The organism is Ruegeria sediminis (genome assembly GCF_005938215.1).
GTDB classification, from domain to species: Bacteria; Pseudomonadota; Alphaproteobacteria; order Rhodobacterales; family Rhodobacteraceae; genus Ruegeria; species Ruegeria sediminis.
Window position 1 is genome coordinate 1 of the sequence record NZ_VCPD01000006.1, and the last position, 57363, is coordinate 57363.

At 61.3% G+C, this 57363-nt stretch carries 55 protein-coding genes and 2 tRNA genes (1 of these 57 only partly in view); 33 read left to right on the forward strand and 24 right to left on the reverse strand.

What is annotated here, in order from left to right:
- Nucleotides 1-44 precede the first annotated feature (44 nt).
- From FGK63_RS15650 to FGK63_RS15675, 7 genes are all read left to right on the forward strand, one after another.
- Nucleotides 45-121, forward strand: a tRNA-Met gene (locus FGK63_RS15650).
- A gap of 321 nt (nt 122-442) precedes the next feature.
- On the forward strand, nt 443-1096 hold the full coding sequence (locus tag FGK63_RS15655; RefSeq protein ID WP_281282123.1) for a helix-turn-helix domain-containing protein: 654 nt from the start codon (nt 443-445) through the stop codon (nt 1094-1096).
- Between the two features lie 16 nt (nt 1097-1112).
- On the forward strand, nt 1113-1316 hold the full coding sequence (locus tag FGK63_RS20975; RefSeq protein WP_218961145.1) for a hypothetical protein: 204 nt from the start codon (nt 1113-1115) through the stop codon (nt 1314-1316).
- Between the two features lie 23 nt (nt 1317-1339).
- On the forward strand, nt 1340-1663 hold the full coding sequence (locus tag FGK63_RS15660) for a hypothetical protein (RefSeq protein ID WP_138843956.1): 324 nt from the start codon (nt 1340-1342) through the stop codon (nt 1661-1663).
- A 324-nt stretch (nt 1664-1987) separates the two neighbouring features.
- The gene (locus FGK63_RS15665; RefSeq protein WP_218961146.1) at nt 1988-3022 is read left to right on the forward strand and encodes a serine hydrolase domain-containing protein; all 1035 of its coding nucleotides are present in this window, start codon (nt 1988-1990) and stop codon (nt 3020-3022) included.
- Nucleotides 3023-3092: 70 nt separating this feature from the next.
- The gene (locus tag FGK63_RS15670; protein ID WP_246044055.1) at nt 3093-3395 is read left to right on the forward strand and encodes a hypothetical protein; all 303 of its coding nucleotides are present in this window, start codon (nt 3093-3095) and stop codon (nt 3393-3395) included.
- Between the two features lie 14 nt (nt 3396-3409).
- A complete protein-coding gene (locus FGK63_RS15675) occupies nt 3410-4039 on the forward strand; it encodes a hypothetical protein (RefSeq protein WP_138843959.1) in 630 nt (209 codons plus the stop codon).
- Between the two features lie 1148 nt (nt 4040-5187).
- Here FGK63_RS15675 and FGK63_RS15680 read toward each other — a convergent pair.
- The 4 genes from FGK63_RS15680 to aspT form a co-directional block, all read right to left on the reverse strand.
- Entirely contained in the window at nt 5188-5793 is a 606-nt protein-coding gene (locus FGK63_RS15680) for a ShlB/FhaC/HecB family hemolysin secretion/activation protein (RefSeq protein ID WP_138843961.1), read from the reverse strand.
- Nucleotides 5769-6473 carry an IS6 family transposase gene (locus tag FGK63_RS15685; protein ID WP_138843963.1) on the reverse strand — a complete coding sequence of 235 codons (705 nt, stop codon included), beginning with the start codon at nt 6471-6473 and terminating at the stop codon, nt 5769-5771. The genes FGK63_RS15680 and FGK63_RS15685 overlap by 25 nt, the downstream gene beginning before the upstream one ends.
- 282 nt (nt 6474-6755) lie before the next feature.
- Nucleotides 6756-8345 carry a bifunctional aspartate transaminase/aspartate 4-decarboxylase gene (locus FGK63_RS15690; RefSeq protein ID WP_138843965.1) on the reverse strand — a complete coding sequence of 530 codons (1590 nt, stop codon included), beginning with the start codon at nt 8343-8345 and terminating at the stop codon, nt 6756-6758.
- A 16-nt stretch (nt 8346-8361) separates the two neighbouring features.
- Entirely contained in the window at nt 8362-10074 is a 1713-nt protein-coding gene (gene aspT / locus FGK63_RS15695) for an aspartate-alanine antiporter (RefSeq protein WP_218961147.1), read from the reverse strand.
- Between the two features lie 325 nt (nt 10075-10399).
- Between aspT and FGK63_RS20810 the strand changes: the two genes are divergently transcribed.
- Complete coding sequence (locus FGK63_RS20810) at nt 10400-10555, forward strand: DUF5993 family protein (protein ID WP_171052674.1); 156 nt, start codon at nt 10400-10402, stop codon at nt 10553-10555.
- 9 nt (nt 10556-10564) lie between these two features.
- Nucleotides 10565-11146: a disulfide bond formation protein B gene (locus FGK63_RS15700; RefSeq protein WP_246044056.1), complete on the forward strand. Its 582-nt coding sequence runs from the start codon at nt 10565-10567 to the stop codon at nt 11144-11146.
- Between the two features lie 23 nt (nt 11147-11169).
- Here FGK63_RS15700 and FGK63_RS15705 read toward each other — a convergent pair whose 3' ends face one another.
- Nucleotides 11170-12096 (reverse strand): MliC family protein, encoded by a 927-nt coding sequence (locus FGK63_RS15705; protein ID WP_138843967.1) that lies wholly within the window; start codon nt 12094-12096, stop codon nt 11170-11172.
- Nucleotides 12097-12232: 136 nt separating this feature from the next.
- On the opposite strand from FGK63_RS15705, the gene FGK63_RS15710 reads away from it, so the two are divergent.
- From FGK63_RS15710 to FGK63_RS15720, 3 genes are all read left to right on the forward strand, one after another.
- A complete protein-coding gene (locus FGK63_RS15710; protein WP_138843969.1) occupies nt 12233-12769 on the forward strand; it encodes a hypothetical protein in 537 nt (178 codons plus the stop codon).
- 304 nt (nt 12770-13073) lie between these two features.
- Nucleotides 13074-13319 carry a hypothetical protein gene (locus tag FGK63_RS15715; RefSeq protein WP_246044057.1) on the forward strand — a complete coding sequence of 82 codons (246 nt, stop codon included), beginning with the start codon at nt 13074-13076 and terminating at the stop codon, nt 13317-13319.
- A 4-nt stretch (nt 13320-13323) separates the two neighbouring features.
- Nucleotides 13324-14115, forward strand: coding sequence for a heparan-alpha-glucosaminide N-acetyltransferase (locus tag FGK63_RS15720; RefSeq protein WP_246044058.1), 792 nt, complete (start codon nt 13324-13326; stop codon nt 14113-14115).
- 63 nt (nt 14116-14178) lie between these two features.
- Here FGK63_RS15720 and bhcR read toward each other — a convergent pair whose 3' ends face one another.
- Nucleotides 14179-15027 (reverse strand): HTH-type transcriptional regulator BhcR, encoded by an 849-nt coding sequence (gene bhcR, locus FGK63_RS15725; RefSeq protein ID WP_138843975.1) that lies wholly within the window; start codon nt 15025-15027, stop codon nt 14179-14181.
- A 167-nt stretch (nt 15028-15194) separates the two neighbouring features.
- Here bhcR and bhcA point away from each other — a divergent pair, with 167 nt between their 5' ends.
- From bhcA to bhcD, 5 genes are all read left to right on the forward strand, one after another.
- Nucleotides 15195-16385: an L-aspartate--glyoxylate aminotransferase BhcA gene (bhcA, locus tag FGK63_RS15730; RefSeq protein WP_138843977.1), complete on the forward strand. Its 1191-nt coding sequence runs from the start codon at nt 15195-15197 to the stop codon at nt 16383-16385.
- Between the two features lie 11 nt (nt 16386-16396).
- Nucleotides 16397-17365 carry a beta-hydroxyaspartate dehydratase BhcB gene (gene bhcB, locus FGK63_RS15735; protein WP_138843979.1) on the forward strand — a complete coding sequence of 323 codons (969 nt, stop codon included), beginning with the start codon at nt 16397-16399 and terminating at the stop codon, nt 17363-17365.
- 14 nt (nt 17366-17379) lie between these two features.
- Nucleotides 17380-18543, forward strand: a complete 1164-nt coding sequence (gene bhcC, locus FGK63_RS15740; RefSeq protein ID WP_138843981.1) for a 3-hydroxy-D-aspartate aldolase BhcC — start codon at nt 17380-17382, stop codon at nt 18541-18543.
- A gap of 67 nt (nt 18544-18610) precedes the next feature.
- Entirely contained in the window at nt 18611-20056 is a 1446-nt protein-coding gene (locus FGK63_RS15745; RefSeq protein WP_138843983.1) for an NCS1 family nucleobase:cation symporter-1, read from the forward strand.
- 100 nt (nt 20057-20156) lie between these two features.
- Nucleotides 20157-21122 carry an iminosuccinate reductase BhcD gene (gene bhcD, locus FGK63_RS15750; RefSeq protein WP_138843985.1) on the forward strand — a complete coding sequence of 322 codons (966 nt, stop codon included), beginning with the start codon at nt 20157-20159 and terminating at the stop codon, nt 21120-21122.
- 107 nt (nt 21123-21229) lie between these two features.
- Here bhcD and FGK63_RS15755 read toward each other — a convergent pair whose 3' ends face one another.
- From FGK63_RS15755 to puuE, 3 genes are read right to left on the reverse strand one after another with little or no spacing between them, the layout of a single operon-like run.
- Entirely contained in the window at nt 21230-22666 is a 1437-nt protein-coding gene (locus FGK63_RS15755) for a uracil-xanthine permease family protein (RefSeq protein ID WP_138843987.1), read from the reverse strand.
- Between the two features lie 60 nt (nt 22667-22726).
- Nucleotides 22727-23215 carry an ureidoglycolate lyase gene (locus tag FGK63_RS15760; protein WP_138843989.1) on the reverse strand — a complete coding sequence of 163 codons (489 nt, stop codon included), beginning with the start codon at nt 23213-23215 and terminating at the stop codon, nt 22727-22729.
- On the reverse strand, nt 23212-24624 hold the full coding sequence (puuE, locus tag FGK63_RS15765; RefSeq protein WP_138843991.1) for an allantoinase PuuE: 1413 nt from the start codon (nt 24622-24624) through the stop codon (nt 23212-23214). The genes FGK63_RS15760 and puuE overlap by 4 nt, the downstream gene beginning before the upstream one ends.
- Nucleotides 24625-24773: 149 nt before the next feature.
- Between puuE and uraH the strand changes: the two genes are divergently transcribed.
- Nucleotides 24774-25130: a hydroxyisourate hydrolase gene (gene uraH, locus FGK63_RS15770; protein WP_138843993.1), complete on the forward strand. Its 357-nt coding sequence runs from the start codon at nt 24774-24776 to the stop codon at nt 25128-25130.
- Here uraH and FGK63_RS15775 read toward each other — a convergent pair.
- A complete protein-coding gene (locus FGK63_RS15775) occupies nt 25115-26047 on the reverse strand; it encodes a LysR family transcriptional regulator (RefSeq protein WP_138843995.1) in 933 nt (310 codons plus the stop codon). The two genes, uraH and FGK63_RS15775, sit on opposite strands and share 16 nt — an antisense overlap.
- A gap of 100 nt (nt 26048-26147) precedes the next feature.
- Between FGK63_RS15775 and FGK63_RS15780 the strand changes: the two genes are divergently transcribed.
- Entirely contained in the window at nt 26148-27380 is a 1233-nt protein-coding gene (locus FGK63_RS15780) for a urate hydroxylase PuuD (protein WP_138843997.1), read from the forward strand.
- Nucleotides 27381-27414: 34 nt separating this feature from the next.
- Here FGK63_RS15780 and FGK63_RS15785 read toward each other — a convergent pair whose 3' ends face one another.
- Complete coding sequence (locus tag FGK63_RS15785; RefSeq protein ID WP_138843999.1) at nt 27415-27843, reverse strand: HIT family protein; 429 nt, start codon at nt 27841-27843, stop codon at nt 27415-27417.
- A gap of 499 nt (nt 27844-28342) precedes the next feature.
- Here FGK63_RS15785 and FGK63_RS15790 point away from each other — a divergent pair, with 499 nt between their 5' ends.
- The 3 genes from FGK63_RS15790 (at nt 28343) to FGK63_RS15800 (ending at nt 31439) form a co-directional block, all read left to right on the forward strand.
- Entirely contained in the window at nt 28343-29077 is a 735-nt protein-coding gene (locus tag FGK63_RS15790; protein ID WP_138844001.1) for a hypothetical protein, read from the forward strand.
- 490 nt (nt 29078-29567) lie between these two features.
- On the forward strand, nt 29568-30203 hold the full coding sequence (locus FGK63_RS15795; protein WP_138844003.1) for a recombinase family protein: 636 nt from the start codon (nt 29568-29570) through the stop codon (nt 30201-30203).
- Between the two features lie 417 nt (nt 30204-30620).
- Nucleotides 30621-31439, forward strand: a complete 819-nt coding sequence (locus FGK63_RS15800; RefSeq protein ID WP_138844005.1) for a hypothetical protein — start codon at nt 30621-30623, stop codon at nt 31437-31439.
- 142 nt (nt 31440-31581) lie between these two features.
- Here the strand turns inward: FGK63_RS15800 and FGK63_RS15805 are convergent, their stop codons facing one another.
- The 5 genes from FGK63_RS15805 to FGK63_RS15825 form a co-directional block, all read right to left on the reverse strand.
- Complete coding sequence (locus FGK63_RS15805) at nt 31582-31995, reverse strand: very short patch repair endonuclease (RefSeq protein ID WP_138844007.1); 414 nt, start codon at nt 31993-31995, stop codon at nt 31582-31584.
- On the reverse strand, nt 31992-32924 hold the full coding sequence (locus FGK63_RS15810; protein WP_138844009.1) for a DUF4928 family protein: 933 nt from the start codon (nt 32922-32924) through the stop codon (nt 31992-31994). The genes FGK63_RS15805 and FGK63_RS15810 overlap by 4 nt, the downstream gene beginning before the upstream one ends.
- Nucleotides 32924-34072, reverse strand: coding sequence for a DNA cytosine methyltransferase (locus FGK63_RS15815; protein ID WP_138844011.1), 1149 nt, complete (start codon nt 34070-34072; stop codon nt 32924-32926). Before FGK63_RS15815 ends, FGK63_RS15810 begins: the two co-directional genes overlap by 1 nt.
- 133 nt (nt 34073-34205) lie before the next feature.
- A complete protein-coding gene (locus FGK63_RS15820) occupies nt 34206-35546 on the reverse strand; it encodes a tyrosine-type recombinase/integrase (RefSeq protein WP_138844013.1) in 1341 nt (446 codons plus the stop codon).
- Between the two features lie 90 nt (nt 35547-35636).
- A tRNA-Leu gene (locus FGK63_RS15825) sits at nt 35637-35723 on the reverse strand.
- Between the two features lie 222 nt (nt 35724-35945).
- On the opposite strand from FGK63_RS15825, the gene FGK63_RS15830 reads away from it, so the two are divergent.
- Nucleotides 35946-36929, forward strand: coding sequence for a complex I NDUFA9 subunit family protein (locus tag FGK63_RS15830; RefSeq protein WP_138844015.1), 984 nt, complete (start codon nt 35946-35948; stop codon nt 36927-36929).
- On the opposite strand, the gene FGK63_RS15835 is transcribed toward FGK63_RS15830, so the two are convergent.
- A complete protein-coding gene (locus FGK63_RS15835; protein WP_138844017.1) occupies nt 36930-37733 on the reverse strand; it encodes an undecaprenyl-diphosphate phosphatase in 804 nt (267 codons plus the stop codon).
- 231 nt (nt 37734-37964) lie between these two features.
- Between FGK63_RS15835 and FGK63_RS15840 the strand changes: the two genes are divergently transcribed.
- From FGK63_RS15840 to FGK63_RS15875, 8 genes are all read left to right on the forward strand, one after another.
- Complete coding sequence (locus FGK63_RS15840; RefSeq protein ID WP_138844020.1) at nt 37965-39398, forward strand: NAD(P)-dependent oxidoreductase; 1434 nt, start codon at nt 37965-37967, stop codon at nt 39396-39398.
- A gap of 5 nt (nt 39399-39403) precedes the next feature.
- Nucleotides 39404-39841, forward strand: coding sequence for a GFA family protein (locus FGK63_RS15845; RefSeq protein ID WP_138844022.1), 438 nt, complete (start codon nt 39404-39406; stop codon nt 39839-39841).
- Complete coding sequence (gene gltB, locus FGK63_RS15850) at nt 39838-44370, forward strand: glutamate synthase large subunit (protein ID WP_138844024.1); 4533 nt, start codon at nt 39838-39840, stop codon at nt 44368-44370. Before FGK63_RS15845 ends, gltB begins: the two co-directional genes overlap by 4 nt.
- Nucleotides 44371-44554: 184 nt before the next feature.
- Complete coding sequence (locus FGK63_RS15855; protein WP_138844025.1) at nt 44555-45472, forward strand: Hint domain-containing protein; 918 nt, start codon at nt 44555-44557, stop codon at nt 45470-45472.
- Nucleotides 45473-45511: 39 nt separating this feature from the next.
- Complete coding sequence (gene mtgA, locus FGK63_RS15860) at nt 45512-46252, forward strand: monofunctional biosynthetic peptidoglycan transglycosylase (protein WP_138844027.1); 741 nt, start codon at nt 45512-45514, stop codon at nt 46250-46252.
- A gap of 58 nt (nt 46253-46310) precedes the next feature.
- Nucleotides 46311-46976, forward strand: a complete 666-nt coding sequence (fzlA, locus tag FGK63_RS15865) for an FtsZ-binding protein FzlA (protein WP_138844434.1) — start codon at nt 46311-46313, stop codon at nt 46974-46976.
- 48 nt (nt 46977-47024) lie between these two features.
- The gene (queG, locus tag FGK63_RS15870; protein WP_138844029.1) at nt 47025-48062 is read left to right on the forward strand and encodes a tRNA epoxyqueuosine(34) reductase QueG; all 1038 of its coding nucleotides are present in this window, start codon (nt 47025-47027) and stop codon (nt 48060-48062) included.
- 72 nt (nt 48063-48134) lie between these two features.
- Entirely contained in the window at nt 48135-50138 is a 2004-nt protein-coding gene (locus tag FGK63_RS15875; RefSeq protein WP_138844031.1) for a hydantoinase/oxoprolinase family protein, read from the forward strand.
- A 47-nt stretch (nt 50139-50185) separates the two neighbouring features.
- Here FGK63_RS15875 and msrA read toward each other — a convergent pair whose 3' ends face one another.
- Both msrA and msrB read right to left on the reverse strand, forming a co-directional pair.
- Nucleotides 50186-50698 (reverse strand): peptide-methionine (S)-S-oxide reductase MsrA, encoded by a 513-nt coding sequence (msrA, locus tag FGK63_RS15880; protein WP_138844033.1) that lies wholly within the window; start codon nt 50696-50698, stop codon nt 50186-50188.
- A complete protein-coding gene (gene msrB / locus FGK63_RS15885) occupies nt 50695-51144 on the reverse strand; it encodes a peptide-methionine (R)-S-oxide reductase MsrB (RefSeq protein WP_138844035.1) in 450 nt (149 codons plus the stop codon). Before msrB ends, msrA begins: the two co-directional genes overlap by 4 nt.
- A gap of 144 nt (nt 51145-51288) precedes the next feature.
- Here msrB and FGK63_RS15890 point away from each other — a divergent pair, with 144 nt between their 5' ends.
- Nucleotides 51289-51810, forward strand: a complete 522-nt coding sequence (locus FGK63_RS15890; RefSeq protein ID WP_138844037.1) for a glutathione peroxidase — start codon at nt 51289-51291, stop codon at nt 51808-51810.
- On the opposite strand, the gene FGK63_RS15895 is transcribed toward FGK63_RS15890, so the two are convergent.
- From FGK63_RS15895 to ade, 4 genes are all read right to left on the reverse strand, one after another.
- On the reverse strand, nt 51807-52685 hold the full coding sequence (locus tag FGK63_RS15895; protein ID WP_138844039.1) for a DMT family transporter: 879 nt from the start codon (nt 52683-52685) through the stop codon (nt 51807-51809). The genes FGK63_RS15890 and FGK63_RS15895 overlap by 4 nt on opposite strands.
- A gap of 137 nt (nt 52686-52822) precedes the next feature.
- On the reverse strand, nt 52823-53110 hold the full coding sequence (locus FGK63_RS15900) for an HU family DNA-binding protein (protein WP_138844041.1): 288 nt from the start codon (nt 53108-53110) through the stop codon (nt 52823-52825).
- Nucleotides 53111-53240: 130 nt separating this feature from the next.
- Nucleotides 53241-54704: an AMP nucleosidase gene (locus FGK63_RS15905; protein WP_138844043.1), complete on the reverse strand. Its 1464-nt coding sequence runs from the start codon at nt 54702-54704 to the stop codon at nt 53241-53243.
- A complete protein-coding gene (gene ade / locus FGK63_RS15910) occupies nt 54701-56503 on the reverse strand; it encodes an adenine deaminase (protein WP_138844046.1) in 1803 nt (600 codons plus the stop codon). Before ade ends, FGK63_RS15905 begins: the two co-directional genes overlap by 4 nt.
- Before the next feature lie 111 nt (nt 56504-56614).
- Between ade and FGK63_RS15915 the strand changes: the two genes are divergently transcribed.
- Nucleotides 56615-57043, forward strand: coding sequence for a VOC family protein (locus FGK63_RS15915; RefSeq protein WP_138844048.1), 429 nt, complete (start codon nt 56615-56617; stop codon nt 57041-57043).
- Here the strand turns inward: FGK63_RS15915 and FGK63_RS15920 are convergent, their stop codons facing one another.
- Nucleotides 57044-57363: the 3' end of a LysR family transcriptional regulator gene (locus tag FGK63_RS15920; RefSeq protein ID WP_138844050.1), read on the reverse strand. The gene runs 562 nt beyond the window's last position; the window shows 320 of its 882 coding nt (coding positions 563-882); its start codon lies off the right edge, out of view — the gene reads right to left on this strand; its stop codon occupies nt 57044-57046.

The window sequence follows — 57363 nt, forward strand, 5'->3', positions numbered from 1 at the left end:
ATGGTCCCAAACAGCCGAACAGGCAAAAGACCAAAACCAAATGACGCGGGATGGAGCAGCCAGGTAGCTCGTCAGGCTCATAACCTGAAGGTCGCAGGTTCAAATCCTGCTCCCGCAACCAAACTCAACCCAACCAGCCGCCAAAAGGCGGCTTTGTTCGTTCCGGGCCAAGCCAATCATCGCCGTCAGCGCCCCTTCCAACTCCAGCATGATACCGTCTTCGCCATGCCGGACGGTCACGTTCGATCAGGTCGCGCAGGATCTCCGGATCCGCCAGGGTCTGCGCCAACTCCGTGACCTTGGCGCGGTAGAGTTGACCGCCACCTTTCACGAAACTGGCTGAAATTGGCCCGTCGGCTACCGGGCCGAGCAAACTTGCAAGTTCAAGCAGTCAACTATAGCATACGTACCGCTTCCAATAGGAAATATCCGGGAAAAACAGTTGAATGGCAGGAATATAAAGCGACTCCGTCGGCGGTTGGGGATGACCCAGAACGACATCGCGGATGCTCTGCAGGTCGATCAAGGAACCGTCAGCAGATGGGAGCGGGACATCGAGAAACCTCGGCCCGCGAACTTTCACGCGCTCAGAGATTTGCTTTTCGACGATCCGGGAAAGCAGTCTGAGTTTGGCGCGAATTGGTTGCTGAAGCGCAGTCCTATGTCCGCGATCTTGGTTGGGGAAGACAGACGCATCTGGGAAGCTTCGCCGGGGTGTTATTCGTTTTATCGGAACCGAGATGGCATGGACGTGGGCGCCTATCTGGGGTCGCCACTCAATCGACTCCTTGACCATGTGAACAGAGAGGATTTTCTCGAAGTTTTGGAAGACTGGGGGGTCTTGGACGGTGAAGCGCTGATGATGCGCATCTACACCAACAAAAATGGTACGGTCACATGTCACCAGGTGGAACCCGTCCATCAAGCCGGCGAGTTTTTCGGGACGACCGCGTTTCTCTCTCACAGCTTTCAGATTGCAGACAACGAAGATGTCGGGATTGAGAAAGTCGAAGCTGTAATGAACGATGCCCCTCACGAGTTCTGCGTTCTGCACGAGGGGCCGCACGCGAAGCACATACTGCCACCTTTCCGGTAATTTTTATCGCTGCGGCATGAAGGATTCGAGCCGTTCGCATATTTTCGCCCTTCTCGGACGAGCACTGAAATGTTCTGATTTTTCGGACGCAGGTGCTGCGAAAACTGGAACTGGCCAAAGCTTCAACATGAATTTTCCCATTGCCGTTTTTTCGAAGGGCTTTGGAAAGCAATCTGCCAGACCAAAATTCGGGCTGTATCTGTTGAAGTACGCAATCTGAACCAATCTGGAAGGTAGCTGACAATGCAGATTACGAGAACTCTGGCGGGAACGGCCGTTGTGCTCGCGCTTTCTACCACCGCTTCCCTCGCGGCGAGCGAGACTGCCGAATGCAAACTCACGAACGTGTCGGCGGACACCGTACTCTACGAAGGCACATGCCAAGTCTCGCAGGAACAAAGCGGCAGCAATACCATCTACTCGGTTTCCATGCCTGGCGCGGAATCGTTCATGTTCGCCGGAAGCGGTGACCAGTGGATGCACGGATCGGACAAGGTTCAATTCACGGACCTGCCCAATGGCGGGATCTTCAAGTGGGGAGATTTCGCTCTCGCGGTCGCCGAGTGAACGACGGGACGTCGCCCCAGGGAGCAACTGGCGCGTCAAATCTGATACAAAAAATCAGAGTCCGGTCGGACGCCCAACGGAGTGGCGAGGTTTTCTCGGCCTTGCAGACCCCTGGAGGGCCTGATCCGTTTCCGACCGATTTAGGAGGCGTGTTGAATGCAATGCTTCGCCCAGCGCTTCGTATCACGTGGCCTCCTGCTCGCAATCCTAGCGAGTGCCGTTTCGACGGTTTCCGCCGCAGAAATCACTCTCAGGTCCTGCGCGGACGGTGCAGGACCGCCAGCCCAAATCGCCGAAAAACTGGACAAGCTTCTGTCTGACGCCGTGGACCCAGACTCGGCCTATGCTGCGGAGGGGCTGTTGGCGCCAGGCGGCGTCCTGCTCGTGCGCACACCCGACTGGACCTATTTCAAGGCCGCTGGAGTCGCCGATCTGCAAAACGCAGAACCGCTGGACTGCAATTCCCCCTACCAGATCGGCAGCGCGACCAAGATGATGACCGGCACCGTCGTGATGCAGTTGCAAGAGGCGGGCCTGCTGTCGCTGGACGATCCGCTTTCAGAGCATCTTCCCGAAATCGCCGCCCGCCTGCCCAATGGCGATCGCATCACCCTGCGCGAGATCGCCAACCATACTGCGGGCCTGTTCAACTATACGGACAACGCACCGGACGGAACGCCGGGCATCATGGAAGGTGGGTTGAGCGACCCCGAGATGCTGAAGTCCAGTCGCGGGCCCGCGGACCTTGTGGAATTTGCCATTGTTCATGGCGAGCCGGTGTTCGATCCCGGAACCGAGGGCAAATGGGCTTATTCCAACACAGGATATGTCCTGTTGGGCATGATCATCGAGAAGTTGGAGGGAAAGCCGCTGGCCGACGTTTTCCGGGAACGGATCTTCGCCCCGGTTGGCATGGACGCGACATTTCTGTGGAACGACGTTCCGAGGGAAGACTTCGGCCTGCCGCGCGCCTGGTTCAAGGCGCCGTTCGATATCGAAACGACCGACTGGAACATGTCTCAGGGATGGGCGGCGGGCGGAGTGATTTCGACGGCCCCTGACATGGCCATGTTCGTCGAAGCGCTTGCCGCGGGCTCTCTGTTCGAGCAGGCTGGGACGCTTGCGGCCATGCAGGAGGGCGTGCAAGCGCAATTCCCGATCCTGACCTACGGAACCGGTCTTTGTGGCAAGCCCGGTGACACGATCGGCCACGCCGGCCAAACGCTAGGCTTCGAAAGCGACACGGCCTTCGCCCCGGCCAGCAAAACGACCATGGTCTTCTGGATGAATTCCGCAAACAATATCGCCGCCTTCGGCGTGCCCCTGGTCGCCGAAATCGTTGCCAATCACGGGCGATGACGGATAGGCTTGGCAGACAATATATCGGACGACTTTAAGAAAAACCCAAAACCCAACAAGGAGATAACATATGAAAATGAAACTCGCAGCTGTCGCCGCCGCAATCCTGCCGCTTGCCGCCTGTGTCGAGGATACCGGCGGAACGGCATCGACCGGCGCACCAGCGGTCGGCTCTTCCTCCGATCTTTCCTCTTTCGAGGGCGCCCGCGCCGGCCAAGCCGAGATGGGCATCCAGAACCTTGGTTATCAGAACATACGTTCCGACGGGCTGACCTCCTGGTGGTTCAACAGCTCGACCGGTGCCTGTGCGCGGATCACAACCAGCAACGGGGTCTATTCCGACGTCACCATGTTGCCTGCGCAGGACTGCTGAAAAGGAGATCTCCTGTGAGAAACCGTTTTGCAAACGCCCTGCTTCTGGCAGGGTGCCTTGTCACTCCGGCGCTTGCCTCCGAGAACATGGAGGCGGCAGACGCCTGCATCGACGCCCTCCGCGCCACAGGTACGCCTGACGCCAAGGGCGGTGAGGTCCTGAGTTCGACATTCTCGGAAGCGGGCACCGTCGTGATGCTGCGCGATCTCGGTGGGAGCGAGTACAAGTGCATCGTCTGGTCAGATGGCGTTGTCGGTGAACTGAGCCTGGTGAACGCAATGGACGACGGTGGCGGCGCGATGGCCGGCGCGTCAGGCCAATCCGGACCGACGACCAACGAAGAGCGTGTCCGGTTCTCGGCCGGAACTACCGGTGCCGAAATCCCCGCGACACTGACACCCGGCAGTTCCGTACGCTACCTGCTGGGGGCGAATGCCGAGCAGTTCCTTTATGTTCGGGTGGCTTCGAATGTGCCGGGAATGTCCTACCAGATTTTCAACCCGGATGGCTCCTTCCTGCTCGACATGGTGGATTCCGCACAGGAATACCGCGGCCAGCTTTGGCAATCCGGCGATCACGTCGTCGAGGTGATCAACCGTGGACAGTCAAACGCCGACTACCACCTGATCATCGGGATCGAGTGAGCCGCGTTTGGTGCGGGTTGAAACGAACTGAATTTGAAGGAACTACCGATTTCCTGCACCACGCGAAAAACGGTCCGGGCCTGATTGCCCGGACCGCGACTACAGGCGAGACTTGCCCCGACGTACTCGGTAGCCTTGGTGTCCGGCATCGCCGCAGCGGACGGCTGCGCCCCCGCGCTTGGTACTGTCAAATCAAACCAGGTTTAGCCGGTTGACTCAGCATTGAACAAAGCCGGCTATCAGCGATCTCGCGAGGGGTAAGCTATTGCCGGTTTCTTCTGACCGAAATGATACATCCGGCGTGCTTCGGGTGCCGTGCTGGAACATCCCGGGCCATCGCGTCTACGTTCCCTAGATGCCGCAGAGCACCGCTGTTCAGTAACACGCCGCGCCCCTCATCATATCGACGTTGTCCAAAGCCACTGGCAACGCATTCCCATTCCTCATTGGCTGCGCCATCCCGGAATCTGGGTAGATCATGGGCATCATGTCGACCGGGCGTTGCCGCGACATGGTCATGTTTCCTGGGATTGGATTGGTGCGTTTGATGGTGTGTCACTTGAACCGCGCCTGGTTGCGATACCGTTCCCTTGGCCGGCTTCGGCTTGGGGCGCACGATTGAAACAACTCCCTGAGGTTTGGGGTGTCCGGGTACTGCGACATGAGTTGCCGTTGGCCTGGTGGCCAATGGCGGAACTTGACCTGGAACGGCAACCGGAACTTGACCCGGAACAGCCGTCGGGAATTGGATTGGTGCCGCAACCGGGGTCAACGGAGGGGTGGTGGTCGGGCCTGTCGCCAGCGGAGGGACTTGGCCGTAGACCGCTATCGGGGTGGCAATCGGAACCTTTCCGGGGATCGCGATAGGGATCGCCGCTGGTGCAAGTACTGGAACGGTCACCGAAGGAGGCGTTTGCGCTGTGCCCTTCGGCGGAATTTGATTGGCGGTCGGCTGGGTTGGGCCTGTAACCTGATAGTTAGGACCTTGCCCTCCAACTTGCCCACAACCCTGGCTGGACTGGTGAGGGTTGCCGACGCCCCGGCACCATCCGTAGTGATTTCCTCCGGCGATACCTTGAGTTGCCGACAGTTGGGCGACCAAACAAGTAGCAATCAGGAAAGCAATGCTGTTCAGTTTCATAATGTCCTCACCAACTTGTTGTCAGAGCAAGATACGCTCCGGGATCGCCAGAGTCGGTCAAGGGACCGTCCCGAAGGGGCACGCCGACATATCCGGACAAGAAGAAATTCCGCTTGAACTCCACATCCAGCCCGAGTCCGGTTGATGCCAGTGTAGCACTATCAACTTCGAAACTGGCAGGATCATTGTTCGAAACATAGCCGACGTCAAAAAATGCGAAGGGCGTCAGGCGATGTACGCTCTTGGAACTGGGAAAATATGAATGAGACACCTCGAAGATTGCTGAAATCCCAGAGTCTCCATCTACTTCGTCAAACCGGTATCCACGCAGAGCATAGCGGTCACCAAGGAAATATTCTTCGACGGACGGAAGGCGGTCTGGCGTATACTGGCCCCAGATCTCGGTTCGCCAAGCGGTGTTGGGCGACAGGCCCGTCAGCGGGCTTTCGTACCCGATGCCACCCCGCAAATGCCAAAAGGATGAGTCTCCATCATCAAAATTTGCAGCATTGGTTTCGTTGTCATTGTCGCCAAAGGTGCTGTCAGACGAATTCGAACTCGTCTCTGCTAGGACAGTGACACTGTCGTTTATACCGCGCAGAGACCGCGCCACTCGGCAAGAGCGGCGGTGCGGTTGGCCTTGAAGAGATGTCTGCTTGAGAGGCTGCGTTCCTGGTTGAAGTGATTGGTGACGGAGGCGTGGACGGAGGCGAACTTCTGCAAACTTCGCATCCGCCGGAACCGGAGCATGGCCCGCTCCCGTCGTCGGAAGGGGAGGTGCGAGTTCTCTGCCCGGTTGTTCAGCCAGCGACCCGTCTCCTGCCTGTCCTCGATACCGAGATCCTTCATCGCCGCGCCATAGGAGCGCAGCTTGTCCGTGACGTAGCGCGCGCACGGACCGTGCTTCTTCATTGCTTTCTTGAGGAATTTGAGCGCGGCCTTCTTGTCCCGGCTCTTGGTGACAAAGCTCTCCAGCACCTCGCCTTCGTGATCGACGGCGCGCCACAGGTAGTGCCGCTCACCGTTGATCTTCACGAACATCTCGTCGAGGTGCCACCGCCAGTGGCTGGACTTCATACCATTGATCCGGCGTTTCCTGATCTCGGCAGCGAACATCGGGCCGAACCGGTGCCACCAAAATCGAACAGCTTCGTGGCTCACGTCGATGCCGCGCTCGTGGAGAAGATCCTCGACGTTCCGCAACGAGAGCGGAAATCGGATGTACAGCATTACCGCTAGGCGAATGACCTCAGGGCTGGTTTTGAAGTAGCGAAACGGCGATCGATTAGTCATGGGCGGAAGCTACGAAACCGCCCTGCCCTTCTCAAGCTGGTTTCCTCTGACACTTCCCCCGCGGGAATTGCGACGCAATTCCGGGGCAAAAAACACCACTGAAGTGAGACAGGCATGGGTGGCGGAGAGATCAGGATTCGAACTTAAGGTCGCCTTTCGTTACATCATGGCGACCCCGTTGTTCGACAAAGGCCAAATCCTGCTCCCGCATCCGGCGTATCAAAACCGCCCGAAGCAATACGCCCCGAGGCCGTTTTTGTGTGCCCCAACGCAATCAATCCATCAATCTCCGGCAAAATCGCCATAGTATTCGTCCAGAACCCGGCGTGAGAACTTTCCGATGCTGGCGTAGTCGTGCTCGGTCAGGTTGGCGAGCGACACGCGGGCGGAAGGGTCGACCACCTCGAATCCTTTTCCGGGCAGCAGAACCACGCCTGTTTCATCGGCCAGACGGAACAGGAAATCGGTCGCCTTGTTGTTGTCCTCGAACCATTTCGCAAAGGCCTCGCCGTACAGGCGTTCGGCCAGTTTCTTGAGGTCGATCAGCGTGTAATAGGCGATGTCGTTTTCATCGAGCTCCGGTTTGGTGCCCATGTTCATGTACAGTGTATCGAAGCGGTGCCGAACCAGGCGTTTCGCGGCGTCCTTGTAACGGTCGTCGATGTCCATGAGTCCGTTCAATGCAAACAGCGTCATCTGCAGTTGTTGGGGAAGCGACAGGCCCGCAGTGTGATTGAGCGCGACGGCGCGGCTGTCCGCCACCAGCCGGTCGATGAAGCGCAGGGACCTCGGCTCGGTCGTGAGGGACATGTAGCGCCGGTCGAGCACCTTCTTGGCCTTTTCCGAAAGCGCATCGAGGGCGGCATCCAGGGCGTTGTCGTCATGCAATCCGATGACGCCAAGCCGCCAGCCGGTCGCACCGAAATACTTGGAAAAGGAATAGACGCACAGCGTATTGCGCGGGCAGCGCGCAAAGAGCGAGACGAAATCATCCGCAAAGGTGCCATAGACATCATCGGTGACGATGATCAGATCCTTGCGCGGGCCGTTGACGATATCCGCGATCCGGTCGAGCGAGGCGCGCGACAGTTTTGCTGACGGTGGATTGCTGGGATTGACCACGCAGAAGACCTTGACTGCCGGATCTTCCAGTTTCTTCAACTCGGTTTCGGGAAACTGCCAGTCGTCCTCCTCTTCCATGCGGATGTCCACGACCTCGAGATCGTAGCCCGGCAATGGCGGGATCTCCAGATAGGGCGAAAAGATCGGCGTTCCCAGCGCGACCTTGTCGCCTGCCTGGACGAGCAGGTTGTGCTTCAATGTCTGGAAGATATAGGTCATCGCCGCCGTTCCACCCTCGGTGGCGAAAAGCGAGAAATCACCCTGTTTCGGCACCAACCCGTACATTTCCTGTGCGACATAGGCCTTCACGATTTCCTCGGCATGGCGCAGCATCCGGGGCGGCACCGGGTAGTTGCAACCAAGAAAGGCGCAGACCGCTTCGCTGAGAAATTCCTGACGGCTAAGACCCAGTTGGTCACGAACGTAGGACACTGCGGACCGGATGAAAGTCACGCCCGGATCGGATTCATGATGGTTCGAATAGGCCTCGAACCGCTGCACGATCCCTTCCGTCTCGGGAATCCCGCCGAACCCGCTGTTGAGATAGGAATAAGAGCGTTCGGCCTCTTGCATCGCGAACTCGCCCAGCCTGAGAAAGGCGCGCCGGGGCAGTGTGGCGAGAAAATTCGGGTTCCCCCGCCCGGCATTGAGCATCATCCGGTCGGCATCCGAACCGGCGATTTCGATCAACTTGTCCTTGAGCTCGAATGGGCTGAGTGTGGCCAGCTTGGCAATGTCCAGATCGTCCATTGGAAATCTCCGTCAATCATGGGGTCGGGTTGGTCGTGATCACGCCGATGATGATCGGGCCCCAAAGCGTAAGAAACACGTTCGCGACCGCGTAGGTCACCGTAAAGGATACAACCGGCGTGGCGTTGCCGGCCTTGGAAAGCAGCGCGGCGAAACCCGGGTTGGCGCTGCGCCCGCCGACGAGGCAGCCGAGCGCTTCGATCGGGTTGCGGATGCGCAGGACGTAATAGGAAAAGAAGAATACCACGATCTGCGGGATGATCGTGACCGCCACGCCCAGCAAGAACAAGGTCAGGCCGGACTCGCGAAGGGTTTCAAGTGCCTGCGGGCCCGCCGAGATGCCCACCGCGCCGACAAAGACAGCCAGGCCGAAGTCCCGCAGGAAGTTCGAGGCGCCGACCGGCAGGGCCCCAAAGCGTTGATGCGTGCTGTGAAGCCAGCCGAAAAAAAGGCCCGACAACAGGCAGCCGCCACCGGTGCCGATGCTGACCGGGACGCCGCCGATCTGGAACTGGATCATCCCGAGAAGGAACCCGATGGCAAGGCCGAGACCGAAAAAGATGAAATCGGTGATGGCGGCGGCCGAGATCTTGTAGCCGAGCAGCTTTTCGATCCGGTCGAGATCCTTTGGCGCGCCCGTGAAATGCAACTCGTCGCCACGGCGAAGCGTGAGCTTTGGCGCGATCGGCAATTCACGGCCAAGCCGACGAGCGCTCGTGAGGAACACGCCATGACGAAGGTCGATCCCGGCCCTGTCATGCATGTCCTGCAGTTCCATGCCCACGATGTCGCGGTTGGTGAGGATGATTTCGCGGCTTTCCTGAACCAGTTCAAAACCTTCGGGCGGCGTGACCTCGGGGCCGAAATAGCGTGCAGCTTGCTGGACCAGTGCGGTCGGGCCGGACAGGGCTATGACATCTCCGGCGGCGATCACCGTTTCCTTTGTCAGATCCTGAGCATCTCCGTTCCGTATCACCGACTCCACGGCCGCATCCGCAATCTCGCCGTCGGCCTCGAGCACGTGCTTGCCGATCGCGGCGCTGGCGTCGGAGACGGCGTAGAACCGCGTGACCACGTCCCGTACCGCGTTGAACTGGCCCGGCCCCAGTACGGTACGCCCGCCGGCCATTTCTTCGGCCCGCTTGATGGCCTCGGCCCGGATATCCCATTTCATCAACATCGGGATGAACCAAGTCGCGATCAGAATCGGTCCGAGCGATCCGAAGATATAGGTCACGGCGTAGCCCACCGCGACATTCGTCTCCATGGTCCGCATCAGGTCGGCCGGGACGTCGAGCTTGGAAATCGCGCCGCTGGCCGTGCCGATGATCGCCGACTGTGTGAGGCCGCCGGCCGCCAGCCCCGCAGCGGTGCCGCGGTCGAGGTGAAACAGCCAGGCGGCGGCCAGGACGCATAGCAAACCGACGAAGCACATGGCGAAGGCCGAGACCAGCTCGTTCAACGAACGCAGGTTCAGCGCGTGCGCGAATTGGGGACCGCCCTGATAGCCCACCGCATAGATGAAAAGCGCGAAAAAGACTGTCTTGACGCCGCTGTCGAGTTCGACGCCGAACTGCCCGACACCAACACCGACAAGCAGAGTTCCGGCAATGCCCCCAAGCACGAAACGCCCGACGGTGAACTTGCCGACCAGGTAGCCAAGCGAAATCGCTACGAAAAGCGCCAGATAGGGAAGGGCATCGAAAAGTCGGTCAAGGGCTTCGATCACGGGGTGAATTCCCTTTGTTGTTTTCGCCTGTCCTTTCCTCGAAAATCCTATCGACCGGTCTTGGTTCTGGCAACTGCGGTGTTCCCTCACGCGCAACCTCAAGAAAAGAAACAGAAATTATTGATTTTCACTCGCAATTTGGGTAGTATCGTTGCCAGAGAACGGTAAGTTCAAATCAAGTCCCGTGCGTGCGCTTCATGTGAAGGACGCGCGGTTTCGCAGCGCTGTACGACAACATTGAGCGACAAGAGGCTCGTCACGTGCAGCCATGGCGGACATTGTAATTTCAATGTCCTGGTGCCGAGAGTAGCGAGGGATCCGCGCCATGATTGCTTTGTTGTTCCTGTTGCTGGCGGTTTGCATGGGATTGGCTTGGTCTGACCGCCAGACCTCAGCGCTTGTTCTGTTCGGCATCACGGTCGTGATGAGCGCATATTGGCTGAAGTTCCATGCAACGACCGTTCTGACGATTCATTTGTGACAGGGTGCCATGAACATGACCGCCGAAATGTCCAGAACCCTGAACGCCCTTGGAATGCTGGCGGTTTGTGTCGTTCTGATCCTCGCCTACGTCTACCAGGTCGCCCTCTATGAATTGCCTTGTCCTTTGTGTCTTCTGCAGCGCGTCGGGTTCGTGGCGGTCGGCTTCGGGCTTGGGCTGAACCTGCTGTACGGTGCCCGGCCGCGAAATTACGGCCTCATGCTGATTGCGGCGATCTTCGGGGTCAGCGTGTCGATACGTCAAATTCTGCTGCACATCGTACCCGGAACCGGCCACTACGGCTCGCCGGTTCTGGGCTTGCATTACTACACTTGGGCGGGGATCTTCTTCTTTCTGATCATCCTCGGAACGGCGGTCATGCTTTTGTTCGAGGGGCAATACAGATCGGCGGAACAGGCAGCGGACAGACAGCGTTTCGGCGGAAGCAATCTGGCCAAGGTTTCGTTTTTCCTGATGCTTGGGCTGGCTCTAGTGAACGCCGTGTCGACGTTGCTTGAGTGCGGACCAGGTATCTGCGCCGATCCGCCGACCGATTATGAGTTGATCGACAAGATGGAAAAAGACGGGTGAGCCCCGAAACAGGGCCGGAAAGCCTAGCCGATTTCGTCCCGCCTGCAGTCGAAGTCGCCTTGTCCGGGCAAGGACAGCATCGCCCCGTCGCCTTTCATCCAGAACTCGAACAGGCCGCCGTCGAGTTCCGCCTGGTAACGCGCCCCGGAACCGGAAGGCACCTGTACCGGCGTCACCCACTGGTCGCGCCACCTAATCGACAGGCTGGACGGATCCGCGTTCACTACGGTCACCGACAACGCCGCATCCAGCCCCTCGCAGACATAGGGAAACGGTCCAAGGGAATCTCCGGCACCATCGGCACTTCTGGCGTCCGCATATCCGGTGCGAAGCTCGTCGATCCGCATGACGTATTGGGCGGATATACAGTCGCGCATACGGCCACTTGATTTCCAACAGTCGTTGCGGCCCTTGATCCAGCCTCGTTGAACGGCTTTCAGTTCCCGTAGCCGATCGTTGGTCGCATGTTTTCCCGTGACTGCAAGCTGGTAAAGGCGGTTCAGCTCATGATCCAGACGCGCCAGCCAGGGATCAGCGCAGATTGCGATTTCGACCTCGCCCGATGCCTCCGAGCAATTGAATGCAGGTTGAACCGAAGGCGCGGACCCTTCGCCCAGAAAGCGTGCGGCGACCCATCCGGTTACCCCGTCATATTCAATCTTGCACCAGCGTTTTCTGGCTGCCGCATCACGTTCGGCCTGGGTTGCCTCGCTCCATTCGGCGAAACTCAAGCCACCTTCGCAGCCCAGATTGCGTATTCCGGATGCGTGGGGCGGGATCGCTCCGACCTTTGCGCTGGATGCGTCGGGTTCGGACCGGATGTTCAGAACGTCGTCCTCAGCGACATTGACCACCGCGAAAAAGTCGGGGCCGTCGGCTTCGGCGAGCAACGCCGTTGGCACACCCGTTGCGATCGCAATGACCAGCGGAATTGAATGTCTTTTCACCATCACGCTATCTCCCTGAAATTCAGCTTAATCGGGTCTCCAAGGCAATCCAACGGGAAGCGGGTCGATCAGGTCGCGTTTCGCCGGTGTTGACCCGACGGGAATTGTCGGCAAAATTTACCCTTGGGGGTGGATCATAGTGGAAATCGGTTGTCCTGCAATTGCCGCCACGGCGAGCCTGTCATCTACTGGCGCCGAATTTCCGCAGGGAATCCGCGGTTGCGAGTTGAATGACGACGGTGCAGGAGTTTTCCCCAAAAGCCGCGAGCCGGATTTTGTCAAATCCAAAATTGGAATGCTCGACAAAAAACAATCAGAAAACGGAATTCGCCCCCGCAATTACCGAAGACCAATGAACAAAATAGAGGGATATGAAATGAAAACTATGACTGCATTCAAACTCGCGGCCTTTGGTTTTTCATCCTTGGGGCTCGTCGCGTGTGTCGAAGATACAGGCGGCAGTTCCGGACCATCGGTGGCCGAGCAGGCATGCCTGCGCGATGTGACGAGAGTGACGAACAACCCCGACGTTGTGCTGCTCAGTTCATCCTACTCCGAGGCGGGAACCGAGGTTATCGCAGGCGTCGGCGAACAGCGGGCGCAATGGCGCTGCATCGGATATAGCGACGGTACTACTGGAGGGATCGAGTCGCTGGTGAACGAAGGCACGCTTTGACCCTTTCCGGAGACACCGAACGACGCCGCGCCACATGGCGCGGCAGTATTGCACCGAAAGCAACCCAAGGTTTGCGAGTTGCAGAGGCGGTGCCTCCGGGTTGCTGCCGATCGTCGGCACCTTCCTAGGTTTGGCCGGTGCTTCAATTTGGATTGCGCGTATTCGAAGCAGGCTCAGACTTGATCATGCCGCTAGCCTTGAGCTTCCCAATTGACCTAACATGGGGACGGATCGCACGGACTGCGCCAACAGGGAAACGCAAAAGGGTGACACACGATTGAGAAAAGCCTGCCGGATCGTATTGATGGTCTTCGCCGCCTTCTACATTTTCGCCTTGGCCATCTTCGTGATCGGGGTGGTCGGTTTGTTTGGCAGCCCGCAGGATCCCTTGTCGGGCGTCTACTTGATCCCGCTTGGCCTGCCTTGGATCTGGTTCATCGATGTATTCGACACAAGTACGTGGCCCTATCTTGCTGCGGCTGCGCCCCTGGTGAACTTAGGCTTGCTGGCATTGCTTTGCCGGTTGTTCCGGGTTCGGCCGTCATCCTAGGCAGATGTTTCGTGCGGCCGACAACAGCAAAGACGATTTGGCCATGACAAGCATTGGACACGAGGGTTTCGCGACGCGTGTTCCGTCCAGCCGCATCATAACCCTGGATCTCATGCGAACTGCCGCGCTTGCGGCGATGGTGGTGTTTCACACTGCCCGGGACCTGGAGCTCATGGGGCAGATTCCCGCCGGAACCACGCTCGGCGGAGGCTGGGCATTCTTTGCGCGTCTTGTTGCCGAAAGCTTTCTGTTTCTCGCCGGCACAAGCCTATACCTCGCCCACGGTCAGCGGATCCGTTGGCGCGCGTTCTTCAAGCGTCTGTTGAGGATCGCAGCAGCGGCCGGCTTGGTCACAGCGGTCACCTACGCCGCCATGCCCGATCGCTTTGTCTATTTCGGCATCTTGCATTCTATTTGTGCGGCCAGCCTGATCGGGCTGTTGTTCCTCAGGGCACCGGTTCCGGTCACGCTGGTTGCCGCGGCGGTTGTGTTCATTCTACCCGATCTCTATCGGTTCGAGGCGCTGAACAGCCCGGCGCTGGCTTGGATCGGTCTTTCGCAGCAAACGCCGGCATCGTTGGATTTTGAACCGGTGTTTCCGTGGCTTGCGCCTTTCCTGATTGGGGTGTCAGCGGGGAAATTCCTGAGTGATCGCGGGTCTTGGAATCGCTTGCGAAACCGGCCAGCGGGAAGTTGGACGAATTTAGCGGCCTGGCCGGGCCGACATAGCCTGTTGGTTTACCTCGTGCATCAGCCTGTCCTGCTTGCTGTCATTTGGCTGGCGACCGCTCAGTGACGCCTTGCACCGCGAAACAATCAGCACTGTCTCGCTGACTCTTAGGTCGAAAATTTTCCCAAGTCAGGACGGCTGCTGGACGGGTTCGCCGCCTATCGAACGTGACAGTTCCTTTGCAGCGTCCACGACTGCTTTTGCGAAAGGCTCGACGTTTTCGTGGGTGATCCGGCTGGTCGGGCCGGAAACCGACAGGCCGGCGACCGCCTCGCCGTGCGGACCGAATACCGGGGCTGCGATGCAGCGCATTCCGATGTTCTTTTCTTCGTTGTCGAACGCGAAACCGCACGCGCGGATGTTCTGCAGTTCCTGACCCAGTTGGGCCGGGTCGCAGATGGTGAATTCGGTGAACCGTTCCAGCTTGCCGGACGACAGAGTGAGCGTGACTTGGCTTTCCTCCATATGGGCGAGCAGCGCCTTGCCGATCCCTGACGCGTGCAAGGGCGAGGTTGTGCCTGGCGGAAAGAAGGCCCGGATGCTGGATTGGGTTTCCACCTGGCTGACGAACAGAACGGACTGGCCCTGTGCAATTCCAAGATTGGCGGTTTCGCCTGTTTCCATCATCAATCGCCTCAGCAATGGCCGGGCGCGTTCCGCAAGACTGGAGCGGCGCAAGAACCGGGCGCCGATCACGAAAGCCTGCGGTCCGACGTGCCAGAGTTGCATCGCCGGATCAAATTCGACGAGCCCGCGGGCTTCGAGCGTGACCAGAATTCGGTAGACCGTGGCCGGGGACTGATCGAGATCGCTCGCCAGCCCGGTCAGGGAAGCACCTTGAAGTGAGCTAAGATAATCGAAGACCTCTATCGCCCGGTCCAGCGACTTGATGATGTTTTGTTCGGCGGCGGACCCGCCTTCACGGGGCCGGCCGCGCGCTCGGCGGGGATCCGAATCGGGATTTTTCGGCGTTTTCATAAGATCTGTCCATCACGGCATGAAAATCGATATCACGATATGAAAAACATAACATCATGACAATGCAGCACTATTCCAATTTCGCAGATTTTGAAAAATAATTTCAAAAAAATAGGGAACTCGGACGGAGTACGGTAGAGTGTGGTCAAATTGGAAAGGACCCCGCCATGAACTTCCAGAACCCCGTCTTCATTCCCGGCCCGACCAACATGCCGGAAGCGATCCGCAAGGCGTGCGACATGCCGACCATAGACCACCGCTCGCCGGTGTTCGGGCAGATCCTTAACCCGTGCCTCGACAATGTCCGCAAGGTGCTGAAGTCGGACCATGCCAAGATCTTCATCTATCCTTCGACCGGCACGGGCGGTTGGGAAACCGCTTTGACCAACACGCTTTCTCCCGGCGACAAGATCCTGGCGGCGCGCAACGGCATGTTCTCACACCGCTGGATCGACATGTGCCAGCGCCATGAGCTTGACGTGCGGATCGTCGAGACCCCCTGGGGCGAGGGCCTGCCGGCTGACCGCTACGAGGATATCCTGACCGCCGACACCGGGCACGAGATCAGGGCCGTTCTGGCAACCCACAACGAGACCGCGACCGGTGTTAAATCGGACATCGCCGCCGTTCGTCGCGCGCTCGACGCGGCGGGCCATCCGGCGCTGCTCTTTGTCGATGGCGTCAGCTCCATCGCTTCGATGGATTTCCGTTTCGACGAATGGGGCGTCGACATCGCGGTGACCGGCAGCCAGAAGGGGTTCATGCTGCCTGCGGGTCTGGCGATCCTCGGGTTTTCCGACAGGGCGATTGCCGCCTCCAAGACGGCCGGGCTGCCGCGCACCTTCTTCGATATCGACGACATGGCGCGGGGATATGCCGGCAACGGCTTTCCCTACACGCCGCCGGTCGGATTGATGAACGGGCTGAAGCTGGCCACCGGCATGTTGCTGGAAGAAGGGCTTGAGAACGTCTTTGCCCGACACCACCGCATCGCGGAAGGCGTGCGCGCGGCGGTTCGGGCCTGGGGGCTGGAGTTGTGTGCCGCAAGCCCGGATCTCTATTCCGACACCGTGAGCGCGATCCGAACGCCGGAAGGGTTCAATGCGACCGACATCGTCACCCATGCGGCCTTGAAATATGACGTCGCCTTCGGCACCGGCCTTGGCGAGGTTGCCGGCAAGGTGTTCCGTATCGGCCATCTCGGCCAACTGACCGACGTTCTGGCGCTGTCCGGCATCGCGACCGCCGAGATGGTGATGGCCGATCTCGGCCTCGACATCCGGTTGGGCAGCGGCGTGGCGGCGGCCCAGAACCATTACCGCGCGTCCGGCGCGGACTCGGCCAAAGCGGCAGCGTAAGGAGATCAGCCATGCTGGATCACACTACCGGAGCCGACCTGACGATCGACCACATGCGCGCGGCGCATGACCGGATCAGGCCGCATATCCGCTGCACGCCGGTCTTGACGTCGGATTATCTGAACGACCTGACCGGCGCCGAACTGTTCTTCAAATGCGAGAATTTTCAGGAGGCTGGCGCGTTCAAGGTCCGTGGCGCCTGCAACGCAGTGTTCGGTCTGAGCGAGGAGATGGCGCGCAAGGGCGTCGCCACACATTCTTCGGGCAACCATGCACTGTCGCTTTCCTATGCCGCGGGCCGCAGGGGCATTCCCTGCAACGTGGTGATGCCGCGCACCGCGCCACAGGCCAAGAAGGACGCGGTGCGCCGCTATGGCGGTACGATCACCGAATGCGAGCCCTCCACAACGTCGCGCGAGGCGGTCTTTGCCGAGGTTCAGGCCCGCACCGGGGCCGAGTTCGTGCATCCCTACAACGATCCGCGCGTGATCGCAGGCCAGGCAACCTGTTCGGCCGAACTGCTGGAACAGACCGGCGGGCTGGATGCCGTCGTAGCGCCCATCGGCGGCGGTGGAATGATTTCCGGCACCTGCCTTACAGTTTCGAACCTTGCGCCCGAAACAAAGATCTTCGCAGCGGAACCGGAGCAGGCCGACGACGCATTCCGATCGTTCAGGGCAGGGCATATCATCGCCGACGACGCCCCCGAAACTGTTGCCGACGGGCTGAAGGTGCCGCTGAAGGAAAACACCTGGCACTTCGTGTCGAACTTCGTGACCGACATTCACACGGCGTCCGAACAGGAGATCGTGGACGCGATGAAACTGACCTGGAAATTTCTGCGGGTGGTGATGGAGCCGTCTTCGGCCGTGCCGGTGGCGACGATCCTGAAGAACCCGAACACATTCAAAGGCAAGCGCGTCGGCGTGATCGTCACCGGCGGAAACGTGGATCTCGACAAGCTGCCGTGGCTCAAATGAAGGGAACAGAATCAATGAACGCACAACTCAGACTCGACGACCTCGAAGTGGGCTTCGACATCCCCGCCGCAATCGGCATGGACGAAAGCGAAATCCAGACGCCGTGCCTGATCCTCGATCTGGACGCGCTGGAGCGCAACATCAGGAAGATGGGCGACTACGCCAAGGCGCACGGGATGCGCCACCGGGTGCATGGAAAGATGCACAAGTCGGTGGACGTGGCCAAGCTGCAGGAGGAGTTGGGCGGCGCGGTCGGCGTCTGCTGCCAGAAGGTCTCGGAGGCCGAGGTCTTCGCCCGCGGCGGCATCAAGGATATCCTGGTCTCGAATCAGGTGCGCGATCCTGCCAAGATCGACCGACTTGCACGGCTGCCCAACCTTGGCGCCCGCACCATCGTCTGCGTCGATGACATCGAAAACGTCGCGGATCTGTCGGCCGCTGCGCAGAAGCACGGCACGCAGATCGAGTGCTTTGTCGAAATCGACTGTGGCGCGGGGCGGTGCGGCGTGACCACGACCGGTGCCGTCGTCGAGATCGCCCGGGCCATCGACGCGGCGCCCAACCTGAAGTTTACCGGCATTCAGGCCTATCAGGGGGCTATGCAGCATCTCGACACCTACGAGGCGCGCAGGGATAAACTCGATCTCGCGATTGCTCAGGTCAAGGACGCGGTCGAGGGCCTCAAGGCGGCAGGACTAGAGCCGGAACTGGTTTCCGGCGGCGGCACCGGATCCTACTATTTCGAGTCCAATTCAGGTGTTTACAATGAACTTCAATGCGGTTCCTACGCCTTCATGGATGCCGACTACGGCCGGATCCTGGACAAGGACGGAAATCGCATCGACCAGGGCGAATGGGAAAACGCGCTGTTCATCCTGACCAGCGTCATGAGCCATGCCAAGCCGGACAAGGCGATCTGCGACGCCGGCCTCAAGGCGCAGTCGGTCGATAGCGGGCTGCCCTTCATCTATGGCCGCAACGACGTGGAGTACCTGAAATGCTCGGACGAGCATGGCGTGATCGGAGATCCGAACGGCGTTCTCAAGGTCAACGACAAGCTGCGCCTCGTGCCGGGCCACTGCGATCCGACCTGCAACGTGCATGACTGGTACGTGGGCGTTCGGAACGGCAAGGTCGAAACCTTGTGGCCTGTTTCGGCCCGCGGCAAGGCCTTCTGACGCAAGATATCCAGTGGTTCGCGGGAGGAGAGCAAAAGCTCGCGATCCGACGAGAAGGGAGTGAGGAATGACCACAATCGATCAACACCATGTCACCCATGGCGGCACTTTGGACCCCGAGGGGAACAGCACGCTGAACCCGGTGGGTGACGACGAAAAGACATGGGGGTGGTTTGCCATCTTCAACATCTGGGCAAATGACGTGCAGTCGCTGTTCGGCTATTCGCTGGTGGCGTCGCTTTTCATTTCATTCGGCGTCGGCGGTTGGACCGCCTTTGCCGCGCTCATCTTCGCCGGGCTTTTCGTGATGTGGATGGTCAACCTGTCCGGCGCGGCGGGCGAAAAATACGGCATCCCCTATCCGGTCTTCGCGCGCGCCAGTCTGGGCACGCAAGGGGCGAAACTGCCCGCGATTCTCAGGGCAACGGTGGCGGTCTTCTGGTACGGCGTTCAGGTCTATTTTGCATCGACGGCGCTTGCGCTATTGATCCGCTCGATCACTGGCGCCGGCGGCGGCGCGGAGTTCCTCGGGCTGACCGGGATCGACTGGATGTCCTTCGTGATCGTCTGGGCCTTTCACATCGTCATCTTCTGGCGCGGCATGAACTGGGTCGAAACCTTTCTGAACATCGCCGGACCCTTCGTCTATCTGGTGATGATCGGCTTGGTCATCGTGCTGTGGCAACGCTCGGACGGGCAATTGCTGTCGGCCACGGCGACGATCTTCGCCAATCCCGAGGGCACCTTCGCGACCGAGTTCAAGGGCTTTGTCGCCATTGTCGGAACCATGGTGGCCTATTTCGCCGCGGTGATGATCAACTTCAGTGACTTTTCGCGCTATGCCAAGGACAAGCCGACGATGATCCTGGGCAACCTGGCCGGCCTGCCGTTCAACATGATCCTGTTCTCGGCGCTGGCGCTGTTGACGACCGGTGGTGCAGCCGTGGTCTTTGGCGAAGAGATCATCAATCCGACAGAGATCGTCGAGCGGACGGACAGCGTGCTGCTGGGCGTGATCGCGGCCATCACCTTTTTCGCCGCCACCGTGGGCATCAACCTGGTCGCGAACTTCATCCCGGCCGTCAACGGCATCGCCAACTTGTCCCCGGAAAAAATCAGCTTCCGCAAGGCAGGTCTCATCACGTCGCTCTTCGCGCTGGTGATCGGCGGTTTCTGGAACAGCTTCATCAGCCAGTTCGGGATCAGCGGTTTCGTCAACACTTTGGGCGCGACGCTGGCCCCGATCTTCGGGATCATGATCGTCGACTACTATTGGCACCGGAAGCAGGAACTGAACGAGGACGACCTCTACAACATGGAGGGCGGGATCTATCACTACGACAATGGTTGGAACGGCGCGGCGGTGAAGGCCTTCGCTTTGGCAGCGATCTTCTCGGTGGCGACCGTCTGGGTTCCCTGGTTCGCGTTCCTGTCCGGTTACAACTGGGTGATCGGCGCAATCCTCGGCGGGCTGGTCTATCACGGAATGGCAAAAGGCCAAATCCAGGCATGATGCCGACACGGACGCCCGGCCACTCGTGCCGGGCGTCGCAGTCGCAACCGGCGCCGGGCCGCTTTTCTAACCTTGTTTCTTCAGATTGCAGGACCAAAGAATGCTGATCGTACCCGAACGTAAAATCGCCGACCTGATGTCCCGAGAGGCTGCCTTTGAGGCGGTCGAGAAGGTCTTTGCAGCAATGTCTGCCGGCGAAGCCCGCAATTTCCCGGTGATACGCGAGGCGATCGGCCACGCGGACGCACTTTACGGGTTCAAGTCGGGCTTTGATCGGGAGACCCTGAACCTTGGCCTGAAATCAGGCGGTTACTGGCCGGGCAACGCCGCGAAGGGGCTTACCAATCACCAATCCACAATATTCCTCTTCGACGCCGATACCGGCAAGTGCCGGGCCGTGATCGGTGGCAACCTTCTGACCGCATTGCGCACCGCCGCCGCCGCGGCCGTGTCGGTGGCGCATCTGGCCCGCGAGGATGCGAAGGTTCTCGGTATCGTCGGCGCCGGGCATCAGGCCAGCTTTCAGTTGCAGGCGGTTGCCGAGCAGCGCGATTTCGAACGCGTGGTCGGGTGGAACCGCACGCCGGAAAAGCTGGAAGCGCTGGAAAAGACCGCGCGTGACCTGGGCCTGCCATTCCAATCCGTCAGCCTCGACGAGTTAGGGGCGCAGTCGGACGTGATCGTGACCATCACATCGAGTTTTGCGCCGATCCTGATGAACGCTCAGATCCGCCCCGGCACCCACATCGCTTGTATGGGAACGGACACCAAGGGCAAGCAGGAGGTGGACGCAGCCCTGGTGGCGCGGGCCGCCGTCTTTACTGACGAGATCGCGCAATCGGTCAGCATCGGCGAAGCGCAACACGCGATCGCCAGCGGAGCACTGAGCGAGGTGGAAATCACCGAGATCGGGGCGGTGATCAACGGTGATCATCCTGGTCGCAGAACACCGGACGAGATCACCCTGTTCGACGGCACCGGCGTTGGTCTGCAGGACTTGGCCGTGGCCGCGGCGGTGCTGGATCAGGCCATCCAAAAGGGCGCTGCCGTCGAAGTCGAGTTTTGACGGGGCGGCTGGCCCGGACGACCCGGCAATCAAGACCTACGCTATAACGTAGACAAAAAAAGAACCCGGCCAACAGGCCGGGCCTTTTCGGAACGGGTCCGTGTCAGTCACACATGATCGTCGTGGGGAAGCGAACCGCGCCCGTGTCCGGCCAAACCTCCGGAAACCTCCTCGGTGGCTTCGTCGGCCAGTTCGTGCGGCAAGGCCAGGTTCAGCACGATGGCGATCAGCGCCGCCGGCAGCAGGCCGCTGGTCAGCAGGATCCGCGCGGTGTCGGGCATGTGCTGCAGCGCGCCGGGCTCCAGTTGCAGGCCGAGGCCGATGGAAAGCGAGATGGCGAAGATCACCATGTTGCGCCGGTTCCAGTCTACGTCCGACAGCATCGAGATGCCCGCCGCGACCACCATGCCGAACATCACGATCACGCCGCCGCCCAGAACCTCGATGGGAACGGTGCGGATGACGCCTCCGACCTTGGGGATCAGGCCGCAGATGATCAGGAAGATCGCGCCGCAGGTCACCACGTGGCGGCTCATCACGCCGGTCATGGCGATGAGGCCCACGTTCTGGCTGAACGAGGTGTTGGGGAAGCCGCCGAAGATGCCCGCCAGCGCGGTGCCAAAGCCGTCGGCATAGGTCGCGCCCTGGATCTCGTCGTCGGTGGCCTCGCGGCCGGCGCCGCCCTTGGTGATCCCGCTGACGTCGCCCACGGTCTCGACCGCCGACACGAAGGCCATCAGACAGAAGCCGATGATTGCCGCGGCGGAAAACTCGAAGCCATATCTGAAGGGCTGCGGCAGGGCGAAAGCGGCGGCGCGGTCCCACGATCCGGCGATTGCCTCGAACGAAAGCATTCCGACCATGATCGCATAGACGTAGCCCGCGATCAGGCCGATCAGCACGGCCGAGACCGAAAGCATGCCGCGGGTGAAGAATTTCAGCCCCAGCGTAGCCAGGATCACCACCAGCGCCGCCGACCAATTGAGCAGAGAGCCGTATTCGGGCGTGCCGATGGCCGGAACGCCTCCGGCAGCGTACTGGATGCCCACCTTGACGAGCGCGAGGCCGATCATGGTGACCACCAGTCCCGTCACCAGCGGCGGCAGCGCAAAGCGGATCCTGCCGATGAAGGTACCAAGAAATGCGTGAAACAAGCCGCCGATGATGACGCCGCCGAACAGGGCCGCCAGCGCATCGACCCCCTTGCCGGCGACCAGCGGGATCATGATGGGCAGGAAGGCGAACGAGGTGCCCTGAACGATCGGCAGCGCCGCCCCGACAGGACCGATGGTGATGGTCTGCAGAAGCGTTGCGATACCCGCGAACAGCATCGACATCTGGATGAGGTAGAGCAGCTCCGGAAAATCCGGGCTGTTCGAGCCAAATCCGAACCCGGCTGCCCCGGCGACGATGATCGCCGGGGTGACGTTCGAGACGAACATCGCCAGGACATGCTGGATGCCCAGCGGTATCGCCTTGTGCAAGGCGGGCGTGTAGTTGGGATCGCGCAGCTGTTCCGGCGTCCCGATCGAAGTGTCAGCCAATGGTGTTCCTCCCTATACTGACTGTCTCGTCTCCGCCCGCTTCTTGTGTCGGGTCGTGCGTCAACCGCGTTCGACGACGTATGGATCGTCGAACCAGAATTCCTCGAGATTGTCGCCCTCGCCGATCCGGTCGATCACGGCGAAAAGGCCGGGCTCGTGCAGCGGGGTCAGCACCCCGTGCCATGTGCCGCGGTGAAAGTTGATCGCTTGCCCCGGCTCGGTTTCGAAGGCCAGCGGGACGCCCGGGAGACCGCCATCGTCGGGCGCCACGATCACCAGAAATGGATCCAGGCTCATCGGGATGAAGGCCTGACTGCCCTCGGGGTGACGCTCGACCAGATCAAGTTTCAGCGGCAGCGCGCGCGGTTCCGCCTTGAACAGACTCACACCAGCGCGACCCGAGCCGAAATCGAGCCTTGCACGGTCGTGATACCTTCCGCAGAGACCCTGGTTGATCATCTTGTCCGGCTCGCCGGCAGTTTCGATCACATCGCCGAACGGCGCGAAGGCCGCGGCGGTCAGGGGCATGATCCTGATCGTGGCGCTCATGCGCCCAGCTTTTCTTGCAGCCGCAATTCGGCGATGCGTTCGACCTGGCGGCAGGCCTCGGCGAACTCGGCGTCGCGGTCGTTGGCGATGCGGCGCCGGAACGCCTCCATGATGGTGGCCTTGGTGTTGTCGCGCACCGCGATGATGAAGGGGAACCCGAATTTCGCGGTATAGGCGTCATTCAACTCGGTGAAGGCCGCGCGTTCGTCGTCGGTCAGGGCGTCAAGGCCGGCCGAGGCCTGCTCGGCCGTCGACTCGACGGTCAGGCGTTTGGCCTGCGCCAGCTTGCCGGCCAGATCGGGGTGCGCGGTCAGGACGCCCAGGCGCTGGTCTTCAGTGGCGGAGCGAAACACCCGCGTCAGAGCCGCGTGAACACCCTGCGCGCTGTCATGTGCCGGCCCCTGTTCCAACCCGTGGGCGGCTTCGGCGATCCAGGGGCTGTGCTCGAACACGCCGCCGAATTCCGCCACATAGGCCTCGCGGTCCAGTTCCGAAGGCCGCAGGCGTCGAACCGGAGGGTGCTGCGCCGTCCAGTGTTCGGCAATCTGCAACCGGGTGGCGAACCAGACGCCGTCAAAGCTGGCCATGTAGTCCAGCGCCCGCTTCAGCGCCGCCGCCCGTCCGGGACGTCCCGCGAGACGGCAATGCAGGCCGATCGACAGCATCTTGGGCGCACCGGCCTGACCCTCGGCATAGAGTTGGTCGAAACTGTCGCGGATATAGGCCTCGAACTGATCGCCGTTGGTGAACCCGGCCTGGATCGCGAACCGCATGTCGTTCACGTCGAGCGTATAGGGAACGATCAGCTGATCGCGTTCTCCGACCCGGATCCAATAGGGCAGGTCGTCGGCATAGCTGTCGGCGACATAGTCGAAGGCGCCGGTCTCGGCCGCCAGCCGCACGGTGTCCATCGAACAGCGCCCGGTGTACCAGCCCCGCGGCCGCTCGCCCACCACCTCGGTGTGCAGACGGATCGCTTCGTCGATGGCGGCGCGTTCCTCGGCCTCGGGCATGTCCTTGTGCTCGACCCACTTCAGGCCGTGGCTGGCGATCTCCCAGCCGGCGGACTTCATCGCCGCCACCTGTTCGGGGCAGCGCGCCAGCGCGGTCGCCACGCCGTAGACCGTCACCGGCACATCCTTCAGCATCCGGTGCAGCCGCCAGAACCCGGCCCGCGCGCCGTATTCGTAGATGGTTTCCATGTTCCAGTGGCGCTGACCGGCCCAGGGCTGCGCGCCGGTGATCTCGCTCAGGAACGCCTCGGAGGCCGGGTCGCCGTGCAACACGCAATTCTCGCCGCCCTCTTCGTAGTTCAGCACGATCTGAACCGCGATCCTGGCGCCATCTGGCCAGGCGGCTGCCGGCGGGGTGGCGCCGTAACCGATCATGTCGCGGGGATATCTAACCATGTTCTTCGGACTCCAGAGCTTTGCCATTTTGTATTCCGTTCAAATGGCGATTTCTTTCAAAAAATTTGCGAAGGTGTGTCTGCAACTAAGGATTTGCAGCGCCCGCCAGGAATTCCGATTATTCCAGTGAGCAAGGCTTGGAGGCAAGAATGGCAGGATATCTGACCACCCATGTTCTGGACACGGCGCGCGGGTGCCCTGCGGAAGGTCTCAGGATCGACCTGTTTCGGATCGATGGCGAAACGCGTGCGCATCTGAAGACGCTGACGACCAACGGTGACGGGCGCACCGACGAGCAGATCCTGCCTGCCGGTGAATTCAGAACCGGCGTCTACGAGCTTGTCTTCCACGCCGGCGCCTATCTCGACGCCTGCGGCACGCCGCCTGAGACCCCGCGCTTTCTCGACGTGGTTCCGATCCGGTTCGGCATGTCCGAGGCCGACGCGCATTACCATGTGCCGCTGCTGCTGTCGCCCTTCGGCTATTCGACCTATCGCGGCAGCTGAATTCGCTTTTCGCTGTCCTTCACCCGTTCGGCAATCCGGGTGGTCACGAAATCCATGAACAGCCGGGCCTTCGGGTCCTGACGTCTCCGATGCGTGAACAGGCAAGCCATTTGGATCGGCTCGGGCGGCGTCTTGGTGGCGACCGGAACCAGGGCGCCTGACTGGAGATGCTCCGCAATCTCGAAGACGGGCTTCAATGCAATGCCGTGGCCGCCCAGGGCCCAATCGGTCAGAACGTCGCCATCGTCGGATTCGTACCGCCCCGACACCGGAAAGCGTGCCGGCCCCTCGGGCGTGATGAGCCGCCACTGAAACTCGGTGGCGCCGGGAAAGCGCAGGTTCAGACACTCATGCTTGCCGCCCACCAGTTCGTCGCCGGAGGCTGGGCAACCGCGCCGAGCGATATAGTCGGGCGCGGCGCAGAGGACGCGCGCAACATCTGCAATCTTGCGGATGCGCAGGTTGCTGTCCTCGGGCTGGCCCAGGAAAAACGCCAGGTCCAGCCCTTCGGTCGTCAGATCGACCTTGCGGTCGGTCAGGCGCAGGCGGATGCTTACCTCGGGGTATTTCTTCAGGAACTCCGGCACCAGTTGGGCGATCAGCCTGCGCCCGACGCCTAGCGGCGCCGCCACATAGAGCGACCCGCGCGGGTTTTCCGTGATGTCCACCACCTGCGCCTCGGCGCTTTCGACCGCCTCCAGCACTTCGCAGGCGCCGCCGTAAAACGCCTTGCCCTGTTCGGTGGGCGTCAAGTTGCGGGTGGTCCGCTGAAACAGCCGCACACCCAGATGCGCCTCGAGCTGGGAGATCCTCGATGAGGTCACCGCCGGCGAAACCCGCAGGTCGCGCCCGGCTGCGGACATGCTCCCCAACTCGTAGACGCGCACGAAGGTCCTGATGTTGTCGAGATAGGACATTGTTCCGCTTTTTTTGATGCTGCTTGATATTTGGAAGCAATACCAGAACAAAAGACCGTCGCATAGAGTGGTGCGGAGTTCGAATTCAGGGAGACCAGCGATGTACGATCTGGCAATCATCTGGGATTGGATCGCTTTTTCGGTCCGATGGCTGCACGTCATCACCGCGATGGCGTGGATCGGCGCGTCGTTCTACTTCATCGCGCTCGATCTCGGGCTGAAGAAGGTCCCAAACATGCCGGTCGGCGCGCATGGCGAGGAATGGCAGGTCCACGGCGGCGGCTTCTACCATATCCAGAAATACCTGGTGGCGCCCGAAAACATGCCGGAACACCTGATCTGGCACAAATGGCAAAGCTACACCACCTGGCTCAGCGGCGCGGCGCTCTTGATGATCATCTACTGGGTCGGGGGCGAGTTGTTCCTGCTGGACCCGAGCAAGGCCGATCTGGCGCTCTGGCAGGGCATCCTGATCTCGGCGGGGTCGCTGACCATCGGCTGGCTTTGCTATGACTACCTGTGCCGGTCCAGGCTGGGCGACACGCCGACCGTGCTGATGCTGCTGCTGTTCGCAATCCTCGTCGCGATGTCCTGGGCCTACAACCAGGTCTTCACCGGGCGCGCGGCGCTCCTGCATCTGGGCGCGTTCACCGCCACGATCATGACCGCGAACGTGTTTTTCATCATCATTCCCAACCAGCATATCGTGGTCGAGGATCTGAAGGCGGGCCGGACACCGGACCCGAAATACGGCAAGATCGCCAAGCTGCGCTCGACCCACAACAACTACCTGACGCTGCCGGTCGTGTTCCTGATGCTGTCGAACCACTACCCGCTGGCCTTCGCCACGGAATACAACTGGATCATCGCGTCGCTGGTGTTCCTGACGGGCGTCACCATCCGCCACTATTTCAACACCATGCACGCAACCGGCAAGGGGCCGCACTGGACCTGGCTCGTCACGGCCCTGCTGATGATCGTCATCGCCTGGCTGTCCACGGTCCCGGGCGCCGAGACCTATGACGATGCCGAGGCCCGTGCATTGACCCCCTATGAACAGAAATTCGCTTCGGCGGCCGGTTTCGAGGACGCCTATGATACCGTGGTCGGAAACTGCTCGATGTGCCATGCGCGCGAACCGGTCTGGGACGGGATGCATTGGGCGCCCAACGGCGTCTACCTCGAGACCCAGGGCGATGTCGCCCGCCATGCCGAACAGATCTTTCTGCAGGCCGGCGCCAGCCACGCCATGCCCCCGCCGAACGCCATCCAGATGGATGACGAGGCGCGCGCCACGATTGTTTCCTGGTATCGCCAAGCGACCAGCGGGTGAGATTGCATCGCCCTGGGCGCGGGCGGCGACCCGCTCAAAGATGTTTCCGCAACTTCAGCGCGGTGCGCGCCAGACTGTCCTGACCCGGTGAGGGCGGCAGGGTAAACCTATCCGGCCCTTCCTGCAGGTAGACCGAAGACGTGACGTCATGGTCGTGGTGCATCGGCACGACATGCGCATGGGCGTGAGGCACGTGGATGCCGGTGAAAAAGAACGCCACGCGCGGCACGTTCCATTCCGCCTTCATGCCTCGGGCCAGTGTCTGCCCAATCTCCATGATCCGCGCAGCGGTCACCGCCGGCAGATCCTCGAACCAGGGGCAATGTTGCCGCGGAATGATGAGAGTGTGCCCCTCGCGGATCGGATGAAGGTCAAGGAAGGCGATCACCAGATCGTCTTCGAAGACGGTCTGCGCAGGCAGCTCTCCCGCCGCGATCCGGCAGAAAATGCAGTCGTCCGCCATGCCCGCCCTCCTCTGTCCGATGGTGAAATTTGGGCGCAGGCTACCATTGCGGCATCGGGCTGCAAGTCATTCCGTCCTGGCGTGCCGTCGGACAGCGATTTCCGACAAGCCTGCTGGATCCTCGAGGGATGAGGTGAGTTTTCCAGTTTGCGAGAGAGAATGGTGCCCAGGAGATGCCTGCTCACTGAAAATCGAACCCATTAAATCTCCACGTTCTCAAGGAGTTAAGCGATACGTCCTTCCCGAGTGTGTACCTGTGCTGGGCCGTTTTGTGGACCTGCGAAAGATAGGCTAGACAGGCCTATGAGGGCACGTCAAGCAGTTAACAAACGCATCACGGTTGGTTCTGTCCGCTTGGAAAGGCCTTCTCTAGGGGTTTATGGACACCCACCTATCCCGCCCAAGTCTCAGTCGCTATGAGCTAATGTTCCAAAGCACAGTCTTCTCTCTTATATGATAAGCCTTGCGAAAAACTGTGGTCGCATCGGGAGACTTGTCTATGGATTTCACACTTGGCGGCACAACTCTGCCGGAGGCGGTTTGGGTCCCGCTCGTTTCGGCACTGGCCGGTGGCGTGCTTGCCTTGTTAGGTTCGTTTGGGGCTACGTGGCAGAACAACAGGGCAGCCCGTAAGACGCGCCAAGAAGAGCTGGAGCACGAAAGGGCGGAGCGTGCATATGCTACGTTCTTTAAGCTCCTCGACGCCCACAACTCGGCTGCAAACCTACAACTCCAAATAAACGAAATGTTTGACAGTGCTGCTGAGAGCGGTGCCGAAGAAATGGAGCCATGGGCCAAGGTAATGGAACTGGTCGGAGCACCGGACGAGATCAGAACAATAGAGCCTTCCGAGACGTCATTCCTGATCGCCGAGAAGCAGGCCGATCTCTTGAATGAAGTTCACCTAATCCAACGACGAATTGCCAACATCATGGCGTCGGCTGCGAAGTATACAGAAATTCGTGCCGAAATTCACGCCTTGCTCGTGTCAAAAATGTCAGAAGGTGAGTTGTCCGAAGGCACACGGATTTCGGCGGCGTTTGAGGGCACTGCTAAGTTGCACGCGGAAATGTTGGGGATGAGGGCCAACAACCTTCTCGGCCAGATTATGGAATACCTCGATAAGGACGTGTCGGCTTCTTGGGAAACAGTTGGCAAATTCAAGACCGCTGCCAGCACGCGATTTGGCGACAAGTTTCCGGAGTTCAATATTGATACTCAGTCGAACAGCTAAGCAGAAGGTCATTCGCCGCTTAATTCCACCGCAAAAATCTGACAGCCCCAGATAGATAGAGAGGCACGCGCAATCCCCCCGTGGGGACATCCGAAGTCTCCATCTGCGATGGTTCCTACATTAATGAAATAAAAACAATCACTTGAATTTGCTCTCCGAGTGAGCGCAAGACAGGGGCGCAACCTCAACCAAGGAGCGCTTCCTATGATAATCGTCGACTTCCGCCTCGGTCGGTTCGAGCTTGCCGCTCAGCGCGAGACCACACCTGCCCGCAGCCTGTTCAGCCGCCCAACGTCGGGGGAGGTCATCATCGACCTTCTGGACGTCAGCCTCATGGCACCGATCACATTGCCCACGCGTGTGCCCGTTAGAGCATACCGCAACGGTCACCTCGGAGAGTAGCCGAATGGGTGTCCGTTAGGGTTGACTTGGTATTTCGGACAGCTTACTCAACGGACAGAACCCAAACGAACACTCTCCGAGGAACTCCATGACCACGATTTTCTATGCCCGCGTCTCCACCGCAGACCAGACGCTCGACCATCAGGTCGCGCAGGCCCGCAAGGCAGGCTTCACCATCGACGAAGTGATCGCAGACCAAGGGCAGTCTGGTGTCTCCACCAACTTGTCAGAGAGACCCGAGGGACGCCGCCTGTTCGACAAGCTCCGCCGGGGGGACACCCTCGTGGTGCGCTGGGTGGACCGCCTCGGGCGGAACTATCAGGACGTGACGGATACCATCCGGCACTTCATGCGACAGGGAGTGACGATACGCACCGTGATCAACTCCATGACCTTCGACGGGGCGACCACCGACCCAACGCAGCAGGCTGTAAGGGACGCGCTCATCGCCTTCATGGCTGCCACCGCTCAGGCTCAGGCAGAGGCGACAAAGGAGGCCCAGCGCGCCGGTATAGAGCACGCCAAGACCGAGAAGCCCGAGGCCTATCGAGGCCGCAAGCCCAGCTATGACCGCGACCAGTTGAACCTCGTGCGGGAAATGACGGGCACCGGAGCGGGCACCTCAGAGGTGGCCCGAGCGGCTGGATTGAGCCGCCAGACGGTCCTTCGCATTCGGGGGGATATCGTCGAAGCTGAGGCCGCTTTGGCGCGTTGGGGCATGTGACGGAAATCAAGGGGTTACAATTAACCCACACCATAGAGATAAATAACCCCCACCATAGGGGGAATAACCCGCCGCATAGCCCTAGAAAACCGCGCCTCCTGCTGCGGTGTCTCGGGGCACCCTGACCCACATACTAGGACGAATAACCCCCAGCCCTGCCCAGACGGCCACGACGCCGTCTCAGCGGCCATGACACGGGCGGTTTGGGTATTCCGACACATACCAGGAATAACCCACCCCCTAGCAGAGAAGACCAGTCCCGAGCACTGCCCCGCGCGGCGGTGCTTTGCCATAGTTCTCCGCCTCGGAGGCTTGTTCGACCTTCGGGGCGGTTTCGTTTCTGCGCACCTCTTCAGGGGGGTGCGATCAATACTTCCCCCAACCCGATGACAACCCGCATGCAAAAAGGAAAATGACATGCTCGACAAAACTCTGACCAATCTCGACCATCGACAAATCGCTCTCGACCCCACCTTCCGACACCGCTCAGGCCCCAATAGCGAGACCCATCTGGCAGCCCTCAGGAAGACCCTACGAAACACCGGAAGGCTCGATGCCATCCTCGTTTGGCAGGAGGTGGACGCAAATGGAGGCCCAACGGGCCGTCTGGTGCTACTCGACGGGAACTATCGGCTTGGTGCGTATCAGGCAGAGCAATTCAACGGGAAGATCGAAGGCAGCGGCATCCCCGCGCTGCTCTTAAAATGCAGCCGCATAGAAGCCCATCTCGCGGCGCTGGCGGCGAACTCGAAGGACACCCTTCCGCTAACCATGCAGGAACGACTGAACGCTGCGTGGGGCCTTGTTCGAGTATACCGTAACGCCATCTCGAAGCCTCGCCTGGCGAGGGCCTCAGGGGTGGCTGAGCGGACCGTCGCCAACATGAGGCAGCAACTTCGGAAGTTCGATGAAGCGAAGGAAATGCCGGACGGCAACTGGCTCATCGACCGGAGGTTCCCTGTTAAGAGTGACTTCACACCACCTTCGGACGAGGCTCGCAGACACATGGTGGAAGCTCTCTCGCAGGCCCTCCGGGCGGCGTTGAACGAGGTGCGGACAAGAGATGTTGAGATCGTCGGGGACGCCTTACAGCAAGCCCTAGGGCCGCGTCAGTTCGCCCTCGTCGCGGACTACCTCGGTGCGGGCGATGCCGACGATGACGGAGGCACCGGATGGATGGTCCCTGACGAATTCGATGTCGAACTCCAAGAAGACCACAACTACCCAGACTTCTAGGTGAACACCGAGGGGGCCGCGAAGGCCCTCTCATCCCACCCCAATCGTGCAAGCACTGACCATGCATTTTGCACGGGTCGAACACCCCCTACTGCACTAGAAGTAGCCGCGAACAGTCAGAATGGTGTGCATGATTTCCGTGTCACTTTTCCTGCAACAGAAATTCGGACAGCCGATGACTAATCGTCTCGGGTTCCCGGAGTTCACACTCCCAGATGACCAGCACATCCCAGCCTAGAGCCTCAAGGGCCGAAATGCTCTCGCGGTCGCGCTGGGCGTTCCGGGCGACTTTCGCCACCCAATAGTCCCGATTCGTCTTGGGAGTGCGAGAGCCGCGCTTACAGTCGTGCCCATGCCAAAAGCACCCGTGCACGAATATGGCCTTGCGCCGTCCGATGAAGGCAACGTCAGGGGTGCCAGGTAGGTCGGTGCGGTGAAGCCGATAGCCCGTCTCACCCATCGCTCGGAGGGCACGACGGACCTTTAGCTCTGCCCCTGTCTCCTTTGACCGCACCGCGCGCATAGTGCGGCTGCGCTGTTCTGGGTTCTCTGTCACTTCCTGATTTCGATCATCAGGCTGGGGTCCGTCTCCACGTCTTCAACGATCTCGTTATAACGGCCAACCAGATCGTTCACGGCAACCCGCCGCCCTTCCGCCGCGAAGCGGCCTAGTTCATAGAGGTTCAGCGCGACGAACTGTTCCACCTCAAACACGTCTACACGCTCGCCAATCCCGGCGTTCTCAGAGAGCACCTCAGCGGCGGTGAGGCCCCTTGCCGTTGTCACGATGATCGGGCGGAAGCCATCGTCTAGGTTCTCTTTGCAGCGTTGCACAACACCTTCGCCGGGCGACGTGGTGACATGCAGCGCCACGTCTCCGATGAAGAAGTCACCGGCTCGGCCCGACTGTGCGTCGGAAGTCGAGAAACTGTTGTGATCGAACTGCCCAACGCCCAAGGCGCAATCCAGCTTCGCCCCGACAAGGTGTTGTAAGACCGCCCCCATGAACTGCATGCCGGGGGTATTCTTTTGGCGTTCCTCGGCTTGGTTGAGCACGTCCCGCACAAGCACTCGAAGGCTCCGGGAGCCGTCCAGCTTCACCTTGAAGGGCTTGCCAGCGAAGAACTCATACACCCGCTCTATCCAAAAGCGTTCGATAGCTTCGAGGTCAGAAAGCCCCTGCCCGTGCAGGTCGTTCAACAGTGCAACATACTCGCGCATGTTGTCGATACTGCCCCGGCTCGTTCTCCCGCCCTCAGCGGCAAGCACACGGTCTATACCGTGGCGCTTCAAGACTGATTGGACGGCGGCCTTGCCCAGCCCCAGAACCTGACCGCCCTTGTCTGTAAGTAAGTCGCCGGGATCGAGCGGAAGCCCCATTTTGCGGGCATGCTGGGTGATGACAAGGGCAACACAGAGCGGGCCCTTGCGCCCGAACTTCTTGCTTTTGTTAAAGGCGTGAAGCGCCGTGCTTGGGTCTGCCATTACGCGGCCTTCTTGGTGTTCTTGTCTCCTAGAGCGATGATGGGCTCAAGAATGCACTCGGCAATGAAGCGAACCACGGGCACGGCCACACCATCCCCGGCGAGGTGATAAGCGTCGTTGTATTTCTCGGGCAGGGCGTAGTTATCAGGGAGCCCCATAAGGCGTGCAGCCTCTCGGGGCGAGAGCAGGCGGCTCCTGACCTTGTTGCCATCAACTATGATGATTGTTTGCCGACTTGAGCCACCGGCAGGCGTTCGGAGGCATCCGGCTAGGTCATCGAACCGGACTTCGGCGCGCTGCACCTTCGCACCGTTCGGACCATCGGCCCGCGTCCGCTTGTAGATCGTGCCGACCATGCGCCGACCGCTGCGCTTCGCGTCGTTCACCTTCGCTATGTTCGTGTCGCTCATCATACCTAGAAGGCGCTGGGTCTCGGCAGCCGTGTGCCACTTGACGCCTTTGGGCTTTTCTTCAATCACGTCCGCAAGTCCGCAGTTTCGCAACGCGGGCTCCGGGAGGTTCCACCAGACCCAACGCGCCTTTGCGGAGTCGGGTAGTTGCTCTTGTGCTTTGCGCAACGCCGGTGGGTGCCATGCGTCAGACGGCCCCTCGGAGTGATGCTCGTCTGAAATGTCTAGGTCTTCCCGGACCGCTATGACAAAGAGGCGCGGCCGTGACTGCGGCAGGAAGTGCGCTGCATTGACCACAACGGCTCCGCACCGATAGCCGCCCTCAGTGAGTGCAGACATGATTGCAGAAAAGTCGCGCCCGCCATGCGAAGTAATTGTGCCATAGACGTTCTCAAGCACGATTGTAGCGGGTGCTCGGCCTTCATCGCGAAGCCCGGTGATGTGCATCCAGAATGGCCAGAAGGTGCCTGAGCGCGCCCCAGTAAGGCCCGCACCGGACCCGGCAAGTGAAAGATCTTGGCAGGGAAACGAGGCCCAAGCGAGGTCTGCCTTGCCGGGAAGCTGATTGAGCTGCACCTCTGCCACGTCGCCTACCCATAGGTGATCGCCACCCCAGTTCGCACGGTAGCTGGCAGCCTTTTTCTCATCGAAGTCGTTTGCAAAGAGGCATGACCATGCAGGGCCAAGCCCGGCACGGGCCATTCCGCCGCCTGCAAAGAACTCGTAGAAGGTGGGCATTTAGTAAGCTCCTGGTGAACTACTCAGCATATTCTTGTGTCGGAATTACCGTTTGGTTACTGAAACACAAAAACGAGGGTCACCTCAACGGAAAACCACAACAAGTTGGGGCCTCGTCGCGAGAGCGGACAGGTCATTCTTCATAAACTGCGACAGCCTGTAGCGCCCTAAGCGCCACTGCTAAGAGGCCCTCCTCTCCCCCGTAAGTCTCCCCGATGTTGGTCGGAGCATGGCCGAGGACGATGTCCTGAGAGACTTTGTCCACCCCCGCCTTGCGCATCCGGTCCTTCATACCGTGGCGCAGGGAGTGGACCTTGTGGCGCTTGTCTGTGGTGAACCCTCGGAGGTGCTTCATCAGGGCCGCAGAGGCAGCGTCAGGGCCACGCTCACGGGCATAGCGGGGGAACAGGTAGGCAGACCCTTCGGCAGCCTTCACAGCGGCCTGCGCGGCTTCGAGAGCGTCCCCGAGCAGGGGAACCGAGCGGATGCTGGACAGGGTCTTGAGACGCCGCCCCTCGTGCCACCGAATGCGGACATGAGGGGTTGGACCGTCAAGAACAACGTCCTCTACCCGGAGACCCGTTACCTCGCCCAGGCGGCAGCCCGTTCCGGCGAGGATGCGCCAGATCAGGTGCAGGTCACCCGTGAGCTTCGAGCGCATTGCTGAGGCCACCTTGGCCGGGAGAGGGTCCACCTTCTCCCTCGCAGCCACCCGCGCGCCTGTCGCCGCTGACAGACCCTCTATAGGCAGACGGTCGAACGGATTGACCAGATCGAGGAGACCAAGCTCCCGAGAGCCATAGGAAACCACTGTCCGCAAGAGGCCAAGCTCCCGTTTTACCGAGGCAGGCGCGACTCGGCCTTGACCCCCGAGCTTCTCCCTAGAGAGCATGTGATCGCGCACCTTGCGGGCATGTTCACGGGTCAGATCAGACAGGGCAGTGGAAGCCGGGAGACCAGCTTCCGCCGCCAGCCGCATGACCCGTTCTAGGCGCACAATCGTGCTGCGATGCTCCGGGCCGACACCACCCCCCAGCTTCTCCTTCACATAGACCTCTCGGGCATCTTCGAGGGTTAGCGCCGGGGGAGACCGCTGAGGGTCCATGAGGGCTTGCACCACCAGAGGTGACCGACCGAGCGAAGCCAAGCTCTCAGCCGCCACTTCCCGCGCGTCGTCACCGTCAAGACCCACGACACCCGAGGCCACCTCATCGGCTTCCCTCAGGGCTTCCTCCCACGCTGCCCGAGGGGTCAGCTTCTTGCGGGGAGCCTTGGCAGCCGCGACTTCTCGCTCGAATTCAGCTTCGACTAGAGCATAGCGGCGCATGAGGTCAGCGTCCGACCGGGCCTTGATCACCCGTTTCCATTCGCCCTTGCCCAGCGCCGCCTTGGCTGCTTCGGGGACGCGCCGCCGGTATTCCCAGCGACCCTGCCCCAGTTCGGAGAGACCTCTCAACTTCATCACAACGCCCATGTGTGGACCTCCTGTGGACCTGAATGTGGACCCGAGGAGGCAGCTATCGGACTGTTTTCGTTGAGAATATGGGGGATTACAAGGGGTGATTGGTGCCCAGGAGAGGACTCGAACCTCCACGTCCGTACGGACACTAGCACCTGAAGCTAGCGCGTCTACCAATTCCGCCACCTGGGCAGGTGTCGTGGAGGGGCGTTTAAGCCTACTGGCGGAGGGCGTCAACCGGATTCTGAAGGTTTGTCGAAAGATTTTTTTCCGGCCCGGAATTGCCCTTGCAAACCAGGGTTCGGCGGGCACGGAAAGCGTCCGAAGTTCATGGGAGTGCGGTGTTATTGCGCCTTGTTTGCGAGGGGCAGGGGCGGTAGATCGGGACAAGACCCAGATAGCAGGAGTCCTTCTATGTCGAAACTGGTCACGATTTACGGCGGATCGGGATTTGTTGGCCGCTACATCACGCGGCGGATGGCGAATGAGGGCTGGCGGGTCCGTGTGGCAGTGCGGCGGCCGAACGAGGCCATGCATGTCAAGACCTACGGAGTCGTCGGACAGGTCGAACCGGTTTTCTGCAACGTGCGCGATGACGCTTCGGTGGCGCTGGCGATGCAGGGCGCGGATGCGGTCGTGAATTGCGTCGGCGTGCTGAACGAACTTGGGAAGAACGGGTTTGACGCGGTTCAGGCGGACGGCGCGGCGCGAGTCGCGCGAATCGCGGCCGCGCAGGGGATCGATCGGCTGGTCCACATCTCGGCGATCGGCGCAGATGCGGCCTCGGACAGCGACTATGCGCGGACCAAGGCTGCGGGCGAGGCGGCGGTGCTGGAGCATATGCCGAATGCGGTGATCCTGCGCCCGTCGGTGATCTTTGGGACCGAGGACCAGTTTTTCAACCGGTTTGCGGGCATGACGCGGTTGGGTCCTGTCCTGCCGCTGGTCGGAGCGGAGACGCTGTTTCAACCGGTCTATGTCGACGATGTTGCGAAAGCGGCCGTCAAAGGCGCCCTCGGCGAGGCCGAGCCGGGCATCTACGAACTGGGCGGGCCGGAAGCAAAGAGCTTCCGCGCGCTGATGAGCCAGATGCTTGCGGTGATCCACCGCCGCCGGATCGTGATCGGATTGCCGTTCTGGGTTGCGCGGATCATGGCGGGGGTTCTAGACATCGCGAAATTCGTCAGTTTCCAGCTGTTTCCGAACAATATCCTGACCCGCGATCAGGTCAGAAACCTGCGGCGTGACAATGTCGTCTCCGAAGGGGCCAAGGGCTTTGCCGAGCTTGGCATCGAGCCGGCGACGCTGGAATCCGTGTTGCCGGAATACCTGTGGAAATTCCGGCCCGCCGGTCAGTACGACGACATCCAGAACTCGGCCAGAAACCTGCGCATCTGATCAGGAATAGGCGATCCCCAAGAGGATCAGGCCGAGGATCACCCTGTAGATCACATAGGGTGTGAAGCTGGTTGTGCGCAGGAAGCGCATCATGATGGAAAGCGCCAACAGGCCGGAAACAAATGCGAAGGCGGCGGCGATCCCGGCATCGCGGGCGACCTGGCCGTTGGTTTCGATGGCGACTTCGGCGCCCAGCAGGATGCCGGATGCCATGATCGTCGGGATGGACATGAGCATCGCGATGCGCGCCCCGTCCTCTCGCCGGTAGCCCAGTTGCCGCGAACCGGTGATGGTGATGCCCGACCGCGAGGTGCCTGGAATCAGGGACAGGACCTGCCACAGTCCCATGAAAAGGGCGTCGCGCAGACCCCAGTCGTCCGTCCGCTTGACCTGCTCGCCGCGCTGATCGACCCAATAGAGCAGCAGCCCGAACAGAAGCATTGTCCAACCGATCACGGTGACCGAGCGCAACGCGTCGCTCAGCCCCGTGAAATGCAGAATGGCCCCCGCGATCACTGTGGGGATCGTGGCCACGATCAATCCCAACGCCAACCGTGCGCCCGGCGTGTCGATACGCCCGGTCAGTGCGCGAGGCAGCCCAATCAACCCCTCTTTCACGTCGGCCCAGAAATACAGAATCACCGCGCCCAGCGTGCCGATGTGAACAGCGACGTCGATGACCTGCCCTTGATCCCCCAGGCCGGTCAGACCGGGCAGAAGAATCAGGTGACCCGATGAAGATATCGGCAGAAATTCCGTGATTCCCTGAATCACGGCCACCAGAATCAACTGAAAAAGACTCATCTGCTCTGCCGCCTCTTTGTCATGCGAGGTTTGTTTGAATCGGGTATATTTGTCCTGCCTCAAAAGGAAAGCGCTCAATTGGGTCCGAATCGGCCCTAAAATTCGAGTCGGGGACCGAATTTTTTTTCAAGAAAGGCTATTTTTCGATATTTAGGTCAGCACAGTTGACTTTTAATCCCGATCGGCTTCTTTTAAGCAATCTCGACCAAGAAAATTCACGGAGTCTGATCAGTGGCCAAGCAACCGATGCTGAAATTCGTGCAGATCGAACGCGACATGCCTGAAAAGCGCGCGGCGCAGGAACGAAAGCAGGACTTCAACGAGATCTATGCGGAATATGCCGCCGCAAAAGCAGCCGAGCAGGCCAGCCGCTGCAGCCAATGCGGCGTGCCCTATTGTCAGAGCCACTGCCCGCTGCACAACAACATTCCCGACTGGCTTCGCCTGACCGCAATGGGCCGGCTGGAAGAGGCGTATCACACCAGCCAGGCCACGAATACATTCCCCGAGATCTGCGGTCGGATCTGTCCGCAGGACCGGCTGTGCGAAGGCAACTGCGTCATCGAGCAATCCGGACATGGTACGGTGACGATCGGGTCGGTCGAGAAATACATCACGGACACCGCTTGGGAGAAGGGCTGGGTCAAGCCGGCGGCTCCCGGCGCGGAACGGTCGGAAAGCGTCGGCATCATCGGTGCCGGGCCCGGCGGCCTGGCGGCGGCGGACATGCTGCGCAGGGCCGGAATTCAGGTGACGGTCTATGACCGATACGACCGCGCGGGCGGGTTGCTGACTTACGGGATTCCGGGCTTCAAACTGGAAAAAGACGTGGTGATGCGGCGCAACCGGCTGCTGGAAGACGGCGGCGTGCAGTTCGTACTGAATTGCGACGTGGATGCCGCGAAGTTCACCGAAATCCGTGAAAAGCACGATGCCGTCATCATCGCGACGGGCGTCTACCAGTCCCGCGACCTGGCCATGCCGGGCAGCGGCCTGCCGGGCATCGAAAAGGCGATCGACTTCCTGACGGCGTCGAACCGCAAGAGCTTTGGCGACGCGGTCGAGGATTATGACAACGGTCGTCTGAACGCGGATGGCAAGCGCGTCGTCGTCATTGGCGGCGGCGATACGGCGATGGATTGCGTTCGGACCTCGATCCGCCAGGGAGCGACCTCGGTGAAGTGTCTTTATCGCCGCGACCGCGCCAACATGCCGGGTTCGCAGCGCGAGGTGCAGAACGCCGAGGAAGAGGGCGTGGTCTTCGAATGGCTGAGCGCCCCCAAAGGATTCACCGGCGACGATAAGGTGGCCGGCGTGATGGTGCAGAAGATGCGCCTGGGCCAGCCGGACGCCTCGGGCCGTCAGGCGCCAGAGGTGATCGAAGGCGCGGATTACGTCGAAGAGGCCGATCTGGTCATCAAGGCGCTGGGCTTCGAGCCCGAAGACCTGCCGACGCTGTTCGGCCAGCCCGATTTGCCGGTGACCCGCTGGGGCACCGTCAAGGCAGCCTTCCAGACCGGTGAAACCGAGATGGACGGCGTCTATGCCATCGGTGACATCGTGCGCGGCGCGTCGCTGGTGGTCTGGGCGATCCGCGACGGCCGGGACTGCGCGGCGGCGGTCATCGAACGCTTCGACGCCCGCGCCGCCATCGCCGCGGAATGACGGCAATGACCGAGCTTTCCGGTCAGTGCATGTGCGGTGCGGTCACCGTGACTGCGACACCGGTGCGCAAGGCGCTTGGCGCGTGCCATTGCGACATGTGCCGGCGTTGGAGCAGCAGCGCCTTCGTCAGCTTCCAGGCCGAGCCGGGCTATGCCGCGCTTGGGCCGGTGCGGACCTACAGATCTTCGGACTGGGCGGAACGCGCCTTTTGCGAGGAATGCGGATCGTCGCTCTGGTACCGGGTGACGGCGCCGGGAAAGATGCATGGACAGACGCAGATGGCCGCCGGACTGTTCGAGAATGCGGGCGGCAGCGCCCTGAAACTGGAACTCTATATCGACAAGAAGCCCGCGGGATACACGTTCGAAGGTGAACGCCGCCAGATGACCGAAGCCGAGGTCATGGCCATGTACGCCCCGTCGGAACAAGGAGACAGCCAATGACAAAATACGATGCCGATTGGGTGCGGGCAGAAGAAGCCAAGCGCAAATGGATGGCCGAAAACGGTCTCTATTCCGAGGAAGAAGAGCATTCCTCCTGCGGTGTGGGCCTCGTCGTTTCGGTCGACGGCAAGAAAAGCCGCAAGGTGGTTCAGGCCGGGATCAATGCGCTCAAGGCGATCTGGCACCGGGGCGCAGTAGATGCCGACGGCAAGACCGGCGACGGCGCGGGCATCCATGTGCAGATCCCGGTTCCCTTCTTCTATGACCAGATCGAGCGCACCGGCCACAAGCCGCGAATGGACGAACTGGTCGCCGTCGGTCAGGTTTTCCTGCCGCGCACCGATTTCGGCGCGCAGGAACGCTGCCGGACCATCGTGGAAACCGAAGTGCTGCGCATGGGCTACTACATCTACGGCTGGCGTCACGTGCCGGTCGATGTGACCTGCCTGGGCGAAAAGGCCAACGCGACGCGGCCCGAGATCGAACAGATCCTGATTTCGAATTCAAAGGGCGTGGACGAAGAGACCTTCGAGCGCGAGCTCTACGTGATCCGCCGCCGGATAGAAAAGGCGGCGACGGCCGCGGGCATTTCCGGTCTTTACGTGGCGTCGCTGTCCTGCCGGTCGATCATCTACAAGGGCATGATGCTGGCCGAGCAGGTGGCTGTTTTCTACCCGGACCTGATGGACGAGCGCTTCGAATCCGCCTTCGCGATCTACCACCAGCGGTATTCGACCAACACCTTCCCGCAATGGTGGCTGGCGCAGCCGTTCCGGATGCTCGCGCATAACGGCGAGATCAACACGCTGAAGGGCAACCTCAACTGGATGAAAAGCCATGAGATCCGCATGGCATCGTCCTTCTTCGGCGAACTGGCCGAAGACATCAAACCGATCGTGCCCGGCGGCGCATCGGACTCGGCGGCGCTGGACTGCGTGTTCGAAGTGATGGTGCGCGCCGGCCGCAATGCGCCGATGGCCAAGACCATGCTGGTGCCGGAAAGCTGGTCCAAGCAGGCGGTGGAACTGCCGCAGGCCTGGGTCGACATGTATTCCTACTGCAACTCGGTGATGGAGCCGTGGGACGGTCCCGCCGCTTTGGCGATGACCGATGGACGCTGGGTCTGCGCCGGGCTCGACCGCAATGGCCTGCGCCCGATGCGCTACGTGGTGACCGGCGACGGTCTGCTGATCGCGGGTTCCGAGGCGGGCATGGTGCCGGTGAACGAGGCGGCCGTGGTCGAGAAAGGCGCCCTCGGTCCGGGGCAGATGATCGCCGTGGACATGGGCGCGGGCAAGCTCTACCACGACCGGGCGCTCAAGGATCTGCTGGCCGCCTCCCGCCCCTTCGGCGAATGGGTCGGCAAGATCAACAACCTTGAAGACGAGCTGAAGGGCGTTGCCGAGAAGCCGCTGTTCACGGGCGAGGAACTGCGCAAGCGCCAGATCGCGGCTGGCTACACCATCGAGGAGCTCGAGCAGATCCTCGCTCCAATGGCCGAGGACGGCAAGGAGGCGCTGGCCTCGATGGGCGACGACACGCCGTCGGCGGTTCTCAGCAAGTTGTACCGCCCGCTCAGCCATTTCTTCCGCCAGAACTTCAGCCAGGTGACCAACCCGCCGATCGACAGTTTGCGCGAATACCGCGTCATGTCGCTGAAAACGCGGTTCGGCAACCTCAAGAACGTGCTGGACGAAGACAGCAGCCAGACCGAGATCATCGTGCTGGAAAGCCCCTTCATCGGCAACACCCAGTGGCAGAAACTGGTCGAGAACTTCAACGCGCCGATGGTCGAGATCGACTGTACCTTCGAATCGGGTTCCGGTGCGCTCAGCGCGGCTTTGGCCCGTATCAGAGCCGAAGCGGAAGAGGCCGTGCGCTCGGGTGCCGGCCATCTGGTGCTGACCGATCAGTATTCCGGGCCGGGCAAGGTGGCCATGCCGATGATCCTGGCGACATCGGCCGTGCATTCTCACCTGACCCGCAAGGGCCTGCGCACATTCTGTTCGCTGAACGTCCGCTCGGCCGAATGCATCGACCCGCATTACTTCGCGGTTCTCATCGGCTGCGGCGCGACCGTCGTGAACGCCTATCTGGCCGAGGATTCCATCGCCGAGCGGATCGAACGCGGCCTGCTGGACGGCAGCCTGACCGAGAACGTCGCCCGCTATCGCGAAGCCATCGACCAGGGCCTGCTCAAGATCATGTCCAAGATGGGCATTTCGGTCGTCTCCTCGTATCGCGGCGGCCTGAACTTTGAAGCCGTCGGTCTGAGCCGTGCCATGGTGGCGGAATATTTCCCCGGCATGACCTCGCGCATTTCTGGCATCGGCGTGAAAGGCATCCAGGCAAAGGCCGAGGAGATCCATGCCAAGGGATGGGAATCCGGGCTCGAGGTTCTGCCCATCGGCGGCTTCTACAAGGCGCGCAAGTCGGGCGAGACCCATGCCTGGGAAGCGACGACGATGCACATGTTGCAGATGGCGTGCAACCGGGCCTCTTACGAGTTGTGGAAGCAGTATTCGGCCAAGATGCAGTCCAACCCGCCGATCCATCTGCGGGACCTGATGGATTTCAAACCGCTGGGCAAGCCGGTGCCGATCGAAGAGGTCGAATCGATTACCTCGATCCGCAAACGGTTCGTGACGCCGGGCATGTCGCTGGGCGCGCTGTCGCCCGAGGCGCACAAGACGCTGAACGTCGCCATGAACCGGATCGGCGCCAAGTCCGATTCAGGCGAAGGCGGCGAGGATCCGGCGCATTTCGTGCCCGAACCGAACGGCGACAACCCCTCGGCCAAGATCAAGCAGGTGGCTTCGGGCCGGTTCGGCGTGACCGCCGAATACCTGAACGCCTGCGAAGAGCTTGAGATCAAGGTGGCCCAGGGCGCCAAGCCGGGCGAAGGCGGCCAGTTGCCGGGCATGAAGGTCACCAACCTGATCGCGCGCCTGCGCCATTCGACCAAGGGCGTGACGCTGATTTCGCCGCCGCCGCACCATGACATCTACTCGATCGAGGATCTGGCGCAGCTGATATATGACCTCAAGCAGATCAACCCGCGCTGCAAGGTAACGGTGAAACTGGTCGCCTCGTCGGGTGTCGGTACGATCGCAGCCGGCGTGGCAAAGGCCAAGGCGGACATCATCCTGATCTCGGGCCACAATGGCGGCACCGGCGCTTCGCCGGCGACCTCGATCAAATATGCGGGTCTGCCCTGGGAGATGGGCCTGACCGAGGCGCATCAGGTTCTGGCGATGAACAACCTGCGCGGCCGGGTGACGCTGCGCACCGATGGCGGTCTGCGCACCGGCCGCGACATCGTGATGGCCGCGATGATGGGGGCCGAGGAATACGGCATCGGCACCGCCGCCCTGATCGCGATGGGCTGCATCATGGTGCGTCAGTGCCAGTCCAACACCTGCCCCGTCGGTGTCTGCACGCAGGACGAATCCCTGCGCGCCAAGTTCACCGGGAGCGCGGAGAAGGTGGTGAACCTGATCACCTTCTATGCGCAGGAAGTCCGGGAAATCCTGGCATCGATCGGCGTACGGTCGTTGGACGAGATCATCGGTCGGGCGGATCTGCTGGCGCAGGTCAGCCGCGGCTCGGCGCATCTGGACGATCTGGACCTGAACCCGCTGCTGATCACCGTCGATGGCGCGTCCGAGATCGTCTACAATCGCGACAAGGAACGCAACGCGGTGCCGGACACGCTGGATGCCGAAATCGTGCGCGACGCCGCGCGGTTCCTCAAGGACGGCGAAAAGATGCAGCTGTCCTATGCCGTGCAGAATACGCACCGGACAGTCGGAACGCGGGTTTCCAGCCACATCGTGCAGAATTTCGGCATGCGGAACACGTTCCAGCCCGACCACCTGCACGTGAAGCTGAAGGGTTCGGCCGGGCAGTCGCTGGGCGCCTTCGCAGCGCCCGGGCTCAAGCTTGAGGTCTCGGGCGACGCCAACGACTATGTCGGCAAGGGCCTTTCGGGGGGCACCATTGTGGTACGCCCGCCACAGGTCAGCCCGCTGCAGGCGGACAGGAACACCATCATCGGCAACACCGTCCTGTACGGCGCAACCGCTGGCTATCTCTTTGCCGCTGGCCGGGCGGGCGAGCGTTTCGCGGTGCGGAACTCGGGCGCGTCGGTCGTGGTCGAAGGCTGCGGATCGAACGGGTGCGAGTACATGACCGGCGGCGTCGCGGTGATCCTGGGCGAGATCGGCGCCAATTTCGGCGCCGGGATGACCGGAGGCATGGCCTATCTGCATGACCCTGAAGGCAAGTCCAAGCTGTTGATGAACATGGAAACATTGGTGACATGCCCCGTCGAGGTGGAGCATTGGGAAGCGCAGCTCAAGGGACTGATCGAGCGTCATGCGCAAGAAACCAAGAGCCGCAAGGCCATCGACATCCTGCAGCATTGGGAACTGGAGCGGACCAATTTCGTTCAGGTGTGCCCGAAGGAAATGCTCGACAAGCTCGGCCATCCGCTGAGCCTGGAAAAGGCCGCCGTTCCCGCCGAATAGGCTGAGGGAGCAGCCTCACGAGTTTGCCCACGTGCGGTTCTGCCGCGCGTGGGTTTTCTTTTATGGCCACTTGGGCACCAATTATGCTTGCGGCATTGCCGGCAATCGACCAAATTTCGTCTCAAAATAATCAGAATGTGCCGGACAATAGGCACATGGAGGATGACCGAGCAGGAGGCCCCGGATGCCGACGAGCTACACGGACCAGTTCTATTTGATGGACCCCGCTAACCCGCCGCCGGCGGGAACGAACCTGACGGTTCAGAACCTGGTCATGATCGACCAGAACGACGATGGGGATATCGACCGTTTCAACAACGACAGAGTCAACGGCTCCGACGTCCAAAGTTCCTGGCCCGGGGATACGATCACGATCAACGTTCCCGGCGTCGGGAACGTCACCTACACGGGAACGACATTCTATCTGGCGAACGGTCAACGGGTGTTCACGCCCACAGACGGCAAGGTCCTTCAGGATGGAACCTTCGTTTCGTCGTCGTTCGTGACCACCCAGGGACCCCTGAACGTCCCGGGCGATCTGGGGCCACCCTGCTTCACCCCCGGCACGATGATCCGCACGCCGGATGGCGAGCGCGCCATCGAGGATCTGCAGCCCGGCGATCTGGTCGAAACCGTGGACAGCGGCCCGCAGCCCGTGCTCTGGATCGGACGGACCCGTGTCGCCGCCGAGGGCAAGCTGGCGCCCGTCAGGTTCGAAGCCGGCGTTCTCGGGCTCTCCCGCCCGCTGCTGGTATCGCCGCAGCACAGGATGCTGATCGACGATTGGCGCGCCGAGTATTTCTTTGGCTTTGACGAGGTCCTGGTTGCCGCACATAGCTTGGTCAACGGCACCACTGTCACCCGCGAAGAGGGCGGCGAGGTCGAATACATCCATCTGCTGTTCGCCGACCACGAGATGATCGTTTCCAACGGCGCCATCAGCGAAAGCTATTTCCCCGGCCACGCCCTGTCGCGCTCGGACCGCGAGACTCAGGCGGAACTCCTTTCGTTGTTTCCGGAACTGACGACCCCGACCGCCGAAGACATGTGGACCGTTCGGCCCGTTCTGCGCACGCGCGAGGCTCGGCTGATGGCGATTTAGGGCATTCCCCCGAGCCGCAGGGCCACGTATAGCTGGCACATGGCACAGAAAGCAGCGCGAAAAACAGGCCGCAAAAAATCATCCGGAAGCAGGGCGAAAAACGCCACTCCGATCTGGCGCAGGGCCACAAGGCTATTGGCGCGCGGCGCGGTGATTCTCGCCGTCGCGCTGGTGGCGCTTGTCCTGCTCTATTCGGTCGTCAATCCGCCGGTGACCCATACGATCTGGTCCGAGTGGCGGCGGTTGGGCCGGGTTGAGCGCGATTGGGTGCCGATCGAACAGATCGCCCCGGTCATGGCCCGGTCCGCGGTCGCGGCCGAGGACGCCAATTTCTGCTTGCACTGGGGCTTTGACGTGAACGCGATCCGGGCCGCGCTGGAAGAAGGCGGAAATCGCGGCGCATCGACCATTTCGCAGCAGGTGGTCAAGAACGTGTTCCTGTGGCAGGGCCGCAGCTGGGTCCGCAAGGCTCTTGAGACGTCGATCACGCCGATGGTCGAGCTGATCTGGACCAAGCGCCGCATTCTGGAGGTCTATCTGAACGTGGCGGAGACGGGCGAGGGCGTATTTGGCGTCGAGGCGGCGGCCCGGAAATATTTCGGTGTCGGCGCGGGCGACCTGTCGCCAACACAGGCGGCCCGGATCGCCGCCATCCTGCCGTCGCCACGCCAGAGATCGGTGGCGGACCCATCCGTGGGCACCCGCAGGCGAGCGGCGGCGATCCGTGACGGTGCGGCCACCATCCGCGCAGATGGTCGCGCCGATTGTTTCGAGGATTGAAACCCGTAGGCCAGCAAGGCTATTGCTGTTGGACATTCATCAGTACTACCGGAATTCCATGGCGCGACTGTTTCACGTTCCCTTATCTCCATTTTGCCGCAAGGTCCGGCTGTCGCTTGCGGAAAAGAAGATCGAAGTCGAACTCGTTGAAGAACGGTATTGGGACCGTGACCCGGATTTCCTGCGGCGCAATCCGGCCGGCAAGGTTCCGGTCCTGCGCCTGGACGGGCATGTCATGTCCGAAAGCGCCGCGATCTGCGAATACATCGAGGAAACCCGACCCGAACCGTCGCTGATGCCCGCCAAACCCGAGGCCCGCTTTGAAGTTCGCCGTTTGGTCGGTTGGTTCGACGACAAGTTCCACAACGAAGTGACGTCGAAGCTGCTTTATGAACGGGTCAACAAGAAGGTGACCGGCCAAGGCTATCCCGACAGCAAGAACGTCAAGGAAGGCGCGCGGGCGATCAAATACCATCTGGACTACATGGCCTGGTTGCTGGATCACAGGCGCTGGCTAGCGGGTGATCAGATGACCCTGGCGGATTTCGCCGCCGCCGCGCATCTGTCGTCGCTGGACTATATCTCGGATGTGGATTGGAATCGCAGCCAGGTGGTCAAGGACTGGTACGCCAAGATCAAGTCGCGCCCGGCCTTCCGCTCGATCCTTGCGGATCAGGTTCCGGGATTCCGGCCGCCGCTCCATTACGCCGATCTGGATTTCTGATATCAACGGGCATCACGAACTGACTGCCCCGGAGATCGTATCGGTCGGATGATGGACGAATCCGTGTTGAAGAAAAGGTTGGTTGCGCAAGCCCTGTCCGAAGGGTTCGCCGCCTGCCGGATATGCCGCCCCTGGGACGTACCCGAGGTGCCGGAACGGCTGGCGGCGTTTATCGAGGCCGGCTATCACGGCCAGATGGGATGGATGGCCGAGCGCACGCATTGGCGCGGCGACCCTGCAGCCCTGTGGCCCGAGGCGCGATCGGTGATCATGCTGGCCGAAAGCTATGCCCCCGAACATGATCCGACCGAGGTTCTGAACCACCCGGATCGCGGTGCGATCTCGGTCTATGCGCAGAACAAGGATTATCATGACCTGGTCAAGAAACGCCTCAAGCGGCTGGCGCGCTGGCTGATCGCCGAGGCTGGCGGCGAGGTGAAGGTTTTCGTAGACACTGCGCCGGTGCCCGAAAAGGCATTGGGTCAGGCGGCAGGTTTGGGGTGGCAAGGCAAGCACACCAACCTGTTGAGCCGGGATTGGGGCAATTGGGCCTTTTTAGGATCTGTTTTCACCACGCTCGACCTGCCGGCGGATGCGCCGGAAACGGATCGCTGCGGGTCCTGCCGGGCGTGTCTGGACAGTTGCCCGACAGATGCCTTTCCGGCCCCTTACCGGATCGATGCGCGGCGCTGCATCTCGTACCTCACGATCGAACATAAGGGGCCGGTGGACGAAGAGTTGCGGGCAAAACTGGGCAATCGGATCTATGGTTGCGACGATTGCCTTGCGGCCTGTCCGTGGAACAAATTCGCCGTCGCGGCCAGCGACATGCGATATGCCGCGCGCGGCGATTTGCGGGCGCCCAAGCTCGCCGAACTGGCCATGCTTGACGATGCGGCGTTCCGGGCAAAGTTCTCGGGGTCGCCCATCAAGCGGATCGGAAGGGATCGGTTCGTGCGCAACGTGCTTTATGCGATCGGGAACTCGGGCCAGCCTGACCTTCTGCCTACGGCGCGGGCGCTGACCGGCGACCCGGATCCTGCGGTTGCGGACGCGGCACAATGGGCGGTGAAACGATTGTCGTAAGTGCCGCAAACAGGCGGGACGTGTCGCGCCAAGTCGGTAAACCCGTGCCAAGCGAACAGAAGGAGGACCCCAATGGCGTTGGCTTTGGGTGTTGATACGGGCGGGACCTATACGGATGCGGTTCTGGTCCGGGACGAGAAAGCGGTTGTGGCGTCGGCGAAATCCCTGACGACACGCTCGGACCTGGCGATCGGCGTGGGCAAGGCGATAACGGCGGTTCTGGCCGAGGCCGGCGTTTCGCCCGCCGAGATATCGATGGCGTCGCTGTCCACGACGCTTGCCACCAATGCCCTGGTCGAAGGACAGGGAGGCCGCGTCGCGCTGATTTACATCGGGTTCCGTGAAAGCGATCTGGACAAGCACGGGCTCAAGGATGCGCTCAAGGGCGACCCTGCGCTGGTGATTGCCGGCGGGCATAGCCATGCGGGCAACGAGGTGGCCCCCTTGGATCTGGATGCCTTGGCCGAATTCCTGGAGGTCAACACCGGCATCTCCGGGTTTGCGGTGGCCGCGCAATTCGCGACGCGCAACCCGGCGCACGAGTTGGAGGCCGCGCGGATCGTCGCGGAAAGAACCGGAGCGCCGGTGACCTGCTCGCATCACCTGTCCGCCAAGCTGAACGGGCCGAGGCGCGCGGTGACGGCGGTGCTGAATGCGCGCTTGATCGGCATGATCGACCGCCTGATCGGACGGGCGCAGGATACGTTGAAGGATCTGTGTATCACCGCTCCGATGATGGTGGTTCGCGGCGATGGCGCCTTGATGAGCGCAGAGCAGGCGCGCGAGCGGCCGATCGAGACAATTCTCAGCGGGCCGGCGGCCTCGATCGTGGGCGCGCGCTGGCTGACCGGGGTCGAGAATGCGCTGGTTTCGGACATCGGCGGTACGACGACGGATGTGGCGCTGATCCGCGACGGCAAGCCCGCCATCGATCCGGCCGGAGCGCGAGTCGGCGGTTTCCGAACCATGGTCGAGGCTGTGGCCATGCGGACTCACGGCCTGGGGGGAGACAGCCAGGTGCACGTCGTGGCCGAAGGGTTGAAGGGCGGGGTGTTTCTGGGCCCCCGCCGGGTCTTGCCGGTATCGCTGATCGCGGCGGAGGCGGGCGCGGTGATCCATGCTGCGCTGGACGAGCAGTTGCGCGCCACCACTGTCGGCGAGCATGACGCCCGTTTCGCCCGCATCGTGCCGGGGATACCCACCGAGGGCGTCGGGCCGCGGGAAAGCGTGCTGCTGGAGCGGCTAGGGAACAAGGTCCTTCCCTTGGGCGATCTTTTGCGAACCCGGATGGAGAATGGGGCGCTGGCCCGGTTGGTGGATCGCGGCATCGTGCAGGTTTCCGGGGTCACGCCTTCGGACGCCAGCCACGTTCTTGGGCAACTGGACAGTTGGGATGCCGATGCGGCGCGAAAGGCGCTCGAGTTGTTCGCGCGCAAGCGGGTGGGGTCCGGCGACCGGCTCGCCGGTGACCCGGACGAATTGGCGCGAATGATCATCGATCAGCTGACCGAACAAACCGCTTTGACTTTGTTAGAGACTGCATTTTCCGAAGAGGCCGAGGATTTCGGCGTTGCGCCCGAAGATCTGGCGCGGCACGTGCTGACCCAGCGCGGGCTGGCACGGCACCGCGGTCTTCTGGCGATGGATGTTTCGCTCAACGTCGATGTCGTGGGCTTGGGCGCATCTGCGCCCAGCTATTACCCGGCCGTGGGCGAACGGCTGCATTGCAGCATGATCCTGCCCGAGCACACGGGCGTCGCAAACGCCGTCGGGGCCGTGGTGGGCCGCGTCACTTTCCGCCGGGCCGGGACGGTGACCAGCCCCTCGGAAGGCCGCTACCGGGTGCATCTGGAGGATGGCCCGCAGGACTTCGGCGAATCGGACGAAGCCTTGGCGCTGCTCGAGGAAATTCTGCGGGCCGAGGCGGAAGGCGCAGTCAAGGAAGCCGGTGCCGAGAATATCCGGGTCCTGGTCGAGCGGGATATTCGCACCGCACAGATCGAGGGACGCGAGGTCTTCGTCGAAGGGATGCTGACGGTCGAAGCCAGCGGACGGCCGCGCGTGGCGTTGGGCTGAAAATCCCCTCTCCGTGCAACGGGGAGGGGAATCTTCGTCGGAAGATGCTATTCCGCCGCGTCCGACCGCTTGGGCAGCACCCAGTCAGGGCGCGGGAAATGGCAGGTGTAGCCGTTCGGAATCCGTTCCAGGTAATCCTGATGTTCCGGTTCGGCCTCCCAGAACTCACCGACCGGTTCGACCTCGGTGACGACCTTGCCCGGCCACAAGCCACTGGCGTTCACATCTGCGATTGTGTCCAGCGCCACCTGTTTCTGCTCCTTGTCCACGTAGTAGATCGCGGAACGGTAGCTCATCCCGATGTCGTTGCCCTGGCGGTTCACTGTCGTGGGGTCGTGGATCTGGAAGAAGAACTCCAGCAGGTCTCTGAACGTGATCCCGGCCGGATCGAACCAGATCTCGATCCCTTCGGCATGGGTTCCGTGGTTGCGATAGGTGGCATTGGGCACATCGCCGCCGGTATAGCCGACGCGCGTGCGCTTGACGCCGGGCAGCTTGCGGATCAAGTCCTGCATGCCCCAGAAACAGCCTCCGGCCAGAACGGCGCGTTGTTCGGTCATTCTACGTCCTCCACTTGATCCAGATAGTCTCCGTATCCTTCGGCCTCCATGTCGTCGCGATGGATGAACCGCAACGCCGCCGAATTGATGCAATATCGCAGCCCGCCACGATGCAGCGGGCCATCGGGAAAGACATGCCCCAGGTGGCTGTCGCCGTGTTTCGAGCGGACTTCGGTGCGGATCATGCCCAGGCTGCGATCCTCGAATTCCTCGACATGCGCCGGTTCGATCGGTTTGGTGAAACTTGGCCAGCCGCACCCCGAGTCGTATTTGTGCGACGATGCGAACAAGGGCTCGCCCGACACGATGTCCACATAGATGCCGGGTTCCTTGTTGTGCAGGTGTTTGCCGGTGCCGGGGCGTTCGGTTCCGCCGCGCTGCGTGACGTGGAACTCTTCGGGCGAAAGGTTTGCGATGACCTCGGGGGCCTTCTTGTAGCGAGTCATGGCTTCTCCTGGGCACTGTGTTCTTGTGGCAGAAAATGGGGTGCCGGCGGTGGAATGCAAAGGCCAATTTTTTCGGTCAACGAAAAGTCCTCTGTGTGATCCGGTTCCGTCGTGCCATCGTAAACGGGTAAAGGGAGGTGAAAGATGTTTCGGATTCTCTTGCTGGCGGTACTGTTGATTGTGGGGCGGGGCGCGCAATCCGCGCCCGTCGCGGGCGAATTCGCGTCGATCGACGGTGGAACACTTGCGATCGAAGACTGGCGCGGTCGTCCGGTTCTTGTGGTCAACACGGCCTCTCAATGTGGGTTCACCGGACAATATGCGGCTCTGCAAAGGCTGTTCGATACCTATTCAGGACGTGGGCTCGTGGTGCTGGCGGTACCCTCCGACGACTTCAACCAGGAATTGGACAGCGCCGAAGCGGTCAAGGAGTTCTGCGAGTTGAACTATGACCTGACCTTGCCGATGACCGACATAACGCATGTGCGAGGCGCCAGGGCGCACCCATTCTACAAGGCAGTGAAGGCGGAAACGGGATTTGAACCGGGTTGGAACTTCAACAAGGTTCTTATCGCCCCGGACGGTTCGGTGGCCGCCACCTATGGATCGACCGTCCGTCCCGAGTCCCGCAAGCTTGTGGAGCAGATCGAGGCGTTCTTGCCCTAGGCGGTTTTCGGGACAGGTTGCCGCGATAGTTGCACGGCCAGGATACCTAGCGTCGTGATCATGACGCCGACCGCGTCCAATGCGCCCAGTCGTTCGTTCAGCAATGCGGCAGCGATGGCCACGCCGAAGACGGGATTTAGGAAATGAAAGGTTGCGGCACGGGTCGCGCCGATGCGGTGCAGCAGCAGGAACCAGACCAAGGTGGCGGTGAGGCCGGGAACAAGGGTCGTGTAGGCGAAAGCCAGCGCAAGCGGCACCGTCGGGTTGATGCGGATCGTTTCGAACAGGGGCGCCACCGCGAACAGGACCGCCGAGCCGACAAGCATCTGAAGTCCCACCACCATCATGAAGTTTCCGCCGGACGTGGCGCCGCGCACGGCCAGGGTGGCGAAGGTCAGGGCCAAGGCCCCGATCCCGCACAGGACCACGCCGAACAGATCGACCCCGGCGTTGATCCTTGCGCTCATGATCAATGCGACCCCGGCGAACCCGGCGAACAGACCCATGATGCCGAGCGGACGCAGCTTTTCACCGAACAGCAGCCAGCTTGCCAAGGCGACGAGCAGCGGCATGGTCGATGCGATGACGGCGGCCAGCGATGCTTCGACTGTCTGCATGGCGTAGAAGTTCAGCCCGAGATAAAGCGCGTTCTGGCAGATGCCGAACAGGATGGTGGCGTACCATTGCGACCGCGTCAGGCGCCAGCTTTGCCCCATGGCCCGCGCGATCATCACGCCCAGAATGCCGGATATCAGGAATCGCAAGGCAAGCGAAAACAGGGGCGACGCGTCGGCGACGATGATCCTGGCCGAGGTGAAGGCCGAAGACCACATGAAGGCAAAAGCCAGCCCCATGGCCATCGCGCGCGGATCCATGATGCCCCCTGTTTCAAGTTGCCCGGACTGTTCCCGATAAACCCCTGGCGTGCAAGTCCCGGCAGCGGGGCGTGTTCCAAAAGAAAAAGGGCCGCGCATTGGCGACCCTTGATCCTTCGGATCGGTTTGCGATCCGATCAGCCGTTCACGCTGTCCTTCAGGGCCTTGGCGATGGTCATCTTCACCACCTTGTCGGCTTCCTTGGTGAAGGTCTCGCCGGTGGCGGGGTTGCGCACCTGGCGCTCGGGGCGCTCACGGCAGTAGATTTTGCCGACGCCCGGCAGGGTCACTGCGCCGCCGGCCGAAACTTCGCGCGTGATCAGGCCGGTGATGGCCTCCAGCGCGTGGTTTGCGGATTTCTTGTCGGTTCCCATTTCCTCGGCCAGTGCTGCGACGAGCTGAGTCTTGGTCATAGGCTTTGCCATTTCTTGGTCTCCTTACAGTGCCCGATCCATAGGGCCTCACCGCGTAACTGTAACGGGATATTGTGGCGGAACACAACGAATAGTAGCGTCCGAACCCCCAAAAATATGGGGATTTCGTTGCTTTTTTGCTTCAGAGGAAGGCCGTTTCGTCGAAAGAACGCAATTTCCGGCTGTGCAGGCGCTCCAAAGGCATCCCCCGAAGCGCTTCCATCGCCCGGATTCCGATGGCCAGATGGCGGCTGACCTGGGTTGTATAGAACGCCGAAGCCATGCCGGGAAGCTTCAATTCTCCATGCAACGGCTTGTCCGATACGCACAGCAATGTCCCATAGGGAACGCGGAACCGATAGCCGTTGGCGGCGATGGTGGCGCTTTCCATGTCCAGCGCGATGGCGCGGGACTGGCTGAGCCGCTGCACGGGCCCGGACTGGTCCCGCAATTCCCAGTTCCGGTTGTCGACCGAGGCGACGGTGCCGGTCCGCATGATGCGCTTGAGCTCGTAACCTTCCAGTTCGGTGATCTCGGCCACCGCCTGTTCCAAAGCGACCTGGATCTCGGCCAGGGGCGGGATCGGAACCCAGACCGGCAGGTCGTCGTCCAGAACCTTGTCTTCGCGCAGATAGGCATGTGCCAGAACGAAATCCCCCAACGCCTGCGTGTTGCGCAACCCGGCGCAATGGCCGAGCATCAGCCAGGCATGGGGCCGCAGCACCGCGATATGGTCGGTTGCCGTCTTGGCGTTCGACGGTCCGACGCCGATATTGACCAGCGTGATGCCCGATCCGTCCTCGCGTTTCAGGTGATAGGTCGGCATCTGCGGCAGTTTCAGCGGCAGCTGGATCTCCGCTTCGGGGTCAGATATCTCGACGTTTCCGGTCGACACGAAACTGTAGTACCCGCTTGACGGGTCGGCCAGTTGGGCGCGGGCGAAGGCCTCAAACTCCGACACGTAGAACTGGTAGTTCGTGAACAGAACGTGGTTCTGGAAATGTTCGGCATCGGTTGCGGTGTAATGGGCCAGCCGGGCCAGCGAATAGTCGATGCGCTGGGCGGTGAACAGCGCCAGCGGCCCGACCCCGTTTTCGCTGACATGTGTCCCGTTGACGATGTCGTCATTGGTGGTTGTCAGGTCCGGCACGTCGAACACGTCCCGCAATGTGAAGCCGGCGGCACCTTGCTGTGGGACTTCCATGTCCGGATTCTTGGCAACGGCGAAATGCACAGGTATCGGCGTTTCCGAGGGGCCGATCGTGACCGGCTGCCCGTGATTCCGGATCAGCAGGCCGATCTGTTGCGTCAGGTAGGACCGGAACAGGTCCGGCCGTGTGACCGTGGTGGCGTGGTTGCCGGGTTCGGCAACGTGTCCAAAACTCAACCGGCTGTCGACATGGGCATAGGTTGAGGTCGAGATGCGGATTTCCGGATAGAAGGCGCGATACCGTTCGGTCGGCGCCCCGTTCTTCATCACTTCGGCGAAACCGTCGCAGAGAAAGCGGGTGGCCTGTTCATACAGCTCTTCAAGCCGCGCCACCGCTGCAACCGGATCGGTGAAACTCTCGTCGGCAGGGGCGTCAGGTGTTCTTACAGTCTTCATGCAAGCGGTTCCAACAGGTCGATCTTTTCAAACGTTCGCACGTCCACCAGCCCGAGGTCGGAAATGCGCAGCTCGGGTATCACCACAAGGGCCAGCAGCGAATGCTGCATGTAGGCGTTGTTCAGTCTGCAACCGCAGGCCTGCATCGCCTCGACCATCTTCTGCGCCTTGGCCGCGACCTGCGTGGCCGGGCTGTCGGACATCAGGCCGGCGATCGGCAGTTCCACCAGCGCCAGTTCCTCGTCATCGCGAAAGATGGTGACGCCGCCGCCGACCTCGGCCAACCGGTTCGCCGCCAGCGCCATCTGTTCGCGGCAGGTTCCCACGACGATCATGTGGTGGCTGTCATGCGCCACGGTCGAGGCCATGGCCATCTTGCCCTGATAGCCGAAACCCGAAACGAAGGCATTGGTGACGCCGCCGGTCGCCCGGTGCCTTTCGACCAGCGCGATCTGGCAGGTTTCGCCCTCGGCTTCGACCAGACCGCCGATGACCGGCAACTCGGCCTTGAGCGCCTTGGTCGGGGCTTGGTTCTCGACGACGCCGATCACGTTCGCTCGAACGCGGTTGGCGCCTTGCGGGGCGGGGATCTCGAAGTCCTTGCCGGTCAGAAGATGACCCAGATGCACGGTGTTCCGCGCCGCGTCCGGCCAGTCGAAATGAGGGCAATCGACCCTGATCTCGCCGTTCTCGGCAACCACCCTACCGCGCGCCATCACCAGTTCGATGGGCAGTTCGGTCAGATCCGAACTCAGAATGATGTCTGCGCGACGCCCGGGCGCAATCGAGCCGATCTCGCGTTCCAGTCCGAAATGTGTGGCGGTGTTGATCGTTGCCATCTGAAGCGCAATCAGCGGGTCGCAGCCGCAGGCGATCGCATGGCGCACGACGCGGTTCATGTGACCATCGTTGACCAACGTGCCCGAGTGGCAATCGTCGGTGCACAGGATGAAGTTCCGCGGGTCCAGCCCCTTTTCGGTGACGGCGGTGATCTGGCTGGCGACATCGTACCAGGCCGAGCCGAGCCGCATCATCGACCGCATTCCCTGCCGCACACGGGCGATTGCATCGGCTTCGCAGGTTCCCTCGTGGTCGTCCGCTGGTCCGCCGGCCACATAGGCGGCAAAAGCCGGGCCGAGATCGGGTGACGCGTAGTGCCCGCCCACCGTCTTGCCGGCCCGCTGGGTCGCAGCGATTTCGGCCAGCATCTTGGGGTCGGCATTGGAAACGCCGGGAAAGTTCATCATCTCGCCCAGCCCGATGATGCCGGGCCAGGTCATAGCCTCGGCCACGTCCTCGGGCGTGATCTCGAAGCCGGTGGTTTCCAAACCCGGCGCCGAAGGCGCGCAGGATGGCATCTGGGTAAAGATGTTGACCGGCTGCAGCAGCGCCTCGTCATGCATCATGCGCACGCCTTCCAGCCCCAGAACGTTGGCGATTTCATGCGGGTCGGTGAACATGGATGTGGTGCCATGCGGGATCACGGCGCGGGCGAACTCGGCCGGGGTCAACATGCCGGATTCAATATGCATATGCGCGTCGCAGAGGCCGGGGATCATGTAGCGTCCGTCCGCCTCGATGATCTCGGTGTCCGGCCCGATGCAATGCGAGGCGTCCGGCCCGACAAAGGCGATCCGGCCTTCGGCGATGGCGATGGAGTGATCCGGCAGCGCCTCGCGGCTGTGGACATTGATCCAGACCCCGCCCCGGATGACCGTGTCGGCGGCTTCGCGTCCGGCGGCAACGGCGATCAGGCGGGGGGCGACATCGGGCCAACTTGGGAAATGAGCATGATCCATGGCTCAACTTTCCCGAATGCGCCGACGGGCGCAAGCCCCGTCGTGCGCTTGTCGCCGCGGGGTCGCGCAAGATGGCTTGACCGGCAGGATACGAGGGCGGAAGCTGCCGTCATGGACTATGAGACGATAGATGCGGATGGGTTTGGCCGCTCGCTCCGGGGGTTGGGTTTGAACCTCCTGGTGCGGGATGTTCAGGCAGAATGCGCCTTTTTAGAGACTGTTTTTGACATGAAATGCCATCAGGTGACGGCGAATTTCGCGATCGTCACCTATGGCGATCAGGTTTTCCAGCTTCACGTGGATGGGACGTATCACTCGAATCCGCTGCTTGGGCTTTTGCCAGAAACGCCGCCGCGCGGCGCGGGAGTGGAGATCAGGTTGTTCGACACCGATCCCGATCTTGCCGAAAGCCGAGCCGCCGAAGCGGGCGCGACAGTCCTGCAGACGGCGACCGACAAACCGCACGGCCTGCGCGAGGCCTACATCCTGTGTGAGAACGGCTATGCCTGGGTGCCGAGCCGCCCGAAGGAAACACGGTAGTTATCGCCGCGGATCCACTTCCAAGGCGATTTCGCCGCGGATCCAGTTGGCGAAAGCGACCGCCCCCGGCGTTTCTTCAGCTTGCGGGGACAGCAGCAGGTAATAGGCTTCGGGCATCGGCGCGCGATGGGCGAATGGCGCGATCAGACGGCCTTCGTTCAACAGCCGTTTGGCGATCGTATCATGCGCCAGGCACAGCCCGCCGCCTGCCATCGCGACCGACAGGCTGACCATGTAGGTGGTGGCGTAGGTGATCGGAGGATCCGGCCACGGCAACCCCTGATCCTCGGCCCAACTCGCCCAATTCGACAGCAGGTTCG

Coding starts and splice junctions, on each gene's coding strand:
- FGK63_RS15895 (WP_138844039.1), bottom strand. CDS start 52,685: ATGGATCCGCGCGCGATGGCCATGGGGCTGGCTTTTGCCTTCATGTGG.
- FGK63_RS15690 (WP_138843965.1), bottom strand. CDS start 8,345: ATGGACGATCTGGACATTGCCAAGCTGGCCACACTCAGCCCATTCGAG.
- FGK63_RS15835 (WP_138844017.1), bottom strand. CDS start 37,733: ATGAGTCTTTTTCAGTTGATTCTGGTGGCCGTGATTCAGGGAATCACG.
- FGK63_RS15810 (WP_138844009.1), bottom strand. CDS start 32,924: ATGGCAGACCCAAGCACGGCGCTTCACGCCTTTAACAAAAGCAAGAAG.
- puuE (WP_138843991.1), bottom strand. CDS start 24,624: ATGGTTAGATATCCCCGCGACATGATCGGTTACGGCGCCACCCCGCCG.
- FGK63_RS15775 (WP_138843995.1), bottom strand. CDS start 26,047: ATGTCCTATCTCGACAACATCAGGACCTTCGTGCGCGTCTACGAGTTG.
- FGK63_RS15900 (WP_138844041.1), bottom strand. CDS start 53,110: ATGGCAAAGCCTATGACCAAGACTCAGCTCGTCGCAGCACTGGCCGAG.
- FGK63_RS20975 (WP_218961145.1), top strand. CDS start 1,113: ATGAAGGATTCGAGCCGTTCGCATATTTTCGCCCTTCTCGGACGAGCA.
- queG (WP_138844029.1), top strand. CDS start 47,025: ATGATGGACGAATCCGTGTTGAAGAAAAGGTTGGTTGCGCAAGCCCTG.
- FGK63_RS15660 (WP_138843956.1), top strand. CDS start 1,340: ATGCAGATTACGAGAACTCTGGCGGGAACGGCCGTTGTGCTCGCGCTT.
- FGK63_RS20810 (WP_171052674.1), top strand. CDS start 10,400: ATGATTGCTTTGTTGTTCCTGTTGCTGGCGGTTTGCATGGGATTGGCT.
- msrA (WP_138844033.1), bottom strand. CDS start 50,698: ATGACCGAACAACGCGCCGTTCTGGCCGGAGGCTGTTTCTGGGGCATG.
- FGK63_RS15780 (WP_138843997.1), top strand. CDS start 26,148: ATGTACGATCTGGCAATCATCTGGGATTGGATCGCTTTTTCGGTCCGA.
- FGK63_RS15745 (WP_138843983.1), top strand. CDS start 18,611: ATGACCACAATCGATCAACACCATGTCACCCATGGCGGCACTTTGGAC.
- FGK63_RS15760 (WP_138843989.1), bottom strand. CDS start 23,215: ATGAGCGCCACGATCAGGATCATGCCCCTGACCGCCGCGGCCTTCGCG.
- FGK63_RS15715 (WP_246044057.1), top strand. CDS start 13,074: ATGGTCTTCGCCGCCTTCTACATTTTCGCCTTGGCCATCTTCGTGATC.
- ade (WP_138844046.1), bottom strand. CDS start 56,503: ATGGATCATGCTCATTTCCCAAGTTGGCCCGATGTCGCCCCCCGCCTG.
- bhcD (WP_138843985.1), top strand. CDS start 20,157: ATGCTGATCGTACCCGAACGTAAAATCGCCGACCTGATGTCCCGAGAG.
- FGK63_RS15785 (WP_138843999.1), bottom strand. CDS start 27,843: ATGGCGGACGACTGCATTTTCTGCCGGATCGCGGCGGGAGAGCTGCCT.
- FGK63_RS15830 (WP_138844015.1), top strand. CDS start 35,946: ATGTCGAAACTGGTCACGATTTACGGCGGATCGGGATTTGTTGGCCGC.
- bhcR (WP_138843975.1), bottom strand. CDS start 15,027: ATGAAAACGCCGAAAAATCCCGATTCGGATCCCCGCCGAGCGCGCGGC.
- bhcA (WP_138843977.1), top strand. CDS start 15,195: ATGAACTTCCAGAACCCCGTCTTCATTCCCGGCCCGACCAACATGCCG.
- FGK63_RS15790 (WP_138844001.1), top strand. CDS start 28,343: ATGGATTTCACACTTGGCGGCACAACTCTGCCGGAGGCGGTTTGGGTC.
- FGK63_RS15875 (WP_138844031.1), top strand. CDS start 48,135: ATGGCGTTGGCTTTGGGTGTTGATACGGGCGGGACCTATACGGATGCG.
- uraH (WP_138843993.1), top strand. CDS start 24,774: ATGGCAGGATATCTGACCACCCATGTTCTGGACACGGCGCGCGGGTGC.
- FGK63_RS15890 (WP_138844037.1), top strand. CDS start 51,289: ATGTTTCGGATTCTCTTGCTGGCGGTACTGTTGATTGTGGGGCGGGGC.
- FGK63_RS15670 (WP_246044055.1), top strand. CDS start 3,093: ATGAAAATGAAACTCGCAGCTGTCGCCGCCGCAATCCTGCCGCTTGCC.
- msrB (WP_138844035.1), bottom strand. CDS start 51,144: ATGACTCGCTACAAGAAGGCCCCCGAGGTCATCGCAAACCTTTCGCCC.
- FGK63_RS15855 (WP_138844025.1), top strand. CDS start 44,555: ATGCCGACGAGCTACACGGACCAGTTCTATTTGATGGACCCCGCTAAC.
- FGK63_RS15795 (WP_138844003.1), top strand. CDS start 29,568: ATGACCACGATTTTCTATGCCCGCGTCTCCACCGCAGACCAGACGCTC.
- FGK63_RS15845 (WP_138844022.1), top strand. CDS start 39,404: ATGACCGAGCTTTCCGGTCAGTGCATGTGCGGTGCGGTCACCGTGACT.
- fzlA (WP_138844434.1), top strand. CDS start 46,311: ATGGCGCGACTGTTTCACGTTCCCTTATCTCCATTTTGCCGCAAGGTC.
- FGK63_RS15685 (WP_138843963.1), bottom strand. CDS start 6,473: ATGACTAATCGATCGCCGTTTCGCTACTTCAAAACCAGCCCTGAGGTC.
- bhcC (WP_138843981.1), top strand. CDS start 17,380: ATGAACGCACAACTCAGACTCGACGACCTCGAAGTGGGCTTCGACATC.
- FGK63_RS15815 (WP_138844011.1), bottom strand. CDS start 34,072: ATGCCCACCTTCTACGAGTTCTTTGCAGGCGGCGGAATGGCCCGTGCC.
- mtgA (WP_138844027.1), top strand. CDS start 45,512: ATGGCACAGAAAGCAGCGCGAAAAACAGGCCGCAAAAAATCATCCGGA.
- FGK63_RS15800 (WP_138844005.1), top strand. CDS start 30,621: ATGCTCGACAAAACTCTGACCAATCTCGACCATCGACAAATCGCTCTC.
- FGK63_RS15915 (WP_138844048.1), top strand. CDS start 56,615: ATGGACTATGAGACGATAGATGCGGATGGGTTTGGCCGCTCGCTCCGG.
- FGK63_RS15720 (WP_246044058.1), top strand. CDS start 13,324: ATGTTTCGTGCGGCCGACAACAGCAAAGACGATTTGGCCATGACAAGC.
- gltB (WP_138844024.1), top strand. CDS start 39,838: ATGACAAAATACGATGCCGATTGGGTGCGGGCAGAAGAAGCCAAGCGC.
- FGK63_RS15820 (WP_138844013.1), bottom strand. CDS start 35,546: ATGGGCGTTGTGATGAAGTTGAGAGGTCTCTCCGAACTGGGGCAGGGT.
- bhcB (WP_138843979.1), top strand. CDS start 16,397: ATGCTGGATCACACTACCGGAGCCGACCTGACGATCGACCACATGCGC.
- FGK63_RS15705 (WP_138843967.1), bottom strand. CDS start 12,096: ATGGTGAAAAGACATTCAATTCCGCTGGTCATTGCGATCGCAACGGGT.
- FGK63_RS15700 (WP_246044056.1), top strand. CDS start 10,565: ATGAACATGACCGCCGAAATGTCCAGAACCCTGAACGCCCTTGGAATG.
- FGK63_RS15905 (WP_138844043.1), bottom strand. CDS start 54,704: ATGAAGACTGTAAGAACACCTGACGCCCCTGCCGACGAGAGTTTCACC.